52 protein-coding genes, 1 other RNA gene and 1 other annotated feature (2 of these 54 cut by a window edge) are annotated in these 57,671 nt (G+C 37.5%); of the genes, 52 read left to right on the top strand and 1 reads right to left on the bottom strand.

Annotated elements, in window-relative coordinates:
- From groL to B1A77_RS08300, 9 genes are all read left to right on the top strand, one after another.
- Positions 1-744 carry the 3' portion of a chaperonin GroEL gene (gene groL / locus B1A77_RS08340; RefSeq protein WP_077708474.1) on the top strand. Its footprint begins 882 nt before the window's first position, so 744 of the gene's 1,626 nt are visible here — the last part of the coding sequence; the start codon falls outside the window, past its left edge; it ends in the stop codon at positions 742-744.
- Positions 745-1,077: 333 nt separating this feature from the next.
- Positions 1,078-1,494, top strand: a complete 417-nt coding sequence (locus B1A77_RS08335) for a DoxX family protein (RefSeq protein ID WP_004696040.1) — start codon at positions 1,078-1,080, stop codon at positions 1,492-1,494.
- A gap of 63 nt (positions 1,495-1,557) precedes the next feature.
- Entirely contained in the window at positions 1,558-2,814 is a 1,257-nt protein-coding gene (locus B1A77_RS08330) for a diaminopimelate decarboxylase family protein (protein ID WP_008714049.1), read from the top strand.
- A gap of 294 nt (positions 2,815-3,108) precedes the next feature.
- Positions 3,109-3,852 carry a Fe-S cluster assembly ATPase SufC gene (gene sufC / locus B1A77_RS08325; RefSeq protein WP_004696035.1) on the top strand — a complete coding sequence of 248 codons (744 nt, stop codon included), beginning with the start codon at positions 3,109-3,111 and terminating at the stop codon, positions 3,850-3,852.
- An 8-nt stretch (positions 3,853-3,860) separates the two neighbouring features.
- Positions 3,861-5,270: a Fe-S cluster assembly protein SufB gene (gene sufB / locus B1A77_RS08320; RefSeq protein WP_004696034.1), complete on the top strand. Its 1,410-nt coding sequence runs from the start codon at positions 3,861-3,863 to the stop codon at positions 5,268-5,270.
- Positions 5,271-5,279: 9 nt separating this feature from the next.
- Entirely contained in the window at positions 5,280-6,326 is a 1,047-nt protein-coding gene (locus B1A77_RS08315; protein WP_004696032.1) for a SufB/SufD family protein, read from the top strand.
- Between the two features lie 12 nt (positions 6,327-6,338).
- A complete protein-coding gene (locus B1A77_RS08310) occupies positions 6,339-7,568 on the top strand; it encodes a SufS family cysteine desulfurase (RefSeq protein ID WP_004696029.1) in 1,230 nt (409 codons plus the stop codon).
- A gap of 14 nt (positions 7,569-7,582) precedes the next feature.
- On the top strand, positions 7,583-8,008 hold the full coding sequence (gene sufU / locus B1A77_RS08305; RefSeq protein ID WP_004696027.1) for a Fe-S cluster assembly sulfur transfer protein SufU: 426 nt from the start codon (positions 7,583-7,585) through the stop codon (positions 8,006-8,008).
- A gap of 1 nt (position 8,009) precedes the next feature.
- Entirely contained in the window at positions 8,010-8,693 is a 684-nt protein-coding gene (locus B1A77_RS08300; RefSeq protein ID WP_004696982.1) for an HAD hydrolase-like protein, read from the top strand.
- 80 nt (positions 8,694-8,773) lie between these two features.
- Here the strand turns inward: B1A77_RS08300 and B1A77_RS08295 are convergent, their stop codons facing one another.
- Positions 8,774-9,280, bottom strand: a complete 507-nt coding sequence (locus tag B1A77_RS08295; RefSeq protein ID WP_004696023.1) for an S-adenosylmethionine decarboxylase family protein — start codon at positions 9,278-9,280, stop codon at positions 8,774-8,776.
- A 213-nt stretch (positions 9,281-9,493) separates the two neighbouring features.
- Between B1A77_RS08295 and B1A77_RS08290 the strand changes: the two genes are divergently transcribed.
- The 43 genes from B1A77_RS08290 to B1A77_RS08080 form a co-directional block, all read left to right on the top strand.
- On the top strand, positions 9,494-9,973 hold the full coding sequence (locus tag B1A77_RS08290; protein ID WP_004696020.1) for a CtsR family transcriptional regulator: 480 nt from the start codon (positions 9,494-9,496) through the stop codon (positions 9,971-9,973).
- A gap of 6 nt (positions 9,974-9,979) precedes the next feature.
- Positions 9,980-10,519: a UvrB/UvrC motif-containing protein gene (locus B1A77_RS08285; RefSeq protein ID WP_077708473.1), complete on the top strand. Its 540-nt coding sequence runs from the start codon at positions 9,980-9,982 to the stop codon at positions 10,517-10,519.
- A 9-nt stretch (positions 10,520-10,528) separates the two neighbouring features.
- On the top strand, positions 10,529-11,590 hold the full coding sequence (locus tag B1A77_RS08280) for a protein arginine kinase (protein ID WP_077708472.1): 1,062 nt from the start codon (positions 10,529-10,531) through the stop codon (positions 11,588-11,590).
- Positions 11,591-11,823: 233 nt separating this feature from the next.
- Positions 11,824-14,271 (top strand): ATP-dependent Clp protease ATP-binding subunit, encoded by a 2,448-nt coding sequence (locus tag B1A77_RS08275; protein ID WP_077708471.1) that lies wholly within the window; start codon positions 11,824-11,826, stop codon positions 14,269-14,271.
- A gap of 163 nt (positions 14,272-14,434) precedes the next feature.
- Positions 14,435-15,808: a DNA repair protein RadA gene (radA, locus tag B1A77_RS08270; RefSeq protein ID WP_077708470.1), complete on the top strand. Its 1,374-nt coding sequence runs from the start codon at positions 14,435-14,437 to the stop codon at positions 15,806-15,808.
- A gap of 15 nt (positions 15,809-15,823) precedes the next feature.
- Positions 15,824-16,975, top strand: coding sequence for a PIN/TRAM domain-containing protein (locus tag B1A77_RS08265; RefSeq protein ID WP_004696009.1), 1,152 nt, complete (start codon positions 15,824-15,826; stop codon positions 16,973-16,975).
- Positions 16,959-18,134, top strand: coding sequence for a bifunctional 2-C-methyl-D-erythritol 4-phosphate cytidylyltransferase/2-C-methyl-D-erythritol 2,4-cyclodiphosphate synthase (locus B1A77_RS08260; protein WP_077708469.1), 1,176 nt, complete (start codon positions 16,959-16,961; stop codon positions 18,132-18,134). The genes B1A77_RS08265 and B1A77_RS08260 overlap by 17 nt, the downstream gene beginning before the upstream one ends.
- A gap of 2 nt (positions 18,135-18,136) precedes the next feature.
- Positions 18,137-19,606, top strand: coding sequence for a glutamate--tRNA ligase (gene gltX / locus B1A77_RS08255; RefSeq protein ID WP_008714033.1), 1,470 nt, complete (start codon positions 18,137-18,139; stop codon positions 19,604-19,606).
- Between the two features lie 136 nt (positions 19,607-19,742).
- Positions 19,743-20,696: a bile acid:sodium symporter family protein gene (locus tag B1A77_RS08250; protein WP_229055774.1), complete on the top strand. Its 954-nt coding sequence runs from the start codon at positions 19,743-19,745 to the stop codon at positions 20,694-20,696.
- Between the two features lie 239 nt (positions 20,697-20,935).
- Positions 20,936-21,142, top strand: a binding site (T-box leader).
- A 49-nt stretch (positions 21,143-21,191) separates the two neighbouring features.
- Positions 21,192-22,640 carry a cysteine--tRNA ligase gene (cysS, locus tag B1A77_RS08245; RefSeq protein ID WP_004696001.1) on the top strand — a complete coding sequence of 483 codons (1,449 nt, stop codon included), beginning with the start codon at positions 21,192-21,194 and terminating at the stop codon, positions 22,638-22,640.
- Positions 22,630-23,106 (top strand): Mini-ribonuclease 3, encoded by a 477-nt coding sequence (locus B1A77_RS08240; protein WP_008714027.1) that lies wholly within the window; start codon positions 22,630-22,632, stop codon positions 23,104-23,106. The genes cysS and B1A77_RS08240 overlap by 11 nt, the downstream gene beginning before the upstream one ends.
- A 1-nt stretch (position 23,107) precedes the next feature.
- The gene (gene rlmB / locus B1A77_RS08235; protein WP_004695997.1) at positions 23,108-23,839 is read left to right on the top strand and encodes a 23S rRNA (guanosine(2251)-2'-O)-methyltransferase RlmB; all 732 of its coding nucleotides are present in this window, start codon (positions 23,108-23,110) and stop codon (positions 23,837-23,839) included.
- Positions 23,840-23,841: 2 nt separating this feature from the next.
- Positions 23,842-24,375 carry an NYN domain-containing protein gene (locus B1A77_RS08230; RefSeq protein WP_004695995.1) on the top strand — a complete coding sequence of 178 codons (534 nt, stop codon included), beginning with the start codon at positions 23,842-23,844 and terminating at the stop codon, positions 24,373-24,375.
- A gap of 73 nt (positions 24,376-24,448) precedes the next feature.
- Positions 24,449-25,123 (top strand): RNA polymerase sporulation sigma factor SigH, encoded by a 675-nt coding sequence (gene sigH, locus B1A77_RS08225; protein ID WP_004695993.1) that lies wholly within the window; start codon positions 24,449-24,451, stop codon positions 25,121-25,123.
- Between the two features lie 5 nt (positions 25,124-25,128).
- Complete coding sequence (secG, locus tag B1A77_RS08220; protein WP_004695991.1) at positions 25,129-25,365, top strand: preprotein translocase subunit SecG; 237 nt, start codon at positions 25,129-25,131, stop codon at positions 25,363-25,365.
- 58 nt (positions 25,366-25,423) lie between these two features.
- Complete coding sequence (rnr, locus tag B1A77_RS08215) at positions 25,424-27,787, top strand: ribonuclease R (protein WP_008714023.1); 2,364 nt, start codon at positions 25,424-25,426, stop codon at positions 27,785-27,787.
- An 8-nt stretch (positions 27,788-27,795) separates the two neighbouring features.
- Positions 27,796-28,266, top strand: a complete 471-nt coding sequence (gene smpB / locus B1A77_RS08210) for an SsrA-binding protein SmpB (protein WP_004695987.1) — start codon at positions 27,796-27,798, stop codon at positions 28,264-28,266.
- 154 nt (positions 28,267-28,420) lie between these two features.
- The gene (locus tag B1A77_RS08205; protein ID WP_004695986.1) at positions 28,421-28,921 is read left to right on the top strand and encodes a hypothetical protein; all 501 of its coding nucleotides are present in this window, start codon (positions 28,421-28,423) and stop codon (positions 28,919-28,921) included.
- Positions 28,921-29,649, top strand: coding sequence for a 6-carboxyhexanoate--CoA ligase (locus B1A77_RS08200; protein WP_004695984.1), 729 nt, complete (start codon positions 28,921-28,923; stop codon positions 29,647-29,649). Before B1A77_RS08205 ends, B1A77_RS08200 begins: the two co-directional genes overlap by 1 nt.
- A 4-nt stretch (positions 29,650-29,653) precedes the next feature.
- Complete coding sequence (bioF, locus tag B1A77_RS08195) at positions 29,654-30,814, top strand: 8-amino-7-oxononanoate synthase (RefSeq protein WP_077708467.1); 1,161 nt, start codon at positions 29,654-29,656, stop codon at positions 30,812-30,814.
- Between the two features lie 175 nt (positions 30,815-30,989).
- Positions 30,990-31,331: a transfer-messenger RNA gene (ssrA, locus tag B1A77_RS08190) on the top strand.
- A gap of 192 nt (positions 31,332-31,523) precedes the next feature.
- Positions 31,524-32,141, top strand: coding sequence for a Type 1 glutamine amidotransferase-like domain-containing protein (locus tag B1A77_RS08185; RefSeq protein WP_077708466.1), 618 nt, complete (start codon positions 31,524-31,526; stop codon positions 32,139-32,141).
- A 246-nt stretch (positions 32,142-32,387) separates the two neighbouring features.
- Positions 32,388-33,515, top strand: coding sequence for an efflux RND transporter periplasmic adaptor subunit (locus B1A77_RS08180; protein ID WP_077708465.1), 1,128 nt, complete (start codon positions 32,388-32,390; stop codon positions 33,513-33,515).
- A 14-nt stretch (positions 33,516-33,529) separates the two neighbouring features.
- Positions 33,530-36,712, top strand: a complete 3,183-nt coding sequence (locus B1A77_RS08175; protein WP_077708464.1) for an efflux RND transporter permease subunit — start codon at positions 33,530-33,532, stop codon at positions 36,710-36,712.
- Between the two features lie 155 nt (positions 36,713-36,867).
- Positions 36,868-37,809 carry a manganese-dependent inorganic pyrophosphatase gene (locus tag B1A77_RS08170; RefSeq protein WP_077708463.1) on the top strand — a complete coding sequence of 314 codons (942 nt, stop codon included), beginning with the start codon at positions 36,868-36,870 and terminating at the stop codon, positions 37,807-37,809.
- Between the two features lie 103 nt (positions 37,810-37,912).
- Positions 37,913-40,102, top strand: a complete 2,190-nt coding sequence (gene pcrA / locus B1A77_RS08165; RefSeq protein WP_077708462.1) for a DNA helicase PcrA — start codon at positions 37,913-37,915, stop codon at positions 40,100-40,102.
- Between the two features lie 81 nt (positions 40,103-40,183).
- A complete protein-coding gene (gene ligA / locus B1A77_RS08160) occupies positions 40,184-42,187 on the top strand; it encodes an NAD-dependent DNA ligase LigA (protein ID WP_077708461.1) in 2,004 nt (667 codons plus the stop codon).
- A gap of 74 nt (positions 42,188-42,261) precedes the next feature.
- Entirely contained in the window at positions 42,262-42,552 is a 291-nt protein-coding gene (gene gatC / locus B1A77_RS08155) for an Asp-tRNA(Asn)/Glu-tRNA(Gln) amidotransferase subunit GatC (RefSeq protein WP_004696952.1), read from the top strand.
- Between the two features lie 11 nt (positions 42,553-42,563).
- Positions 42,564-44,024: an Asp-tRNA(Asn)/Glu-tRNA(Gln) amidotransferase subunit GatA gene (gatA, locus tag B1A77_RS08150; RefSeq protein ID WP_077708460.1), complete on the top strand. Its 1,461-nt coding sequence runs from the start codon at positions 42,564-42,566 to the stop codon at positions 44,022-44,024.
- Complete coding sequence (gene gatB, locus B1A77_RS08145) at positions 44,021-45,469, top strand: Asp-tRNA(Asn)/Glu-tRNA(Gln) amidotransferase subunit GatB (RefSeq protein ID WP_004695962.1); 1,449 nt, start codon at positions 44,021-44,023, stop codon at positions 45,467-45,469. Before gatA ends, gatB begins: the two co-directional genes overlap by 4 nt.
- Positions 45,470-45,635: 166 nt before the next feature.
- Positions 45,636-46,052 (top strand): transcriptional regulator, encoded by a 417-nt coding sequence (locus tag B1A77_RS08140; protein ID WP_077708459.1) that lies wholly within the window; start codon positions 45,636-45,638, stop codon positions 46,050-46,052.
- Between the two features lie 63 nt (positions 46,053-46,115).
- The gene (locus B1A77_RS08135) at positions 46,116-47,954 is read left to right on the top strand and encodes a B12-binding domain-containing radical SAM protein (RefSeq protein WP_077708458.1); all 1,839 of its coding nucleotides are present in this window, start codon (positions 46,116-46,118) and stop codon (positions 47,952-47,954) included.
- A gap of 109 nt (positions 47,955-48,063) precedes the next feature.
- Positions 48,064-49,029 carry a tRNA modification radical SAM protein MnmL/YtqA gene (mnmL, locus tag B1A77_RS08130; protein WP_077708457.1) on the top strand — a complete coding sequence of 322 codons (966 nt, stop codon included), beginning with the start codon at positions 48,064-48,066 and terminating at the stop codon, positions 49,027-49,029.
- Between the two features lie 8 nt (positions 49,030-49,037).
- Complete coding sequence (locus tag B1A77_RS08125; protein ID WP_024061834.1) at positions 49,038-50,051, top strand: PhoH family protein; 1,014 nt, start codon at positions 49,038-49,040, stop codon at positions 50,049-50,051.
- Between the two features lie 2 nt (positions 50,052-50,053).
- Positions 50,054-50,530 carry an rRNA maturation RNase YbeY gene (ybeY, locus tag B1A77_RS08120; RefSeq protein WP_021148196.1) on the top strand — a complete coding sequence of 159 codons (477 nt, stop codon included), beginning with the start codon at positions 50,054-50,056 and terminating at the stop codon, positions 50,528-50,530.
- Positions 50,523-51,422: a GTPase Era gene (era, locus tag B1A77_RS08115; protein ID WP_077708456.1), complete on the top strand. Its 900-nt coding sequence runs from the start codon at positions 50,523-50,525 to the stop codon at positions 51,420-51,422. Before ybeY ends, era begins: the two co-directional genes overlap by 8 nt.
- A gap of 54 nt (positions 51,423-51,476) precedes the next feature.
- Complete coding sequence (locus B1A77_RS08110; protein WP_004695947.1) at positions 51,477-52,808, top strand: hemolysin family protein; 1,332 nt, start codon at positions 51,477-51,479, stop codon at positions 52,806-52,808.
- The gene (recO, locus tag B1A77_RS08105) at positions 52,795-53,499 is read left to right on the top strand and encodes a DNA repair protein RecO (RefSeq protein ID WP_077708455.1); all 705 of its coding nucleotides are present in this window, start codon (positions 52,795-52,797) and stop codon (positions 53,497-53,499) included. The genes B1A77_RS08110 and recO overlap by 14 nt, the downstream gene beginning before the upstream one ends.
- A 64-nt stretch (positions 53,500-53,563) precedes the next feature.
- Positions 53,564-54,085: a hypothetical protein gene (locus tag B1A77_RS08100; protein ID WP_077708454.1), complete on the top strand. Its 522-nt coding sequence runs from the start codon at positions 53,564-53,566 to the stop codon at positions 54,083-54,085.
- Positions 54,086-54,181: 96 nt separating this feature from the next.
- The gene (locus B1A77_RS08095; RefSeq protein ID WP_012864410.1) at positions 54,182-54,985 is read left to right on the top strand and encodes a DUF3100 domain-containing protein; all 804 of its coding nucleotides are present in this window, start codon (positions 54,182-54,184) and stop codon (positions 54,983-54,985) included.
- The gene (locus B1A77_RS08090) at positions 54,978-55,439 is read left to right on the top strand and encodes a hypothetical protein (RefSeq protein WP_077708453.1); all 462 of its coding nucleotides are present in this window, start codon (positions 54,978-54,980) and stop codon (positions 55,437-55,439) included. The genes B1A77_RS08095 and B1A77_RS08090 overlap by 8 nt, the downstream gene beginning before the upstream one ends.
- A 132-nt stretch (positions 55,440-55,571) precedes the next feature.
- Positions 55,572-56,891 carry an amidohydrolase gene (locus B1A77_RS08085; RefSeq protein ID WP_077708452.1) on the top strand — a complete coding sequence of 440 codons (1,320 nt, stop codon included), beginning with the start codon at positions 55,572-55,574 and terminating at the stop codon, positions 56,889-56,891.
- Between the two features lie 134 nt (positions 56,892-57,025).
- On the top strand, positions 57,026-57,671 hold the beginning of the coding sequence (locus tag B1A77_RS08080) for a ShlB/FhaC/HecB family hemolysin secretion/activation protein (RefSeq protein ID WP_024062585.1). It continues 1,220 nt past the right edge of the window; the window shows 646 of its 1,866 coding nt (coding positions 1-646); its start codon is at positions 57,026-57,028; its stop codon lies beyond the right edge, outside the window.

Genomic DNA, 57,671 nt, shown 5'->3' with positions numbered 1-57,671 from the left:
GGCGGTACGGTAATCACTGAAGATATGGGCCGTAAGCTTGATTCTGTAGAACTTGAAGATCTTGGTACAGCTCGTCAAGTTCGCATCACTAAAGATGAAACTACAATCATTGATGGCGCAGGTGATAAAGATGTAATTACTAAACGCGTTAACCAAATCCGTGCACAAGTTGAAGAAACTACTTCTGATTTCGACCGTGAAAAATTACAAGAACGTCTAGCTAAATTGTCCGGTGGTGTTGCAGTTATCGAAGTAGGTGCTGCTACAGAAGTTGAAATGAAAGATAAGAAACTTCGCATTGAAGACGCATTGAACGCAACCCGTGCAGCTGTCGAAGAAGGTATCGTAGCTGGTGGTGGTACTACATTCATCGATATCATCCCTGCATTGAATACATTGAAAGCTACTGGTGATGTTCAAACTGGTATTAACCTTGTAAAACGCGCTGTAGAAGAACCACTTCGTCAAATTGCATACAACGCTGGTCTCGAAGGTTCTGTAGTAGTAGAAAAAGTTAAAAATACTGAAGCTGGTGTAGGTTTCAATGCCTTGACTGAAGAATACATCGATATGGTTAAAGCTGGTATTGTTGACCCTGCAAAAGTTACTCGTTCTGCCCTTCAAAATGCCGCATCTATCGCATCTCTTGTATTAACTACTGAAACAATCGTAGCTGATAAGGTAGATGAAAATGCAGCAGTTCCTGCAATGCCTCCAATGGGTGGTATGGGCGGTATGATGTAATCAGCTGCTTAGAATTAATTTTATAAGAAATATAATAATCCTAATGAATTGTGAATTACATTTTTTCATATTCATTAGGATTATTTTTTACTGATAAATTAATCTATTGTAAGGGTGTAATGTTTTAAATTTCAAATTTCAAAAAAACTATGATTGTATTTAAGCTGACTATATTATGTTGATTACATCGATAAAATTGATTTTGTATACAATGTATGATATAATTCTATAGAATTTAATAGTGAGTCTTATTGACATAGTTATTCTCTAATAGTATAATTAATGTATCGAATTTATTCGATTTGCTATATTTGAATTGAAAGAAGGATCACTATGTTGAACTTTATTTTTAAAAGTAAACCTAATTATGTAAACTTTGGCTTATTGATTTATCGCCTTGCATTGGGCATTTCCATGTTTTATCATGGTTATTTAAAATGGCTTAGCGGAGCTGAAGGGCTCTACAAAGTAGGGACTATGTTAGCACCTTTAGGTGTATCCGGTGGTTATGAGATGTTAGGCACTATGGCAGCACTTGCAGAAATGATTGGTGGTATTCTCATTGCAGTAGGATTATTTACACGTATTGGTGCTATTCTAGTTGTAGGTACTTTAGCAACTGCGACTATTGTGAGTTTGAATGGTAGTTTCTTTAGCTGGGACTACCCATCTCAATTAGGCTTTGGTGCACTTATGTTATTTTTTGCTGGTGCTGGTCGCTTTAGTTTAGATAAAGCTTTATTTAAATAATTAGGAAATTAGAATAAAAGACTCATCGGCTGATGAGTCTTTTATTTATGTAGAAAGGTTATCATGAACAAAAAAACAGTTCCATTCACGTCAGAACAATTAGAAAATATTATTGCTCAGTATCCAACTCCATTCCATATTTATGATGAAGAAGGAATTATTGAGAATATGAAATCTTTCATCAATGCATTCTCTTGGAATAAGGGATTCAAGCAATATTTTGCAGTTAAAGCAACTCCAAATCCGTATATCATGCGTTTGTTACAAAAGCTTGGGGTTGGCGCAGACTGTTCTTCCTTAGCGGAACTACTTTTATGTGAAAAAGTGGGTATTACGGGCCATGATATTATGTTCACATCTAATGACACACCATATGTGGAGTATAAAAAGGCACTTGAAATGGGTGCAATCATCAATCTTGATGATATTACACATATCGAATATTTAGAAAAAAATCATGGCTCTTTGCCAGATACATTCTGCGTGCGTTATAATCCGGGTTCTTTAAAGGAAGGGGGCAATACAATTATTGGCCTTCCTGAAGAAGCTAAATATGGTATGACACGCGAACAAATATTTGAAGCGTATAAACAATTACAAGCTAAAGGTGTAAAACACTTTGGTATTCATACAATGGTTGTTTCTAACGAACTTGATATTGACGGTTTAGTTGGTACAGCAGAGCTTTGCTTTAATCTTGCTGTAGATATTAAAAAAGAACTTGGTATCACTGTTGAATTTATTGATTTAGGTGGAGGTGTAGGTGTAGCTTATAAACCAGAACAAACACCAGTAGACTTCCGCGTATTAAGCAAGGGTGTAGAAGAAGCGTATAATCGGATTTTAGTAGCTAATGGACTTAATGATGTAGCATTGGCTTATGAATGTGGGCGTATGGTAACAGGTCCATTTGGTTATCTTGTTTCTACTGCTATTCATAAAAAAGATATTTATCGTCATTACATCGGTTTAGATGCTTGTATGGCAAATCTTATGCGTCCGGCGTTGTATGGCTCTTATCATCACATTACCGTAATGGGGAAAGAAAATGATCCCAAGGATCATGTATATGATGTAACAGGCTCCTTATGTGAAAATAATGATAAATTTGCTATTCAACGAGAGCTGCCAAAAATTGATATTGGAGATCGTGTCATCATTCACGATGCTGGTGCACATGGACATTCTATGGGTTTCAATTATAATGGTAAATTACGTTCTGCAGAGTTATTGCTACATAAAGATGGATCTGTTACACAAATTCGTCGTGCTGAAACATACGATGATTTATTTGGAACTCTTGATTTTTCAAACCTATAATTTAATATTGAGAATCGAATAGGATGAGAATTAATATTAATAAAAACCTATCAATATATGTAATACTTGATATTCTTTTAATTCCTGTATATTTTAGTAGGAATATCTTGCTATCATTTAGATAAGAATGTATAATGAGTGTAGATTGTTATGCACATACTTGCTAAGTTGGCGAGAATTACGGCGGTATTCACGTTAGTGCGTACCGCCTTTTTATATGTGTCAGTATATACGTTTTATATATAACGAGTGTATGTTTCTTATGGTTACATACAAATAAAAGGAGTGAACATTTTGGCTGAATTACTTCAGATAAAAGATTTAAAGGTATCTGTTGAAGAGAAACAAATCTTGAAAGGTATTGATTTAACAATTAATAAAGGTGAAATTCATGTTGTGATGGGGACAAATGGTGCTGGTAAATCTACACTTGCTAATGCAATCATGGGTAACTCTACATATACAGTAGATAGTGGTTCTATCATTTTTGATGGTAAGGATATTACGGAAGATGCAGTAAACGATCGTGCAAAAGCGGGTATTTTTATGTCCTTCCAAAATCCAATTTCTATTCCTGGTATTACTGTAGAAAACTTCATTCGTACAGCTAAATCCACAATTACTGGTGAAAATGTACGTGCATTATCTTTCAAAAAAGAATTGAAAGAAAAAATGGATGAATTGTCCTTTGATTTATCTTATGCGCAACGTTATGTAAATGAAGGCTTCTCTGGTGGTGAACGCAAGAAGAATGAAATTCTTCAAATGTCCATTTTGAATCCTAAATTGGCTATTCTTGATGAAACTGATTCTGGCCTTGACGTAGATGCGGTTCGTATCGTATCTGAAGGTGTACAACGTTTCCATAACGAAGAAAATGCTGTATTAATCATTACTCATCATAACCAAATCTTGCAAAAACTAAAACCAGACTATGTTCATGTGTTGATTAATGGCAAGATTGTTAAAACTGGTGATGCTTCTCTTGTACGTGAAATCGAAGAAAAAGGTTATGACGCATACAAAGCATTAGCATAGGAGGCATAATGGAAGAAAGAAAGAAAACCCAAGTCGCGGATATGGACCGTGGCGTCTATGATATAAAGAACGAATTTGAATATTCTTATATCTCTGATGCCGGTTTAACAGAAGATATTATCCGTGAGATTTGGTCTAATAAAAATGAACCAGAATGGATGCTCGATTTCCGTTTAAAGTCTTTGGAAATCTATAATCGCATGGGCATTCCGAATTGGATTCCTGATATCTCGGGCTTAGATATGGCAAATATTCATACGTATGTTAAGCCTAAAGTAGATATGAAAGAAAACTGGGATGAAGTTCCAGAAGAAATTAAAAGTACTTTTGACCGCTTAGGTATTCCAGAAGCGGAAAAAACATCTCTAGCTGGTGTTGGTGCTCAATATGATTCTGAAGTTGTTTACCACAGTATTCAAGAAGATCTTGTTAAGCAAGGTGTTATCTATACTGATATCGAAACAGCATTACATGAACATGAAGAAATCGTAAAAAAATACTGGATGACATTAATTCCACCTACAGACCATAAATGGGCTGCCCTTCATGGTGCCGTTTGGTCTGGTGGTTCCTTCGTATACGTTCCTGCCGGTGTACAAGTAGAGATTCCATTGCAATCTTACTTCCGTTTGAATGCACCAGGTGCTGGTCAGTTCGAACATACGATGATTATCGTAGAAGAAGGGGCTAAATTGCACTTTATCGAAGGTTGTTCTGCTCCTAAGTATGATGTGTCTAACCTTCATGCAGGCGCTGTTGAACTGTTCGTTAAAGATAATGCTACATTGCGTTATTCTACAATTGAAAACTGGTCTAAAAACATGTACAACCTTAACACAAAACGTTGTGTAGTAGGTAAAAATGGTACAATTGAGTGGGTATCTGGTTCCTTTGGCTCCAAAGTTTCTTGTTTGTATCCAATGAGTATTCTCAACGGTGAAGGTGCACATGCTGAATTTACAGGTGTAACATTCGCTGGTGAAGGACAATTCCTCGATACAGGTTGTAAAGTGGTACATAATGCACCATATACAACAAGTAATGTAAACTCTAAATCTATTTCTAAATCCGGTGGCGCTGCAATTTATCGTGGCCTTTTGAAGATTGGCCCTAAAGCTGAGCATTCCAAAGCAACCGTTTCTTGTGAATCCTTGATGCTTGATGCTGAGTCTCAATCTGATACAATCCCGGCTATTATTGTAGAAAATGACAATGTGGATTTAGGTCATGAAGCTAAAATCGGTCGTATTTCCGACGAAGCAATTTTTTATCTTATGACTCGTGGTATTAGTGAAGAAGAAGCTCGTGCGATGCTCGTTCGTGGCTTCGTAGAGCCAATCTCTAAAGAATTGCCACTTGAATATGCAGTAGAAATGAACAATCTAATCAATCTTGAATTAGAAGGTTCTATCGGTTAAGGAGGAATTATGAGCGAATTACTATTTAATGAACTCCCTAGACCGACATTCAGATGGTTGCGTGTTAATCATACTGTAAGCTCTCTAGCTGGAGAAGATACAGCGGTACAATCCATCGCTGTGGAAGCTAATAAAGATATACTTTCACCATTACCTGTTGGTACAGCATTACTAGATGGTAATTATGAAGGTGCTAATAAAGAAGCTGTTCATGTATTAGTTGAAAAAGCGGAAGGCTATGCTATCAATGTGCCTCCTAAGGCGAAAGAAGTTGTAGGCATCCGCATTGATGCTAATGCTCGTGTGGCAAACCGTTTCCAATTTATCGTTGGTGAAGGTGCTGAACTAGAAGTGCAATTTTATGTAACGGGCTCTGGGGATGCATTGACAAATGTTAGCTATTTAAACGAATACGATGTGAAAGAAGCTGGTAAGGTTGTAGTAAAAAAGGTAAATCTTTTGCCTGAACATGTACAACATATCGAGCATCGATACACTAAATTAGAAGAAAAAGCAGATGTAGAATACATCAATATTGAAATTGGTGGCAGTGAAAATATCTTGAATTACTATCATGATTTAGTAGGTCAAGAATCCCGTATGGTTCATGATATTGCTTATCTTGGTAATAAAGAGCAAAAATTTGATATTTCTATGGTTATGAGTCATGGTGGTAAAAAATCATTTAGTGATATTCATACCTTAGGTGCTCTTAGTGGCAATTCTAAAAAATCCTTCAGAGGGACCCTTGATTTTCTTAATGGAGCAACAGCTTCTGAAGGTGCGGAAGAAGATACTTGCTTATTGTTAGATCCAACTGTAAAATCTGTTTCGTTACCACTTTTATTGTGTAAAGAAGATAATGTAGTTGGTAATCATGCAGCAAGTGCAGGCCAAATTGATCATAATAAATTGTTCTATATCATGAGCCGTGGCTTTAGTGAGGTAGAGGCAAAACATATCATTGTTGAATCTATGATTCGACCTATTATTGATCGCATTGGTGATGAAACGATTGAAGAAGCAGCGTTAGCAGCTGTACGTAATAAAATTTAAAGAGGCGTTTTTATGAGACCAATTGCAGAAGCATACAAAGACTTTCCTATATTACATAAAGAGCATAATGGGCATCGTGTTATCTATTTAGATAGCGGTGCTACTGCTCAAATTCCACAGTCCGTAATTGACCGTGTTGTGGAACATATGACACAACGTAATGGTAACCCACATCGTGGTTCTCATATTTTAGCCATTGAAGCATCTGAAGACTATGAAAATGCACGGGATCGCGTAGTTGAATTTATCAATGCTCGTGAACGCGAAGAGGTTATATTTACACGTAATAGTACGGAGTCAATGAACTTGATTGCCCACAGCTATGGCCTTCATAATGTGAAAAAAGGTGACAAGATTGTCATTACTGTTGCTGAACATCATGCGAATCTTGTAACATGGCAATATGTGGCAGAACAGACGGGGGCAACCTTAGAATACATGTATCTTGATGAACATGGGCACTTAAAGGATGGTGAAATCAATAAAATTGATGAAAAGACTAAAATTGTTGCTTTCGCTCATGTTAGTAACGTGCTTGGTATGGAATTCCCAGTAAAAGAATTAACTGAGAAGGCTCACTCTGTAGGTGCTATTGTTGTTCTAGACGGTGCTCAATCTACACCTCATAAAAAAATTGACGTACAAGCATTGGATTGCGATTTCTTCGTATTCTCTGGCCATAAAATGTGTGCATCTCAAGGGATTGGTGTACTATACGGTAAACGTGATTTATTAGAAACTATGCCTCCATTCCTATTGGGTGGCGATATGATTGAGTATGTAAAAGAACAAACTGCTACATTCAATGAGCTTCCATATAAGTTTGAGGCAGGTACTCCAAATGCTGATGGTGCTGTTTCCTTGCATGCAGCTATTGATTATTTGGAATCCTTTGGAATGGATGCTATAGAAGCCTATGAAGAGGAGTTAGTAGCTTATATTCTTCCTAAGATTGTTGAATTGCCACATGTCCATGTTATTGGTTCTCAAAATCCTAAGGAAAAACATGGCGTTATTGCGTTCACTGTAGATGATGTACATCCTCATGACGTAGCTACGATTTTGGATTCTAAGGGAATCTGCGTTCGTTCCGGTCACCATTGTGCACAACCATTAGGTGCGTTCTACAATGTATCTGCATCTACTCGTTTAAGTATGTACTTATACACTCGCAAGGAAGATTTAGACGCATTCCTTGAAGTATTAAAGACTGTTCGTTCAGTAATGGGTTTTAAAGATTAGGAGAATTACCACTAATGGAAATGGATCAATTATATACGGAACTTATTTTGGAACATAACCAAGATAAACGTAATAAGCATGAATTATCTGAATTTACAAATTCTGAACATGGACATAACCCTAGTTGTGGTGATGATCTAACATTACAACTCAATGTAGTAGATGGTATCATTAAAGATGCTGCATATACAGGTTCTGGCTGTGCTATTAGCCAAGCATCTGCATCTATGATGATTGATATCATTAAGGGCAAATCTGTTGAGGAAGCGCTTCGTTTAGTAGAAATTTTCTTGGGTATGATTAAAAAAGAGATTACCGATGAAAATGAGTTAGAAGAATTAGAAGATGCTATGGCTCTACAAAATATTTCTAACATGCCAGCACGTGTAAAATGTGCAGTTCTTGCATGGCATACATTGAAAGAGGCTTTAAAGAAATAATATGAAGAAAACGATATTATTTGATTTAGATGGAACCTTAACTGACTCTCAAGAAGGTATTCTTAAAAGCATTAAATTTGCATTGGAACATTTCGGTTATACTGTACCTGATGAAGAAACATTACAATTGTTCTTAGGACCACCATTGGTGGATGCTTTCCAAGAACATTGTGGTTTGACCTTTGAGCAAGCGGAAGAAACATACTTTAAATTCCGTGAACGTTATGGTACCATCGGTAAATTTGAAAATAAAGTATATCCGAATATTGTAGACTTATTGGCTAAATGCAAAACTGAACAATATACTATAGCTGTAGCTACTGCAAAACCAGAACATTATGCTAAAGATATTCTTGATCACTTTGAATTGACACCATACTTTGATGTTATTGTTGGTGCTAATTACGAAGCGGGATTGTTACACAAAAAAGAAATTCTTGAAAAAGCTCTCACGCTATGTGGCAACCCATTAACTGATGAAAATGGTCGTCGATTGACATTCATGGTTGGAGATCGTAAGTACGATGTAGAAGCAGCTAATGAACTTGGCTGTATCTCCATCGGTGTTACCTATGGTTACGGTACGGAATCTGAGTTAAAAGAAGCGGATGCCGAATATATCTGTGATGATGTTGATGAGATTGCTGATGTTCTCAATCTTGAAGAAATGATGGTTCGTAGATAAGCTATATAAATAGAATTACATATCAACCAAAATTAAAAGCTAGAGGAAATCCTCTAGCTTTTTTGCATCTTCATTTTATGTTATTTTTTTAGGCCACTCTTTTTAGCTAATGTTTTGATAACCTTAGCACTTTGTTTTTTCAACTTGCCCCCTGTTTGTTTGAGTTGGATACGTGTACGAGAAACACGACCAAGTGTAGTAATCTTAGTTTTTCGACGTGGCTTCATATCACGTTCGTTACCAAAGTCGCCACGTTGCACACTTGTTGCCTTTACTTTTTCAGCTCTAAAAGATTTACGTAAGGCTTTCATAATTAATGTAAGCGGTAATGTTTGCTCGAAGGAATATAAATCAACTGCTACATAACCAAGTGCAGGATATGTGTGCAATGTAAAGTGAAAACCTGGTGCGACAGAAAGGAGGGCGATTTCCTCATCCATAACCTGACAACTGATTTCATCAACATCAAGTTCAGCTAAGTCAAATGCGGTTGCTACACTTTCTTGTACAGCTGTAGCGGATGAAATTGCGTCTTCATCGCAGGAATATAAATCAATTAACAGTTCTTGTCCTAATGCTTCTGCCATAACAACACCTTCCTTCAGAAAATAATATCTCATTTATTATACATAGATTTAAGGATTAAGTCCAATTATATGAGAATACATTAAAAGTCAAACGTTATTTTTATGAAATTTGACTTTTATATTGACTAAAGTCAAAAAGTCAAATATAATAGAATTATGCTAAAGAACAAATAGTCAAAACTATAGTAAATAAACTTTAAAGGGGTGTTTTTTATGAGTATGATAGCTGATAAAATAGAAAAATTTATATTAGACCGTATGCGTGAAGAACAAGAAAAGCTAATTTTAAAGCGTAATGAATTGGCTGATGAATTAGATTGTGCGCCATCCCAAATTAGTTACGTATTAAGTACGCGTTTTTCTAATGAGCGCGGTTTCGATGTTGAGTCAAGACGTGGCTTGGGTGGATATATTCGAATCAAAAAAATTAACCCAGAAAGTTCAGATTCTTTACCTGCTGTTACAACTTATCGGATTTATGAAGGTCCAAATACGGTAGAACGATTAATTGATATGCGAGATGTAGATCAATCATTATTTCAATTATTACAATCTGAAAAGATTACCCGTCGTGAAGCTCAATTGATGCATAATTCTTTTGCTACATTAATTGAAAATGTAGACGTAGAAGAACGTAATGATGCTGTTCGTCAATTATATGCATCAATGGTGGACACTTTGCGGAAGGAGTGATGATTTGTGTTATGTGATCATTGCCATAAAAATGAAGCTACTATCCATATGACTAATATCATAAATAATCAAAAGACTGAGCAACATCTTTGCAGTACTTGTGCCACCGAGTTACAACAAGCTGGGAAATTATCTCCTTATAGTTCTTTTATGAATGATATGTGGGATAATAACTTTTTTACTAATGATTTTTTTAAGAATATGGTGTATCCAGATAACTTATTAAAAGCTCATCAATCTAAGAGATGCCCTCAGTGTGGTATTACTTATGATGAATTCAATCGGGTAGGTAAGTTTGGCTGTGGTCAATGTTATGAGACTTTTAATAGTGAAATAAATCCATTATTAGAACGAATACAAGGTAGTTCTGAGTATGAAGGGACTATACCTAGTCGTGGTACTAATGTTTTTAAAGCAAAGTATGAAGTAAAGCAATTGCGCCGTCAATTAGATACAGCTATTCAAGCTGAAAACTTTGAAGAAGCTGCAATTTTGAGAGATAAAATTAAAAATCTAGAAGTTATCATTGATGGTGATAACGAATAGGAGGTTCTTATGTTAGATACTATATTGGACTCTCCGCTAAGTCAGTGGCTGTGTCAGGATACAGAGGCGACAGACCACATTGTAATTTCAAGCCGTATACGATTGGCGAGAAATTTTGATGATATATTGTTTACGAATCGTGAAGATACAGTTTCCTTAGAAAAAGTGAATACAATCTCTCGAGGCCTATTGCCAATATTAAAAAAGGCTGATGAGCACCAATATACAAATATTAGCCTTGAGCAATTAAGTCAATGTGAACGTGCTGTCTTAGTTGAAAAGCATTTAATGAGTCCTGCTTTAGAGGAAGAATTACCGTATCGTAATTTGATCGTATCTGATGATGCTTCTATCGCAATTATGGTAAATGAAGAAGATCATTTACGTATTCAATCTATGGCTCCAGGACTTAAATTGCAACAAGCTTATAATCATGCGGTTCAAATTGATAAAGCTATCGAAGCAAAATACCCTTATGCCTTTGATGAGCGATTTGGTTATTTAACTGCTTGCCCCACTAATGTGGGTACAGGTTTACGGGCCTCTGTTATGTTACATTTACCCGCATTGACGTTATCTGGTCGTATTACGAGACTCATTCGTAACATAATACAACTAGGTTACTCTGTACGAGGGTTGTATGGGGAAGGTTCCGAAGCTTTAGGTTGTATTTACCAGATTTCTAATCAACGAACGATGGGTATTAGTGAAGAAGCAACTATTGAGCAATTGATTAAAATCGTAGAAGGAATTATTGCAGAAGAACGAAAGTCTCGGCAATCTTTATTACACAACGATAAAGAAGGTTTGGAAGATATACTTTGGCGATCCTATGGAATTTTACAATATGCACGACGTGTAAGCGGTAAAGAGGCACTTAGTAAGCTTAGCGACATTCAATTAGGTGTAGATTTAGAAATATTACCATTCTGGGGTAAAGATACTTTTAATGAGCTTGTTGCTATAACTAGACCAAACTTCCTCTCTAAATACTTAGGTAGTGAAAATTTGACAGATACCGATCGCGACAGCTATCGTGCAAAGGTGATACGTCAAAAACTTTCAAATTAATATAAGTACATAAATAATTAATGCATAATTATTTATTTTGTATAGATTGATTTATATAATTTTCTTAGTTTATTGTTAAGAGATTTGTAAAAAATAGTAAATATTAATACTAGATAGCATAATAGATTAATAGAGTTTAATAATATTTTTATATTCCAATGGTTATTTCACCATTGTTTATATATATTTGAAAAGAAATAATTACAATTTACATAGATAGATGAGGTGATATTATGATGCAACGGTTTACAGACGATGCACAGCGTGTTCTTTCGTTAGCTCAAGAGGCTGCTTTGGAGTTAGGACATGACTATGTCGGTACTGAACACGTACTCATCGGCCTTACAAAGGTTAAAAATGGTGTAGCAGCTAAAGCTTTAGAAGAGCTTGGCCTTGTTACAGAAGATATTTTTGAAGCTGTAGAAGAACATGTAGGACGTGGTAATAAAAAAGCAACGTCAATATATATGACACCTCGCGTTAAACATGTGCTTGAGCTTGCCATTCAAGTAGCAAATCAAATGAATCACAATTACGTTGGTACTGAGCATATTCTATTGGGCCTACTTAGCGATGGTAGCGGTGTTGCAGTTGCTATTTTACGAGCTATGAATATACGTAGTAATGATGTAGTAGAAGCAATTCGTAGTATTCTTGGCTCGAATAAAGGTAGCAACAATGGTGGTCAAGAGGGAATAAATAGCAATAATGATTTAGGTGAGCTGTCAGATTTTGCAACTGATCTTAATGAGTCTGCTAAACAAGGTAAGATTGATCCTGTTATTGGCCGCGATACGGAGATTCAACGAGTCATTCAAATTCTCAGCCGTAGAACTAAAAATAATCCTGTTCTTATTGGTGAACCAGGTGTAGGTAAAACAGCTATTGCCGAAGGCTTGGCACAGCGTATTGTGACTGGTAATGTACCGGAGATTTTACGTAATAAACGCATTATTTCTCTTAGTATTGGTTCTATGTTAGCGGGTGCCAAGTACCGTGGTGAATTTGAAGAACGGTTGAAAAAAGCCATTGATGAAGTACAACAACATGATGATATGATTATCTTTATAGATGAAATTCATACATTGGTTGGGGCAGGTGCTACTGAAGGCGCTATGGATGCAGCTAATATCTTAAAGCCTGCTTTGGCACGAGGTGAATTCCAAGTTATCGGTGCCACAACACTTGATGAATATAAGAAACATATAGAAAAAGATGCTGCTTTAGAGCGTCGTTTTCAACCTGTTCAAGTAGGAGAGCCTAACGAAGAGGATGCTCTTGAAATTTTAAAGGGATTAAGAGACCGGTATGAAGCTTTCCATAAGGCTAAGATCACAGATGAGGCATTAACAGCAGCTGTGTCTTTATCTAGCCGATATATTACAGATCGATTCTTGCCTGATAAGGCTATCGATGTAGTCGATGAAGCTGCATCTAAGGTTCGTATGAAAGTATTTTCTGCAGCACCTGATGTTAAAGCATTAGAGAATCAACTCAATACAGTTAAGAAAGAAAAAGAAGCTGCTGTTACGTCTCAAGATTTTGAAAAGGCTGCAAAGCTTCGCGATGAAGAACAATTACTATTAAAAGAAATTGGTGATAAAAAATCTATCGCTAAAGAAAAAAGCGATCAAAAATTAATAGTAACAGAAGACGACATAGCTGCTGTAGTAGCGCAATGGACAGGCATTCCAGTGGCTAAAATTACAGAAGAAGAGTCTGCAACCTTACTACATTTGGAAGAAGAACTTCATAAACGCGTAGTAGGTCAAGATGAGGCTGTTACTGCTGTAGCTAAAGCTGTACGCCGTGCAAGGGCTGGATTAAAAGACCCAAAACGGCCTATTGGTTCATTCTTGTTCCTTGGGCCAACTGGTGTAGGGAAAACTGAGCTAGCAAGAGCGCTTGCATCCTCCTTGTTCGGCGATGAATCTGCTATGATTCGACTTGATATGTCTGAATATATGGAAAAACATACTGTGTCTCGCTTAGTCGGTGCCCCTCCAGGTTATGTAGGCTATGAAGAAGGTGGCCAATTAACAGATGCGGTACGTCGTAAACCATATAGCGTTATTCTCCTCGATGAAGTAGAGAAAGCACATGCAGATTTCTTTAATATCTTGTTACAAGTTCTTGATGATGGTCGTCTTACTGATAGCCAAGGTAGAACTGTTGATTTCAGAAATACAGTTATTATCATGACAAGTAACTTAGGTGCTAAAGCTTTACATAAGAACTCGCCAGAACTTGGTTTCTTAGCAGCTAAAAAGTCTGATTCTAATGTAGATGAAAATAAAGAAATTGATTTTAAAGAGGCTAAGAAATCGGTAATGGATGCGGTGAAACGTCATTTTAGACCTGAGTTTTTAAACCGTATCGATGAAATGATTGTATTCCATCCATTAACAGAAGAGGACTTAAAAGAAATTGTAACTATCTTGATGAGTGATGTTACAAAACGCCTTGAAGAGCGTGATTTACAATTAGAAATCGCTCCTGAGGCTATGCAATTACTTGTTAAGGAAGGCTCTGATTTTACAATGGGGGCTCGACCATTAAAACGTGCTATTCAACGTTTAATTGAGGACCCAGTGTCCGATCTTATTTTGAAAGGAGATGCAAAAGAAGGCAAAATTATTAAAGCAGATGCAAAGGATAACGATCTTGTTGTATCAATATGATAAAAATACAAATTATACAGTTGATGACTACCTTTCATATAAAAAATATAAGTTAAATGGTATACTATAGAATGATGATAGTTAACCATGTAGTAAAATTATGCATAAAAGGTCATGAATGGTTATCATTCATGATCTTTCTTTTTAAATGTATTGAGGTGTTATGGCAAAAGCAAAATCTGTATTCTTTTGTCAAAATTGTGGGGCTGAATCCTCTAAGTGGATGGGCCGTTGTCCACAATGTGGAGAATGGAATACATTAGTTGAAGAAATAATTAAAGAAACTAAACATAGTCGAACACCTTCTCGAGGTGTTGGAAATCAAACGGCGAAGCCTACCGCCTTGCCAGATATCGAAATTTCTTCTATTGCACGCGTATCTACAACCTTTGGTGAAATTGATCGTGTATTAGGTGGTGGCATAGTGCCTGGTGCTCTAATGCTTTTAGGTGGTGATCCTGGTATTGGTAAATCTACTCTGTTACTACAAGTATCCCAGAAGATAGCCGATACAGTAGGAGCAGTTCTTTATGCATCTGGTGAAGAGTCTCAGTTACAACTTAAACTTCGAGCAGAACGACTGCATATTAATAGTGAATGGTTACAAGTTATTGCAGATACTGATCTAGATCATATATTGGAGCAAGCTGAAGCAATGACTCCTTCCTTACTAGTCATTGACTCTATACAAACTATGTATACTGGAGATATAGATGCTGCGCCAGGCAGTGTTAGTCAAGTTCGTGAATGCACATCTCGTCTACTTCGCTTCTGTAAAGAACGAAATATACCTACTGTAATCATTGGTCATGTAACAAAGGAAGGCAATATTGCAGGGCCTCGTATGTTAGAGCATATGGTAGATGTAGTGCTTTACTTTGAAGGGGAGCGTTCTTATCAATTCCGTATATTACGGTCCATTAAAAACCGTTTTGGTTCTACATCAGAAACAGGCATTTTTGCCATGGTAGAGAAAGGGTTACAGGAATTGTCCAATCCATCTGCTTCTCTCTTGGCAGAGCGTTCCGATGAAGAAAGTGGCAGTGCTGTTATGATTTACCTCGAAGGGGTTCGGCCCATCTTAGTAGAGGTACAAAGCTTGGTCGTTACTACGGCCTTTGGTATGCCTAGACGTACGGCGATTGGTTATGATCTTAACCGATTAATTGTATTATTAGCAGTCTTAGAAAAACGCTGTAGCTTTACATTAGGTAATAAAGACGTGTATGTAAATGTCATCGGTGGTCTCAAGGTAAATGAACCTGCTTGTGATTTATCTATGGCGGTTGCCATTGTGTCAAATCTGAAAAATCGAATCGTTCCAACAGATATGGTAATTTTAGGTGAAGTAGGCTTAACTGGTAATGTTCGCAGTATTCCTCGCATTGAACAGCGTATAAATGAAGCCAAGAAATTAGGTTTTAAAAAGTTTATTATTCCTGAAGGCAACTATAAACAAATCAAGGATAATGATAGTTCTATCAAAATTAGAGGTGTCAAATCTATACAAGAGGCGATGCAGCTCGTATTTTCATAATTAGGGGGTGATTTCATGATTTATCGGATTTTACGCTATGTAATAGCCATTTTAGTAGGTACAGCAGCCTACGTGGGAATGGATAGCTTAGCACCTATTATTGACCCATATTTGGTTTCTCAATTTGAATCTTTTGGGGACATGTCATTAACAATTGCACGTATTGCAGTATTAATCGTAGGTACTCTATTAGGCCTTGTTATTGGTTATCTGATTTCATCATTTATTCTGAAACAAGGTTTAGTAATTGCTAAAAGATTAGAGCGTATTCTTACTCATATTCCAAATCAAGAATTGATTGCAGGCACCATCGGTTTATTATTCGGCCTTATTATTGCAAATCTAATTGGTGTTGCATTCAATCAAGTACCTATTATAGGACCTTATATTCCTATAATTTTGAGTGCTATTTTTGGATATAGTGGACTTAAAATCATGGCTCGTAAAGGCCCCGAAATGTACAATAATTACGTACAACAATGGGGAGGAGATAGCACTAAAAAAACAAGTCGTTTTAAAATGTTTTCAACTCATAAATTAGATAAATCCTCTAGTACGCCAAAATTACTAGATACTTCAGTTATCATTGACGGTCGTATCAAAGAACTATGTGCTACGGGCTTCATTGAAGGCCCTCTTATGGTGCCACTATTTGTATTAAATGAGTTACAGGTAATTTCTGACTCTGCGGATGCTACGAAACGCAACCGTGGCCGACGTGGCCTTGATATTTTGAAGGATATGCAAGATGCCAATAAGGTAGCTATAGAAGTTGTTGAAGATGATTATGATGATCTTGTAGAGGTTGATTCAAAACTTATGCGACTTGCTTTAGATAAGCAGTGGAAATTGATGACTAATGACTTTAACTTGAATAAGGTGGCTCGTGTACAAGGTATTGAAGTGCTTAACCTTAATGAATTGGCAAATGTATTAAAACCTGCTCTAATCGCTGGAGAATGGATTCGCGTTCAAATCATGAAAGAAGGTAAGGAAGTACACCAAGGTGTGGCTTATCTCGACGATGGCACGATGATTGTCGTAGAGGATGGTAAGCCTTATGTTGGTCAAAATGTAGAGGTTATGGTTACATCCATATTACAAACGAGTGCAGGACGGATGATTTTTGCTCGTGTAGATGGAGGACAAAATGGGCAAGGCAATTAGTTGTATCGTTCTCGCTGCAGGTGCTGGTCGCCGTATGGGATACAAAGAAAATAAGATATTTATTCCTTTAGGGGGACATTCTATTATTCAACGTACCATACAAAATGTAGAAAAGATTGAAGGTTTAAAAGAAATTATTCTTGTTGTAGCTGAAGGCGAACAAGAATATATGTCTAACCATATTCAAGGGTTGGATTTGCATATTCCTGTAAAGATAGTATTTGGTGGAAGAGAACGTCAAGATTCTGTGGCATATGGTCTCAAAGCTGTATCAGAAGATAGTAATATTGTGCTAGTTCATGATGGAGCGCGTCCATTAGCATCAACTAAACTGTTTGATTCTGTTGTTAGGGCCGCAATAGAATATAGAGCTGCTACTGTAGGTGTCCCTGCTACGGATACGATTAAACGGGTTAATACAGAGCATACCGTAATAGAAACCTTGAAACGCAGTGAGTTATACCAAATTCAAACACCACAAGGCTTTCAAAAAGATCTATTTAAAGAGGCCCATCAAAAGGCTCATGACGAAAAATATTTAGGCACTGATGATGTGTCCCTCGTCGAGTATTTAGGTAAGCCTGTACATATAGTAAGTGGAGACTATTGTAATATTAAGGTGACCACACCTAATGATATTGCAGTAGCAAAACGATATTTAGGAATTGAGGATAAGCGTATGCGCGTTGGATTTGGTTATGATATTCATCAATTAAAAGCAGGGCGTCCTTGTATCTTAGGTGGTGTTCATATCGAGTCTGACCTTGGTCCTGATGGTCACTCCGATGCAGATGTTCTCATTCATGCATTGATGGATGCCATGCTAGGTGCCGCTGGTTTACGGGATATTGGATACTATTTTCCACCTGAAGACGACCAGTATAAAGGGATTTCTAGCATGCTTTTACTAGAAAAAGTAAATTTCTTATTGAAAGAACGTGGGTTACAAGCCTATAATATTGATATTATGGTTATTTCTGAGACACCTAAATTAAAACCTCACATCGATATGATGAAGTCTAATTTACAGTCTATTTTAGAGATACCATTAGATCGTATTAGTATTAAAGCGACAACAAATGAAATGCTAGGGGCTATTGGTCGCCGCGAAGGCATTGCTGCACAAGCTGTCGTTTCTGTATATGAAGGAGAGATTTAATCATGAGTTCCATGAAAGTTCGTTTTGCTCCAAGCCCTACGGGTCCATTCCATATTGGTGGTGCTCGTTCTGCTTTATTTAACTGGTTATTAGCACGTAAGGAAAAAGGCACATTTGTATTGCGCATTGAAGATACAGATTTAGCTCGTTCTACACGTGAAAGTGAAGAGAATATTAAAGCTTCCTTACAATGGCTTGGCATGAACTGGGATGAAGGCATTGATGTAGGTGGTAATAATGGTCCTTACCGTCAAACAGAACGTCTTGATTTATATAAAGAAGTAACACAACGCTTATTGGATGAAGGTAAAGCTTATGAGTGTTACTGCACACCTGAAGAGTTAGATGCGGTGCGTCAAGATCAAATGGATCGTGGGGAAACACCAAAATACAACGGTCATTGTGAACACTTAGATGAAGAGACAAAGGCTAAATACATTGCTGAAGGTCGTAAACCTACAATTCGTTTGCGTGTACCGTTGAATAAAACATACGCTTTTGATGATATGGTACGTGGGCATGTATCCTTTGAGTCCAATGGTGTAGGTGACTTCGTTATCGTTAAATCCGATGGTATTCCTGTATATAACTTTGCTGTAGTAATGGACGATCATATGATGGGGATTACTCACGTTATTCGTGCAGAGGAACATCTATCCAATACACCTCGCCAAATGGCTATCTATGAAGCTCTTGGTTGGGAGGTCCCTAAGTTTGGTCATATTTCTTTGATTCTTGGTAAAGATTACAAAAAAATGTCCAAACGTCATGGTGCTACCTCTGTTGAACAATACAAACAATTAGGGTACTTGCCAGAAGCACTTGTAAACTTCTTGGCACTTCTTGGTTGGGCTCCTGAAGGTGAAGAAGAATTCTTCACACAAGATGAATTAATTCAGGCTTTCTCTATGGATCGGGTAGCGAAAAATCCTGCTGTGTTTGATATTGATAAATTGAACCATATAAATTTCCACTATATGAAGAATTTGAGTGATGAAGAGTTATTCCATCTTTGTTTACCGCATTTGAAAGAGGTTGGTTTAGCTCCAGATAGCTTGAATCAAGCTGATATTGATTGGTTGACATTATTATGCTCTACATTCCGTGATCATATTAGCTATGGTGCTCAAATTAAAGATCATGTAGGCTTGTTTATGGGCGAAACAGTATTCCTTGAAGAGGGGCATGAAGAGGAGTTGCGTGCTGTATTGAATGAAGAAACAGCTCCAACAGTTCTCGGCGCTTTCCGGAATGCATTGGCTGAACTTGATGAAATTACACCTGAAGTTGTAAAAGCAACAATCAAGGCCGTAATGAAAGAAACCTCTTTAAAAGGTAAATTCGTATTTATGCCAATCCGTGTAGCTTTAACAGGTCAAATGCATGGCCCGGATTTGAATAATATTGTTACATTACTTGGTAAAGAAAAGTGCTTACATCGTTTAGATAATGTAGGTGCATTAACAAAATAAATTTGATCAATTAATCAAAGGAGTTCACGTAACAGGTGTTATGTGAACTCCTTTTGTATATGTTGTTAATATTCTATAGAAATGCTATAATAATCGGCGTATTAAATTTTGATTTATTATGAAAGCGAGTGTTTTTATGAGTGTTATTCGTTCTATTAATCACTTATTCAATAGTTATCTATCCTGGATAGTACTATTGATGGCTGTTTTAGCATATATGCTACCTGCAGTATTTTCTTGGATGACTCCTTATATTGCTTACATGCTACAGTTTGTTATGTTTGCGATGGGGTTAACATTAACGGCTCAAGTCTTTATTGATGTATTTAAGCAACCAATGAAGGTTATTCTCGTATCCGTAATCCAATTCTTATGGATGCCATTGGCAGGTTTCTTAGTAGCCTTAGCATTTAATTTTCCTCCAGAAGTTGGGATTGGTTTTATCTTGTTGGGTGCATGTCCTGGTGGTACTGCTTCTAATGTAATGACCTTCCTTGCAAATGGTAATGTTCCCTTATCCGTATCAGCAACAACTGTATCCACATTATTGGCACCTATTTTAACGCCTTTATTTGTCGTATTATATGCAGGTGCAACATCTTCTATTGAAATTCAATTTATGCCAATGTTTATATCTATTGTAAAAATCGTGTTAGTACCAATTATTTTGGGGATTGTATTGAATTACTTTATTGGCGCAAAAATTGAACCTGTAAAATCTGTATGTCCAACCATTGCAGCTATCGCGGTATTGCTTATCTTGGCAGCTGTAACTGCAGTTAACCAAAAGCAAATTGCCGAAACCGGTTTCATTATTTTTGTAGCGTGTTTAGTACAAAATTTGAGTGGTTATGTTGTGACATACTTTGTATGTAAAGCTCTCAGTATTGATGTGTCTTCTCGTCGTGCTATGCAAATCGAAGTGGCTATGCAAAATTCTGCATTATCCGTATCTTTAGCACTAAAACACTTTACACCACAAGCTGCGGTAGCAGGTGCAGTATTCTCCATCATTCATAACTTTACAGGATCTATTTTTGCAGGTATTTGCCGTAAACATGATGATCAAGATAAATTAGAAAATGCTTAATATTAATTGATTTGATGTAATGACATTATTATTACTTGTGTACTATAAAAGCTATTGTTATGAATGATAATAGTAATTTAATATTCTGATTATATATCCTCATCTTTCTAATTAAGCTATTTAAAATACCTATTATGATATGTGAATAGCTGCCTATGAAAGATGGGGATCTTTCTTGTAAATATTGACATTCTATAGCTTTATTGGTAAAATATTTTTATATATGAATATAGATTATTTTAATAGCTGAGACTGAAAGAAGTACTCTACAACTAACTTTTTAGCGAGAACCGATGGTGGGAGGGTTCATGGATAGGTAGATGAAATGCATTCACGAGCTGACACTCCGATTATAGGTAGGTTTGTCCGGCGACGCACCGTTATGCGATGAGTGGGTATCGCTATTGGTACCTAACAGAGTGGAACCGCGGACCATCGTCTCTGTATGAGATGAGAGGTCTTTTTTATTTTACAAAATTGGAGGCATCGGTAACGATGAGAGAAATTACTGTTTATAATACTATGACGCGCCAAAAAGAGGTTTTTAATCCTGTAACACCAGGTGAGGCAAAAATGTACGTATGTGGTGTCACACCATACAATCATCCTCATATTGGCAATGCTCGTCCTTTCGTGACTTGGGACGTAATTCGTCGCTATATGAAACATGTAGGCTATAAAGTAACATATGTACAAAACTTTACTGATGTGGATGATAAAATCATCAACACTTCTAATGGTGAAGGTGTCTCTTGGGATACCATTGCAAACCGCTATATCGATAGTTATTTTGAAGTAATGGATGCGTTAGGTGTACAACGTGCAGACATTTATCCACGTGTATCTACACATATTGATGATATCATTGCTATGATTCAAACATTGATTGACAAGGGCTACGCCTATGAACTCGATGGCGATGTATATTATAGTGTGGAGAAATTTGAACATTACGGTGAGTTATCTGGTCGTACATTAGACGATATGGAAGCAGGCGCACGTATTGAAGTAGATGGTCGTAAGAAGAATCCTATGGACTTTGCTTTGTGGAAAGCAGCAAAACCTGGTGAACCTTATTGGGAAAGCCCATGGGGGAATGGTCGTCCAGGGTGGCACATTGAATGTTCTGCTATGAGCCAAAAATATTTAGGCACAGAATTTGACTTCCACGGTGGTGGTAGCGATTTGATTTTCCCTCATCATGAAAATGAAATTGCTCAATCAGAAGGTTGCTCTGGTCAACATCCAGCAGTGCGCTACTGGTTGCACAATGGTTTTATCACTATTAATTCTGAAAAAATGTCTAAGTCCTTGAATAATTTCTTCTTGGTAAAAGATATTTTAGAACAATATAGTCCTGATGCATTGCGTTACTTCTTATTGAGCACGCATTACCGTAGCCCATTAGATTTCTCTGATGAGCGTCTAGAAGAAGCTAATAAATCTTTGGAACGGTTAAGCACAGCTATTGAAAACCTTCTTTACCTTGAAAAATGTGAGCCAGGCTCATGTGATGAAGCTCAACGCTTATTAGAAAAAGCGAAAGCATACGAAGAAGAATTTGAGGATGCTATGAGTGATGATTTCAACACTGCTTTAGCAACTTCTAGTATGTTCGGTCTTGCAAAAGAAATTAATATCTACTATCAAGCTGTAACAAGTAGAGAAGGCGTTGTTTGCCAAGAGGCAATTGCTGAAGTGAAACGAATCTTCAAATTTATGACAGATGTTATTGGTGTTCTTGAAAAAGCTTGGGAAGGCAATACGGGTGCTAATGCTGCTGAATATGAAGAATTAATGCAAGTTATTCTTTCTGTACGTCAAGCTTGTCGCGAGCAAAAACAATGGGCATTAGCTGATTGTATCCGCGATCGATTAGCTGAGATTGGTATTACCATTGAGGACTCTCCTCAAGGTGCACGGTGGAAAAAACGTGAAGTTTAAACAATTTCAATTCTTAAAGAATGAAGCGATAAAGAAACTAACGGCTCTTGAAGAAGAGCCGCTTCGTTTGCGCAAACGAACAATAGAGGAGTGCCTAAGTGCCGATGCAGTTATGCTAGCTTATATCGGTGATGCAGTATACTCCATGTATGTGCGCGAACGCGTAGTACAAATGAATATTACAAAAGTACAGATCTTACATACTATCGTTACTGAATTTATTTGTGCTAAATCACAGGCAAAAGTATTGCTAGAAATAGAAAATACTTTCACAGAAGATGAACAAGCTATTGCACGCCGTGCTAGAAATAGTAATGTAAACGTGCCTAAAAATAGTACTGTTCAAGAATATCGCAGTAGTACGGCCTTTGAAGCAGTACTAGGATTTCTTTATGAAACGCGCCAAGATGAGCGCTTACAGCATATCTTGGGGCAAGCCTTTTCTATAACTCTACGAGGTATGTAGTATGGATAATTATATTGTAGGTCGCAATGCGGTTAAAGAAGCCCTTAAAAGTGGCCGTTCTATTCAACGTATTCTGGTCAGTGAAGATAAGGTAAAAACAGGGTTAGCTGATATTGTAAATCTTGCTAAATCTCAAGGTATTGAAGTTAGACCAACACCAGTTAAACAGATGAATAAGTACGATTTAGAGGTACCACATCAAGGGGTTATAGCTCTTGTATCGGCCGTTCAATTTAAAGAATTGGGCGAGGTATTACAAGAAACGACACATGAGGTTCCTTTACTCATCTTAACGGATGGGGTTGAAGACCCACATAATATGGGAGCTATCATTCGTACTGCTGAATGTGCGGGAGCTACGGCTGTACTCATTCCTAAACGACATAATGCGCCTATTAATGCTACTGTTGCAAAGACATCTGCTGGAGCTATTGAACAAATTCCACTTGTACAAATTGGCAATGTAGTGCAAACCATTAAACAACTTCAAAAACAAGGATTTTGGGTAATGGGGGCTCATATGGAAGGTGATCGTACCTTGTATGAAGCAGATATGACAATTCCTACGGTTATAGTCATTGGTAATGAAGGTAAGGGGATTAGTCGCGTTGTAAAAGAAGCTTGTGATTTCCTTGTAACAATTCCTATGTATGGAAATTTGAATTCTTTGAATGCATCTGTTGCAGCTGCAGTTCTTATGTATGAGGCGGTACGTCAACGCCAGGCGAAATAATCATGCTAAAAGATATTTTAATTGTAGACGGCTATAATGTTATTTTTGCTTGGACTCATTTGAAAAAATTGGCTCATGAGTCTTTAGAACATGCGAGAATGGAGCTTCGAGATAGATTGTTGAACTATGGTAAATTTAAGGGTTACGAAGTAATCCTTGTATTTGATGGTAAGTATACAAAATCTGGAGGTTCCATTGAATCTATTACAAGTGGATTTATCGAAGTGTATACTGAGGATGGAGAAACGGCGGATTCCTTTATTGAACGAGAGGTATTTTTACGTAAAGGCAAATATACTAATGTATATGTTGTAACCTCCGATGGGGCAGAACAGAATCAAATTCTAGGCTCTGGCGGGTTGCGCATTCCTGCTCGTGAGTTGCAAAATATGATTCGTATTGCTAAGGAAGAAGAACGACTTCAATATGCTCATGAACATAGACGTGATCAATTTTCAGTGCGTCGTAATGAAGTGGGAGGTTTATTATCTCCTGAAGTTGCTGAAAAGCTTGAGAAATTGCGTCGAGGTCATTGATAGTTGAAAATCATATACCGTTCCAGTATAATAAATATATTGGTTTTTCTCGCTCAATTGTAAGGAGGAGCTTATGAAAATGATTCATACACGCAAGTCCGATTACAATTTCAAGGAAATGACCGATGAGCAAGTTGTGGTCATAGCTCAGGAAGAGCAAAATGAGTTTGCAATCGATTATATTGTTAATAAATATAAGAACTTTGTAAGAGCTAAGGCTCGCTCCTATTTTTTGGTAGGTGCCGACCGAGAGGATATCATCCAAGAAGGGATGATTGGACTCTATAAGGCGACGCGAGATTTTAAACATGATAAATTAGCGTCTTTTAGAGCTTTTGCAGAACTTTGTATAACTAGACAAATTATTACAGCTATTAAATCGGCTACAAGACAAAAACATGCGCCTTTGAACTCCTATATATCCTTAAATAAACCGGTGTATACAGAGGACTCTGAGCGTACATTGATTGAAATGCTATCTTCAACAAAGATTACAAATCCTGAAGACCTCATTATCAGTCAAGAGGAACTAGATGATATTGAGCACAATATTGGTCATATTTTAAGTGATCTCGAATGGGAAGTCTTGGAAGGATACCTTGATGGACGTTCCTATCAAGAAATGGCTGAGGTCACAGATCGTAGTGTTAAATCTATTGATAATGCGCTACAAAGGGTAAAACGTAAATTAGAGAAGTATTTAGAACATCGTGTATTGGGCTCGCATCGAGCATCACAGGAAGGATGACAGTCGTGACAAATTTCTTAATGATTGTAGAAGTAATCGTATCTATTTTATTAATTGTAGTAGTTGTTGCACAAAATAGCAAAAATGCAGGCATGGGCGGTGCTGTTTCTGGTGCGGCAGACTCTTCTTTTGGTGGTAAGCAACGCGGTTTAGATGCTTTCTTATCTAAATGTACGATTATATTGGGGATTATCTTTGCTGTGTTGAGCTTAGTGTTAGGGGCAATGATTAATCAATTCTAATGATGAAAGCCTGCTTTGCAGGCTTTTTCTTTTTTCATCCTAATAAGGGGGTGCAGACTTGAAGAAGAAGGTATTGGACTTTTATAAATCTATACAACCACATGCATACCATATTGAGGATGCAGCAATGGATAATCGTATTCGAGGTGGCAAAGATCTTGAAATGTTTATTCGATCTGCGAAAATGCTCGCCCGTGAAGGCGTATTAACTTCATCTCGACCAGATGTATACCGATATGAAGATCAACAGCATGAAGAATATGAAGGTATCTACAAAGGATATCGTAAATCTTATGGATTTGTTATTATGCTGGATGATGAAGATATTTATGTAGCAGAACAAAATAAAGGAACTGCTATGCATAATGATAAGGTACGTGTTCGTATTGTACCATCAGATTATACAAAACATAAACGTGAAGGCATCATCGTTGATGTTATTGAGCGTGCTAATGAAACCATAGTTGGTACTTACGACAGACAACAACACTTCGGCTTTGTTGTACCAGATGATGAACGTATTGGAACAGATATTTTTGTAGATTTAAAAGATACTTTAGATGCTCGGAGTGGAGCTAAGGTACTAGTAAAAATTACAAAATGGCCTGAAGGCAATAAAAAACCTGAAGGAATTATAACAGAAATTTTAGGTTATAAGGGGGATGTAGGCCTAGACATCAACTGTATTATGGCTAATCATAAGATTCCTTTTGCATTCCCTAAAGAGGTAATTGAGGCAAGTGAGAAGATAGATACTATTGTTCATGAAGATCCGAAGCGGTGGGATCTTAGAGCCTTACAAATGGTAACTATCGATGGAGAAGATGCAAAAGATCTTGACGATGCTGTAAGTGGTCGTAAATTACCAAATGGTAATTATGAGCTAGGCGTACACATTGCGGATGTTAGTCATTATGTTACTTCAGGCCAGCCTATTGACAATGAAGCATACAAGCGGGGGACTTCAGTTTACTTAGTGGACCGCGTAGTACCAATGTTACCAGAGGTATTATCGAATGGTATTTGTAGTTTAAATGCCCACGAAGATCGCTATGCTATGACGTGTATGATGGAAATTGATGATTCAGGTACAGTTGTTAATTATCGTATTCGTCCGTCTATTATCCATGTAGGACGTCGTTGCAGCTATAAAGAAGTTTATAAAGCGTTAGAGGAAAACATTGTTCCTGACGATTTAGTAGATTTTATTCCTATGCTTCGTGACTTAGCAGAAATTTCTAAGATTTTAAATCGTATGCGTCGTCGTAGAGGGGCATTAGACTTTGATTTTCCGGAATATAAGGTATTACTTGATCTCGATGGTACACCGTTGCGTATCGTAAAACGCGATCGAACTATGGCAGAGCGGCTTATCGAAGAATGTATGCTCATTGCTAATGAGACGGTAGCTACGCATTTAAAGGATACTCAACGTACATCGGTATATCGTATTCATGAACATCCTAGTGAAGAAAAATTGGATTTATTCCAAAAGGTATTACATTATTTAGGTCAAACTCTTGTCCTTAGTGCTGATGGTGTAACACCACGAGATTTCCAAAAAATCCTTGATGTAGTGAAGGGACAAGATATTGAGCAAGTGGCTCAAATTATGACCTTACGTTCTATGCAGCAAGCGAAATATAGCATTGAAAACGTCGGCCATTTTGGGTTAGCATCCACTTGCTATACGCATTTTACATCTCCCATTAGACGTTATCCGGATTTGATGGTACATCGACTTTTAAAAGCGGATATGCACTGGAAGGGTGGATACTCTAAACGAGATGTAGATGAAGCTTTCTTAGCTGGTGCTGTGGAACATTCTTCCATACAAGAACAAGTGGCAACCGAGGCAGAACGAGAAACTACTGATCTAAAGAAGACTCAATACATGGTTCCATTTGTAGGCGAAGTTTTTGAAGGCACTATTGCGAGCATAACCTCCTTTGGCATGTTCGTAGAGTTAGAGAATGGTATCGACGGTCTCGTGCATATTAGCATGATGAACGACGATTATTATTTCTTTGACGAAGAACATTTTGTTCTTGTTGGTAAGCGGACAGGTAAAACCTATCACTTAGGTGAAAAGGTTACTGTTACACTTGTAAAAGCCGATGTAGAAAAGAAACAAATCGATTTTGTTCTTGGTGAAGTAGATAATCTGATGGCTATCCAAGAACAATTGAGTAGTGGCTCTGACTATGCTACTAGTCGTGATGGTTTTGGAAATCTAAAGGGGCGAAAGTCATCCCGAAAAAACGGTAGAAAAACTTCTAAACGAGATGATTCAAAAGCTGGGCGTTCTAGATATGATGCTTTCAGTAAAAAATCTAAAAAAGGTAAATCGAGTCGCAAGAAGTCAAATAAAGCTACAAAACGTAGTCAATCTAAAAAATCTAAAAGTAAACGTAAACGATAGAGGAGAATATGGCAAAGAAATCTAGCCCATCGCTTATTGCTGACAATCGTAAGGCGCGTCATGATTTTCATATTCATGAAACCTATGAAGCTGGTATTGCTTTAACAGGAACTGAAATAAAGTCTATTCGTCAAGGTAAGCTTAATCTTAAGGACAGCTTTTGTCGTATAGATAAAGGGGAAATTTTATTGTATGGTGTACATATCAGTCCGTATGAACAAGGTAATCGTTTTAACCATGAACCGGAGCGGACACGCAAGTTATTGATGCATAAATCTGAAATCAATAAGTTACATGCTCAAGTTAAGGAAAAAGGATTTTCTTTAGTGCCGCTAAACTTTCATTTTAGTCACGGTTATGTAAAGGTTACTGTGGGTCTAGTAACTGGTAAGAAACTTTATGACAAGCGTCAAGATATGGCGGAACGTGATGCCAAGCGCGATATTGCTAAGCGAATTAAAGAGCAACAAAAATATTAAGAATTATAAGGAATCAAGTCGATATGGCTTGGTTCTTTTTGTATATTTGTTAACTATGTTATTTTTAGTGGTTGATAAAAATACAGTGAGAATTTATAATGTAAACAATAAGAGATGTTTGTAGTTGACATTTTCTAAGTAGAGGAGATACATTATGAATCAGAACATTCGGTACATTACAGAGGTTGCTATTTTAACTGCCATGATTACTGTATTAGGGGCTATTAAAATACCTAATGTCATTCCAGGTATAGAGTTTCAATTATCAGCCCCGTTGGCGGTAGCGATATGTGCCGTATTCGGATTTAAAAAGTATATTATAAGTGGTTGTTTATCTAGTCTAATAGGCTTAGCATTAGGTACTCAAACCATTTTAAATGTTATGATTGCTATGCAATTCCGGCTCATTGTGGGACTAATCCTTTGGATCTGCCATAATCACATGATAGGTATTATGGTTTCTGGTCCAATTGCATCTGCTTTAGCGCGATTATCTTTGTCTTTATACGTTGGTAAGGCTGCATTACCGATGATAGCTCTCGCAGTTCCAGGTATGATCTTTACAGTAATTATGGCACCAGTATTTGTGAAAGTATTCTATAAAATTCACAACCAAGTACCTCAAAGTAATGTAGTTAAAGGTAAGGTATCATAATGGACGAATTATATAGTGTGCGTATGCGCGCGGCTCAAGGTGGTCCCCATGAAAACGGGGGCCACCATATTTCTGGCGCAGAACGCATTGTGACCTTAAATCAAGTTGGATCTATTGCCCAGTCTTTAGCCGAACGAGCGCTGCATCATAGTAAGGGGACAGCTGATTTTATTAATATTACAGTGGACTTAATTCCTGCAGAAACAATTACATATATAGAATGTTTAAAGGTAAATGAACATTTGGCGAATACTGTTGCCGAGGCACATCAATTAGCTGTTGAACTTTTACAGGGCGCTGATATTAGTGAAACTGCTGTTAAACATGCTATTTTTCTATTAGAAGGTTTAGATTCATCTATGCGAGGTGCTATGTTGGTTGATGCAATTTCTGGTGAGCGCATAGATTCTGGTAACCGTGGTGTTCGCGTGAGTCATATGGACTCCTTTGACTCTGAAAAACTAGGGGAAAATGAACATATGAGAGAGGCCTTAGTATTGGCTTCTAAAGTGCAATCTGCAGAGGGGATTGTAGGTGAATTATGTTGGTCTGATGATCCTGATTACACAGTAGGCTATGTTGCTTGCAATGATATTTACCATCGAATTCCTAGCATGAAAGAATTTGGATCTAATCTAGGAGGGCGTGTATTTTTTGTTAAACCAAATACTGATGTGGACTGTGTAATCAAGTATTTGGAAAAAGCACCAGTACTTGTTCAGCGGTGATTGTATGTATAAATTCTTCCAAGAGCAATTAAATAATAAAATCAATAACCTAAATTTGCGTACATTAACGGAATATTGCCCTATAGACGCAGTACGTGTTAAAAGAAATGATAAAGAATATTTGATGATGGCGTCAAATAATTATTTAGGTCTTACTTTTGATGAACGTGTAATAGAGGGGGCCATTAAGGGAGCTCAACAATATGGTACTGGATCAGGTGGATCGCGTCTGGTATCCGGTACATTTCCCTTGTTTACAGATCTTGAAAGAGAACTAGCAAAATTTAAGAATACAGAAAAAGCTCTCGTCTTTAATACGGGTTACATGGCAAATGTAGGTACTATTTCTGCCATAGCAGATAAAAATATGACCATTTTTAGCGATGAATTAAACCATGCTAGTATTATTGATGGTTGTAGATTGAGTAAGGCTACTGTAAAAGCCTATAGTCACTGTGATGTAGAGGAGTTAAAGTTTTTACTTAAACAAGTAGATCGTAATGCACGTAAGCTCATTGTCACAGATGGGGTCTTTAGCATGGATGGCGATATAGCCCCATTAGATAAGCTTTACGAGGTTAGCCGTGAGTATAATGCTTTACTTATGGTAGACGATGCTCATGCGACGGGGACCATTGGTAGCGGTCATGGAACGGCTGCTTATTATGGTCTCGAGAAAGAAGTGGATATTCAGCTAGGTACATTGAGCAAATCGTTAGGTTCTGTTGGCGGCTATGTAGCTGCTAATAGCACCATCATTGATTATCTTGTGAATATGAGTCGTAGCTTTATATTCTCCACTGCATTATCTCCTGCTGACATAGGGGCAGCCCTGGCTGCGTTGCATATTCTTGAGTCTGATACATCTGTTTTAAGGCGACTACAAAATAATGTGAACTATATGGCAGATTGCTTAAATTCTATAGGAATATATGCTACGAATGATACTCCAATTTTCCCAATACTTATCGGTAGTAATGAGGATACTCTAACAGTATCAAATTATTTATACAATGCTGGAATTATAGGTACAGCGATACGTCCGCCTACAGTTCCTGTTGGTGAAAGTAGAATTCGTTTAACCGTTACAGCTGCTCATAATAAAGAACAAATTGATTATGTGTGCCAATCACTGCATAATGCTTTGAAGCAATTAGACTCATGATAGTAGATAATATATCTAAATAAAGACAGTATTAAAAGAATCCTAAATTGATTGGTTAATTAGTCTATATTAGATAAATCGAGTAGTCTAAGAAGAGTGAATATATCTGAACTGTAAAGGTTTCATACAATTGACAGTAATACCAAATAGGCTTATAATTATTAAACCGACGCACGGGGATGTAAAGGTTTCGACAGGGGTGCGTGTGGTATAGATAGCGAGTCGGCGTTCCATGAGGCCGTTAAACGGTGGGAAAACATTTAAACGCAGAAGAAAATTTTGCATTAGCTGCATAAGCTACGTCCCTCATACTTGTGCCTACCAAGTGTGAATGGACGTCAAACAGTAGGCTGGTCTAATTTAGTTGTTCATATGAATTAGGCGAGACAATATGAACTGGGGTTGTGTAGCTTGTCTGTGAGCGATAGCAACCTGAGACTTAAATCATAGACTGTGCTCGGAGAAGTCTATATGGCAACACTTTTGGACAGGGGTTCGACTCCCCTCATCTCCACCAAAATAGAAGCGTACATTTTAAGAAATAAGTCTGCGCTTACAGATAAATTTGTGATTATTCGGCTATAATTGATATAGAACAGCCGATTAAATGGTTTTAAAACCGTCTAGGTAGATTCTTAGGCGGTTTTTTGTATATTAAACATAAAATTTTCATATTAATTTAAATAAAGAATCTTAGAGGTGATAAGACATGGAAATTTTACTTATGTCATATTTAGCAGGAGCAAAAAGTATAACAAAAAAGTATCTTTCAAAAATGGTTTCAAATAAAATAATTTTTATTCCTACTGCTGGAAATGTTGAACCATATACTGGATATATTGATGAAGGTGTTGAGATGTTAAAGTCTTTAGGATATGAATTGGTAATTATTGATATTTCTAAATATGATGAAGATTATTTAAAGAATAAACTTTCAAAGACTGAATGTATCTGTATATCTGGTGGTAACACATTTTATCTATTACAAGAGCTGAAAAAGAAAAATCTTATAGGCCTACTTTATGAAAGAATCAAAGAAGGCTTATTATATATTGGTGAATCTGCTGGCGCAATTATTATGTCTGAAAATATTGAATATAATCAGATAATGGATGATAAAAGTATAGCATCTGAATTAGATGATTATATGGGTGTAAATGTATTTAATCATTATGTTTTACCTCATATAGGGGAATATCCATTTGAAGAGACTGCTCAGAAAACATTAGATACTTATCAAGATAAGATACCATTAGTGCCGATAAACAATAATGAAGTAATCTTAGTTGAGGATCATGGTTATACGGTATTAACTGAAAAAAAGTAAACTAGTAATATATAGTTTTATAATTCTAAAACTATTTAAGTTCATATTGAATATAAAATGTCAATAGTTTTTAACATTTTTGTTGTATACAATATATGTGGGTTTAATCAGATTTTATCTATGTTCTACAAAGGTAGAGGGGTATCGGAAAAATTGACTTTATCTATATAATCCTGTAAAATATATAAAGAAATTTATGTAATTATGACACATAGATGATTAGTTTCGTGTAAAGGAGTACAGATAATGAAGTTCCGTTATTCCCGTATGTTAGCGGCTCTCGTTGTATCCGCTGTAATGGTTGCTGGTTGTGGCAGTAATCAACAGCAAGCAGGTGACGTGAGTGTCAATGCATACAAAATTACTGCAAGTGATGCACAGGTAAACCAAACCTATGCTGGTACGGTAGTTGCAGAAAACTCTGTAGCTGTACATGCTCGTGTAACTGGTTACGTAGTTGAAAAATTTGTTAAAGGCGGGGAGCAAGTTGTAGCTGGCCAGCCATTATATCGTATCGATTCTCGTCAATACGAAGCTACTCTTGCTAATGCAGAAGCACAAGCAGCTCAAGCTAATGCAAACTATAAAAATGCTGAAGTAGACCTTAATCGTTATGAAACATTAGCTCAACAAGATGCTATTGCGCAACAACGTGTAGATACACAACGCAGTACTGTAGAACAAGCTAAGGCAGCTTATGAAGCATACCAAGCATCCGTAAAAATTGCTCAAGATAACTATGGCGATACAATGGTATATGCACCATATTCTGGTACATTACGTATGGATGATATCGATATGGGGACATTTGTACAAGCAGGTTCTACAACATTAGTAACTATTGATTCTATCGATCCTATCTTTGTTGAATTTAGTATGACAGAGCAAGAATATCTTGACTTCATGAAAAATCCAACTGGCGATGATTCCAATGGTCCAAATATTCAATTAAAACTTGCTGATGGCGAAACGTATAATCAACCGGGTTCTATTGTTCAAGCCGCAAAAAGTCTTGATCAATCAACAGGTAAGCTTGTGTTGAAAGCATCTTTCCCAAATCCTGATCATTTGTTGTTGCCAAATATGTTTGCTACAGTGATTTCTCCTGGTCAAAAACTTAAAGATGCTATTCTTGTTCCTAGTCGTGCCATTCTTCAAATCATGGATAAAAACTTTATCTATGTTGTAAATGCTGATGGTGTAGTAGAACAAAAAAGTGTTGAAGTTGGCGGTACAAGTGGTAGCGATACAATTATTAAAGCCGGTTTAGCACCTGGAGACACAATCATCGTTGATGGCTTAACTAAGGTTAAAAACGGTGTGAAGGTTAATGCTAAATTGCTTTCAAAAGAACAATTAAAAACTACAAAATAGAAGGGGGCTAGATCGTGTCGAAATTCTTTATTAATCGACCTATCTTTGCCATTGTAATAGCCATTGTTATTACCTTGGTAGGTCTCATTTCTATGATGAACCTTCCGATAGCTCGATATCCACAAATTTCTCCACCTACAGTTCGTGTAAACACTGCCTATACAGGTGCAACGGCTCAAGTTGTTAATGATACGGTAGCCAGTGTTATTGAAACACAAATCGTAGGCGTACAAGATATGGACTATATGACATCTAGTAGCTCTAGTAATGGTAGTTACTCTTTGACTGTTCAGTTCAATCAAGGCACAGATGCCGATATGGATACGGTTAATACACAAAACCGTGTACAAGCAGCACTTGCTCAATTACCTGCAGAGGTACAAGCAGTTGGTGTTACAACTACTAAATCTTCTGGTGATATGGCTATGGTATTTTCCTTGAACTCACCTGATGGTACTTATGATTCTACATTCTTAAAGAACTATAGTACCAACTATATGATGGATGCTATTAAAGCCATTAAGGGTGTAGGTTCTGTACAAGAGTTCGGTTCTGACTATGCTATGCGCATTTGGTTAGATCCTGCCAAAATGCAAAACCTTGGTGTTACTATTTCTGAAGTAACGGCAGCTATTAAGGGTCAAAACTTACAGGCTGCAGCAGGTACAGTAGGTCAAAATCCTACTAATGGGGAACAAGCATTCCAATATCCTATCAAAATTGAAGGTCGTCTTGTGACACCTGAACAATTTGGTAACATTGCTATTAAAAGTTCCAATGGTAAGGTGTTACATTTAAAGGATGTTGCACGCATTCAAATTGGAGCTAAAGGCTATGACTTTATTGCTAAGTCCGCTCATAAAGAGGTAGCAGGTTTTGCTATTTCTCTTCAAAATGATGCGAATGCATTAGAAACAATTGCTAATGTTAAGAAGGTGTTGGATGAACAATCTAAATCCTTCCCACCAGATATGCAATATAACGTAGTTGTAGATAATACAAAATTCGTAAGTGCTTCAATTAATGAGGTAGAGCATACCTTTGTAGAAGCATTGCTACTCGTTCTTTTTGTAGTATATGTATTCTTACAATCTTGGCGCTCTACAATTATCCCGATGATTGCTGTGCCAGTATCTTTGCTTGGTACATTTGGGGCATTCGTATTATTAGATTTCTCCATCAATACATTAACTCTATTTGCCATGGTATTGGCTATCGGCCTCGTAGTTGACGATGCTATCGTAGTAGTAGAAGCGGTAGAGTACGAATTACAATATAATGGTTTGTCTCCTAAAGAGGCGGCTATTAAAGCGATGGAAAATGTACAAGGCCCTGTAATTGGTATCGCCTTTGTATTGGTAGCGGTATTCGTACCGGTTGCCTTCATGGGTGGTATGACAGGTATCCTTTACAAACAGTTTGCTTTAACAATCGCTGTATCTGTTGTTATTTCTGCGATTGTCGCTCTTGTTTTGACACCAGCCCTATGTGCTACGATGTTAAAACCTCACACACCAAAAGAACGTGAAGACTGGGTACATCGTCAGTTAAACAAATTTAATGCAGCTTTAGAGCGTTTTAGCAATTGGTATGGTATCCAATTGGCTCGTTTAAGCCATCGTTTGAGCTTAACTGTTATTGCATTATTAATCTTTGCTGGTGGTACAGGTTTAGTATTCCACTTCTTACCAACATCCTTTGTACCTGCAGAGGATAGTGGTTACTACATGATTGCTGTTAATGAGCCACCTGGTGCTACATCAGAACGTACTATGGCTACACTTGAAAAAATCGCATCTTTCTTGGAAGGTAAAAATGATCCTGAAAAGCCTAAGGATGAACAATTATTCCAAGAAGTATTTACTGTAGCAGGCTTTGACCTTTTAGGTGGCGGTCAAAAATCTAGTGCTGGTGTAATTTTTGCAACCATGTCTGACTGGAAGTATCGTACAACACAAGCTACATCCATTAATGCTATGATTGGTCAAACATTTGGCTTTGCTGCACAAGGTGTTCCTGAAGCTACAGTTATTGCATTGAATCCACCATCTATTCCTGGTCTTGGTACTACTGGTGGTTTTAGCATGTACATCATCAACAAAGCTGGTGATAGCCCACAAGTTATGGCGGAACGTGCTAATGAATTCTTAGCAGAAGCTCGTAAGAGCCCTGCCATTCAATCTGTTTACACTACCTTCGATACATCTACACCATCCTTACAATTTGATGTAAACCGCGAAAAAGCGGCCCAAGATGGTGTGGCATTAGCAGATATTTTTACTACATTACAAGGTTTCTATGGTAGTATTCAAGTCAATGACTTTACTACATATGGTAAAAACTACAAAGTAGTAGTTCAAGCTGAAGACGCTTATCGTCAAAATGCAGATCAGCTTAATATGTTAGCTGTTCGTAATAGTAAGGGCCTTATGGTTCCAGTTTCTAACTATATTACGAAGGAACAAACTGGTATGCCATCTAGTATTACACGTTTTGATAATGCTATGGCTGTACAAATCGGCGGTTCTCAAGCACGTGGTTACTCCTCTGGTGATGCTATTAATGCATTGAAAGAGGCGGCAGCTAAAACGTTACCAGCTGGTTATACATATGACTGGGCAGGTCAATCTCGTGAAGAATTGAAAGCTGGTTCTCAAACCATCATGATTCTTGGTTTAGGTCTAGTATTTGTATTCTTAATCTTGGCTGCTTTGTATGAATCTTGGAAGGTTCCATTTGCCGTATTGTTCTCTGTACCATCTGGTATGATTGGAGCTTCTTTAGTTCCATTCTTGTTGAATTTTACAGGTAGATATTCCTTAGCTAACGATATTTATATGCAAATCGGTCTTTTGACCCTTGTTGGTTTGGCCGCAAAAAATGCGATCTTAATCATCGAGTACGCTAAGATTCGTGTAGACGAACGTGGTATGAACGTTGTTGATGCCGCTATCGAAGCTGCAAAAATTCGTTTACGTCCAATCTTGATGACATCCTTTGCGTTTATCCTTGGTGTATTGCCATTGGCATTGTCTTCTGGTGCTGGTTCTGGTGCTAGAACAACTATGGGTATTACAGTAGTAGCAGGGATGACAACAGCAACATTGTTTGGTATCTTTATCATTCCAATGTTGTTTATCATCATTGAAACACTTGGGCCTGGTTTATTGACAAACCGCAAAAAAAATCACGACTAATCATCTACATTAGATAATTTTGTAGAATGATAAAAACACGCCACTACTTAGTAGTGGCGTGTTTTTTTATATAATTTATGATATAATAATAGAGTTAAAAATCGGATTGACGTAAGTCGATATTAAGTGTGAAATTAATATAAAAGAGGTATATTATGAGTGAAGTAAAAACATATGTAGCAGGTCATAAAAGCCCTGATACAGATTCCATTTGTTCTGCTATTTCTTTTGCTAATTTGTTAACTCAAATGGGTACACCAGCAACTCCAGTATGTGCAGGTGAAGCGAACAAAGAAACAACATACATTTTGAACCATTTTGGTTTTGAACATCCACAAATCGTTAAGAACTGGGAAGAATTTGCTCCAGAAGGTGGCAACTTATACCTAACAGACCACAATGAATCTAAACAAATCATTGACGGTTACAAGTCTATGAATATGTGCGGTGTTGTGGATCATCACCGCATTGGTGATTTCGAAACTGATGGTCCTGTATTCATGCGTTTAGAACCAGTAGGTTGCTCTAATACAATCATTACTAAATTATACATAGAAAACAATCAAGAAATTCCTAAAGGTATTGCTGGTTTGATGTTATCTGCTATCATTTCTGATACTGTATTATTCCGTTCTCCAACATGCACAGAAACAGATAAAGAAATGGCTCATAAATTAGCTGAAATCGCTGGTGTTGACATCGAATCTTATGGCCTTGATATGTTAAAAGCTGGTGCAGACATTTCTGATTTGACTAATGATGATATTGTTCGTACTGATATGAAAGAATTTTCTGAAGCAGGTAAAACAATTTCTATCGGCCAAATTTCTGTTATGGATACAACAGATGTATTGGCTAAACAAGGGGAACTTGTAGCGGCTTTAGAAGCTCTTCGCAGTGCTAACAACTACGATGCATCTTACATTATGGTTACAAATATTCTTGATGAAAGCACTACATTGCTATTCAGTGGTGATGTTGAGGCTGTAGTAACAAAAGCATTCGAAAAAGAAGTTAAAGACAATGGTGTATTCTTGCCAAATACTATGTCTCGTAAAAAACAAATCGTACCACCAATTCTTGGTGCTATGAAATAGTATAGTAGTATACAAAGATAAAGAACGTTGCTTGCAACGTTCTTCTTCTCTATTTATATGATTATCAAACTATAGTATTTGTAAGGGCGATAGGGGTGTTCCGATGAATTCATTACTAACAGGTTTAAATAAAGAGCAGCAACAAGCCGTTCAACATACGGAAGGCCCTTTATTGATTTTAGCTGGTGCTGGATCTGGTAAAACAAAGGTGTTAACCGTTCGCATTGCACATTTATTAGCTCAAGGTGTTAATCCATATGAAATCTTGGCGATTACATTTACCAACAAAGCGGCTAAGGAGATGAAAAGCCGTGTAGAAGGTCTTGTTGGTGATGTAGCCAATCGCATTTGGCTCAGCACATTTCATAGCTTCTGTGCGAAATTCTTGCGTTTTGAATTAGATAACTTCTTAGGTTATAACAGTAACTTTACAATCTACGATACATCTGACTCTCAAGCTGTTATTAAGGCTGCTTTAAAAGCATTAAACCTCGACGATAAATACTATCCGGTAGGTGCTATGATTGGTGCCATATCTGATGCAAAAAATAAATTGTTATTTGCCTCAGATTTTAGAAAGCAAGCAAGAGACTTTTACCAAGAAAAGGTTGCTGATGTATATGAGTATTATGAACGGGAATTGCGTAAGAATAATGCTCTAGATTTTGATGATCTTTTATTGGTAGCTGTTAAATTATTACAGTCCAATGAGGCTGTGTTAGATAAATATAGCAAACGTTTTCGTTATGTTATGATCGACGAATATCAAGATACGAACCATGCTCAATATTTATTGGCTAAATTATTAGCCTCTCATTGGAAAAATATTGCCGTTGTAGGTGATGCTGATCAAAGTATTTACGCATGGCGTGGCGCAGATATTCAAAATATCTTGGACTTTGAAAAGGATTATCCGAACTGTACATCCATCAAGTTGGAACAAAACTATCGTTCTACAAAGATTATTCTTGATGCAGCCAATGCGGTAATTGAAAATAATGAAGGCCGTCCTAAGAAAAATTTATGGACAGATAAGACAGAAGGGGCTAAAATTCAGCATTTTACGGCTCAGTCTGAACATGAAGAAGCTGCTTTCATCGGCGATACTATCGCTAAAAAGCACGATATTCATGGTGTGCCTTATGGTGATATGGCTATTTTGTACCGTACAAATGCTCAATCTCGTGTACTTGAAGAAGCGCTGATTAAACGGGCTCTGCCATATACGATGGTAGGGGGCACGAAGTTCTATGATCGTAAAGAAATTAAGGACGTTTTAGCTTACTTACGCGTGTTATATAATCCATTCGATGATTTGAGTTTATTGCGCATCATCAATGTACCTAAGCGTAGTATTGGTGCTACTACAGTGGCAAAACTACAAGATTATGCTCGCGCAAATGGCACGTCCTTGTTTATGACATTAACACAGTTGCATCTAGTAGATACGATTAAAGGTAAGACAAAGGAAAAGTTAGAGGAATTTGGTATCCTTATCTTTACTCTCGTAGCTGAAATGGAAGATAAAACGGTACTTGATATCTTAGAATCTATTCTCGATAGAACCGGTTACTTGGCACAATTAGAAGAGAGTACAGATCCACAAGATCAGGCTCGCGCTGAGAATATCGGTGAACTTTTATCTGTAGCTAAAGACTTCCAAGATACAAATCCAACTGGTACAGTGGAAGACTTCTTGGAACAAGTAGCACTTGTAAATGATGTTGATTCTTTCGAGCAAGAAGAGTCTAAAGTTACATTGATGACATTACATGCTGCGAAAGGTTTGGAATTCCCTATTGTATTCTTAGGTGGCTTGGAGGAAGGTTTATTCCCTCATAGTCGCACCTTGATGAACCCTGAGGAAATTGAAGAGGAACGCCGCCTTGCTTATGTAGGTATTACTCGTGCTGAAAAGGAATTATATATTTCTAATGCCACTACGCGTACCGTATTTGGACGCACTAGCAGCTATTTACCATCTCGTTTTATCGATGAAATTCCAGAAGAGTTAGTAGATGGTTTGCGTGCTAAGCGTAAAGTACCTGATGATATTAAGCGTCATGTACCGCAACATATGAGTGTTACAAGCCGACCAGTTACAAAGCCAATCGTTCGCAATGAAGTGATTGCTGATTGGAATATTGGCGATACGGCTATTCATAGCAAGTGGGGCAATGGTAAAGTCATCAATGTTGCCGGCGAAGGGGCTGGTATGAAGCTGACAATTGAATTCCCCACACAAGGTGTACGTGTAGTAATGGCAAAATTTGCACCTGTTAAGAAGGGATAAAATTTGTGTATGGCAGTTAACCTCTCTACCTTACTTGTAAGGAACGTATAGAGTGTTACTGCACTATAAAAGGGATGTAATATGAATCCGAAAGATAGAATTAAAGAGTTACAACAAGAGCTAACTCATGCGCAGTATTTATACTACGTAAAAGATGCTCCTACAATGAGTGACTTTGAATATGATAAAAAATATCGTGAGCTTGTTGATTTGGAAACAGCTCATCCTGAATATATTGTGCCATCATCGCCAACACAACGGGTAGGCATGAAGGTAGAAGGTTCCTTTGAAAAGGTCGTCCATGGCCGCCCTATGTTGAGCTTATCTAATGTATTTAGTGCTGATGAAGTACGTGCATTTGCTAGTCGTGTAGAGAAGGAATTAGGTCATAAGCCTTCTGCTTATGTGGTAGAACTTAAAATCGATGGTTTAGCTGTTAATTTGCACTATGAGAACGGCATGTTTGTACGTGCCGTAACACGTGGTGATGGTCGCGTTGGTGAAGACGTAACTGCTAATGTGCGTACTATTAAATCCATTCCTTTATATCTAGAGGATGCGCCAGAATTTATCGAGGTTCGCGGTGAAGCATATATGCCTCATAGTGAATTTAAACGTATAAATGAAGAACGTGATGAAGAGGGCTTACCTACCTTCGTAAATCCTCGTAATGCAGCAGCTGGTTCTTTGCGTCAACAAGATCCTGCCATTACGGCTAGTCGTAATTTAGCATTCTTTGCCTATGCAATCGGTTCTGAAGTGGGAGCTAATATTCATAGCCAAGAGGAATTGCTCCAAAGTCTAGAAACGTTCAAGTTTTCTGTAAATCCTCATTACCGCGTATGCAAAACAATTGACGAAGTCATAGAGGCTATTAATTATTGGGGTGAAAAGCGCCATGAGTTGCCATACGATACAGACGGTATGGTAATTAAGGTTAATAGTTTCGATGACCAAGAGGTACTTGGCAGTACTGCGAAGGATCCTAAGTGGGCTACAGCTTACAAATATCCACCAGAAGAGGTAGAAACCGTTCTTAAGGATATTACTATCAATGTAGGACGTACAGGTGTTCTTACTCCAACTGGTGAATTGGAATCTGTATTCGTATCCGGTACAAATGTAAGTCGTGTTACATTACATAATCAAGACTTCATCAATGAAAAAGATATTCGCATTGGTGACCATGTCATCATTCACAAGGCAGCCGAGATCATTCCAGAGGTTATTCGCGTAGTTCCTGAAAAACGAACTGGTTCTGAAGTGCCTTTTACAATTCCTAATACATGTCCTGTATGCGAATTTCCTGCAGTCCGACGTGAAGGTGAAGCCGCTGTTCGTTGTACCAATAAACATTGTCCTGCCATTGAAAAGGAACAAATTATCCATTTTGCATCTCGCGATGCTATGAATATTGATGGTCTCGGGCCTAGTATTGTAGAAAACCTAATCAATAACAAATTAATCACCAATGTTGTTGATTTATATCATTTAACGGTCGAACAACTAGTTACCATGGACCGAATGGGTAAGAAGTCTGCTGAGAATTTGGTAAAAGCTATCGCAGATTCTAAATCTCGCGGATTAGATCGTGTACTATATGGTCTTGGTATTCGACTAATTGGATCTAAGGCAGCCGGAACAATTGCAAGTGTTGTAAAATCTATGGAACGATTCATGACTATTACTAAGGAAGAACTCGTTGCAGTAGAAGAGATTGGTCCTACAATGGCAGATAGTATTGTTGAATACCGTCAAGATCCTGCTCATGTAGAAATCATTGAAGGCTTAACAGAAGCTGGACTTAAGATGACTGTAGATGTTGTTGAAGCAGCAGGCAACCAAATGGAAGGCGAAATCGTCGTTCTCACAGGTAAACTTGAAATTATGGGTCGCAGTGAAGCTGGTAAGATTCTTGAAGCTCATGGGGCTAAGGTTACAGGTTCTGTTTCTAAGAAAACAACCCTTGTTATTGCTGGCGAAGACAGTGGTAGTAAACTTACTAAAGCAAATGAATTGGGTATTCGTGTTATGAATGAAGAAGAGTTTGTAGAACTCCTACGCGAACTGGGAGAAATCCAATAATCATACATTCTACAATATTTTGAAAATATATATTATTTGCTTTATAATAAATAATTATGAAAGGATGTGTCTCGATGAAAATCAGCCAAGAGGAAATTAAAAAAATCGCCTTACTTTCACGCTTGGAAGTTAAGGAAGAACATATGGCACATGTAGAAAAAGAGTTGTCCGACATCTTGACTTATGTTGCTGAACTAGATGCATTAGAACTTGATGGTGTGGAGCCTATGGCTCATGCAGTACCATTGCACAATGTATTTAGAGAGGATGAAACAAAACCATCCCTTGATCATGATTTAGCTTTATCCAATGCTCCAGAAGCAGAGGATGGGTACTTTAAAGTACCTCGCGTTGTACAAGAATAGGAGGTTTCGCTGTGGCAACAATTCATGAATTACACAAGAAACTAGTGAATAAAGAAATCAGCGCTGTTGAATTGACGAATGCTGTTATTGCACATAAAGCGAAAGTGGAACCGACTGTACATGCGTACTTATCCGATTCTCATGATCGTGCTTTGGCTACAGCTAAGCTTGTAGATGAAGCAATTGCTAAAGGTGATGCTATTTCCCCATTGGCAGGTATTCCTGGTGCAATTAAAGATAATATTTGTATTAAAGATGAACCTGCAACATGTGCATCTAAAATGTTGGAAAACTTTGTGCCTCCATACAATGCGTCAGTTATTGAACGTTTACAAAACAATCATTATATTAGCCTTGGTAAACTTAATATGGATGAATTTGCTATGGGTGGCTCTACAGAGAACTCTGCATTAGCTAAAACATCTAATCCTTGGAATGCTGATTGCGTACCAGGTGGTTCTTCTGGCGGTAGTGCAGCAGCTGTATCCAGCGGGTCTGCTATTTGGGCTCTTGGCTCCGATACTGGTGGGTCTATTCGTCAACCAGCGTCCTTCTGTGGCGTTGTAGGCTTAAAACCAACATACGGTAATGTATCTCGTTATGGTTTAATCGCCTTCGCATCCTCTTTGGACCAAATTGGACCTATTACTCGTGATGTAACAGATGCTGCTTTAGTATTAAATGCCATCTCTGGTCATGATGCGAAAGACTCCACATCCATTCCAGGTGCTCGTGTAGATTACACTACAGCTCTTGTAAATGATGTACAAAATCTTAAAATCGGTGTGCCAAAAGAATTCTTTGGCGAAGGTCTTAATAGCGAAGTTCGCAAAGCTATGGAAGAGGCCATCGAAACGTATAAAAAATTAGGTGCTGAAATCGTTGAGGTTTCCTTGCCTAACTCTAAATATGCATTATCTGCGTATTATATCATCGCATTAGCAGAGGCAAGCTCTAACTTGGCTCGTTATGACGGTGTAAGCTATGGTATGCGCGTACCGGCGGATAATTTAGTAGAAATGTCTACTAAAACTCGTACAGAAGGCTTTGGTCCAGAAGTACAACGTCGTATCTTGTTAGGTACATATGTATTGAGTGCTGGTTACTATGATGCTTACTATTTGAAAGCATTAAAAGTTCGCCGCCTCATTAAAAATGAATTTGATGAAGCATTCTCCAAAGTGGATTTGATCTTAACACCAACTGCACCTAATACGTCTTATAAATTTGGTGAAAAAGCAAATGATCCATTGGCAATGTACTTAGAAGATATCTGTACAGTACCAGCAAACCTTGCAGGTATTCCAGGTATTAGCATTCCAGCAGGTATGAGCAGCAGTAATTTGCCAATCGGCTTACAATTGCTTGGCCCTGCTATGGGTGAAGAAACATTGTTACGTGCCGCTTTCACATTTGAACAAGCACGTCCAGACTGTCAATTAGTAGCACCAACTGGGGAGGTTTCTCTATGAGTAGTAAATACGAAACAGTCGTTGGTTTAGAGGTTCATACAGAGCTTAAGACTAAGTCTAAAATCTTCTGTGGTTGTACCACTGAATTCGGCGGTGATCAAAATACACATGTATGCCCAGTGTGCCTTGGCTTACCTGGTGCAATGCCTGTGTTAAATAAACAAGTAGTAGAATTTGCTATTAAAGTAGGTTTAGCATTGAATTGTGAAATCCTTAACTTTAACAAATTTGACCGTAAAAACTACTATTATCCTGATCTGCCTAAAAACTATCAAACATCTCAATATGATTTGCCAATTTGCCTAAATGGTCATTTAGATATTGAGGTTAATGGTGAAACTAAACGCATTGGTATTACCCGTATTCATATGGAAGAAGATGCAGGCAAACTCGTCCATAGTGGCAACACTATTTCCGACTCCAAATCTTCTAATGTTGACTACAATCGTACGGGTGTACCTCTTCTTGAAATCGTATCTGAACCAGATATTCGTTCCGGTGCAGAAGCGAGAGCATACGTTGAAAAATTACGTTCTATTTTACAATATTTAGAAGTATCTGACGGTCGTATGGAAGAAGGTTCTTTGCGTGGTGACTGTAACGTATCCGTACGTTTACGTGGCACTACAGAATTTGGTACACGTACAGAAACTAAAAATGTTAACTCTTTAACTGCAATTCAAAAAGTTGTTGAATATGAAGCGTTGCGTCAAGCTAAGTTAATCGAAGCTGGCGGCAAAGTAGATCAAGAAACACGTACTTGGGATGATGCACAAGGTATCACGCTTGGGATGCGTAAAAAAGACGAAGAAAACGATTACCGTTACTTCCCAGAACCAGATTTGGTACCAATCGTAATTACAGATGAAAAAATCGAAGAAGTACGTCGTGCACTGCCAGAATTACAAGATGCTAAGATTGAACGTTTTGTATCTGAATATGGCTTGTCTCGTGAAGATGCAACTATTCTTACTGTATCCCGTAAAACAGCGGACTTCTTAGATGCTACTGTAAAAGCAGGTGCAGATCCTAAAACTGTGGCCAACTGGATGCTTGGTGACTTGTCCAAGATGATTAATGAAAGCGGTTTAACATTTGCTGAATCCAAGGTAAGTCCTGAAAACTTGGCTGGTATGATTGCCCTAATCGACAAAGGTACAATTTCCGGTAAAATCGCGAAAAAAGTTATCGTATCCATGTGGGAATCCGGCAAGGATGCTGATACTATTGTAAAAGAGGAAGGTTTAGTTCAAATTACAGATACTGGTGCCATTGAAGAAATAGTTAAGCAAGTTATTGCTAATAACCCACAACCAGTGGCAGACTTCAAGAGTGGTAATGGTAAGGCTATAGGCTTCTTAGTTGGTCAAGTTATGAAGGAATCCAAAGGCCGAGCTAATCCTGGTATGGTAAATGAATTACTTAAAAAATTCCTAAATGACTAATCTACGTGTAAGCATATATTAATATTAATCAATATATAAAAATACAATCCCTTCAGATATATGAGTTTATATTTGAAGGGATTTCTATTTGCCATTATGATGGTAAAATATGGTATAATAAATTGTATAAAATCAATTAGTATTTGTTCATATAAAGGAAATACATATGAATGATCAACACAATATAAACAATAATCAAAATACATATAGAAATAGTCAATCAGATGATACTTATAGTCGCAGTACCTATTCTGGTGAACCTAATACACGCGTATTATCCGATGATGAGAGACGAGAATTTGATGGTGTAACTATTGAAGAGGTAGGCGATTCCGTCCATGTAGATTCAACGCCAACCAATATCAATGACGAGCAACAATATTACGATGAAAACAATCAATATGAACCGAAAGTTAAGGTGTATAGCTTTAATAGTACAAGCTGGCTTAGTCGAATTATATTGTTCATTGTTTTAGGGATTATTTTGGCTGCTGTTGTATTCTTTGGCAGCATCATTCTCACTGTCGCAACTGTTGTTATTTTAGTGGGTGCTATTATTTCTATTATATTTAGTCTCTTTTAATGGTATAATACATATATTATGACTAGACGGTGGCTGAGCCATTCGATGATTTAAAGGGGACCTATGAACGTAGTTTTATCCACATTAAACTCAAAATTTATACATTCTTCTCTGGCTTTACGTTATCTTAAAGCGTATGGGCAGGCTCACGGACAGGCATACGATATAGTAGAATATACTATTAATATGCCTGTTTTACATATTCTTAGCGATATTACAGAACGCAATATTGATGTATTGGGCTTTGCTTGCTATATCTGGAATATCGAGATGACTTTACATGTTGTAGATATGGTGAAAGCTGTTCGACCAGATATTAAAATCATTTTAGGTGGTCCAGAGGTATCTTTTACAGCAGATGAAATTTTAAATCGATGCCAGGCTGTAGACTACGTTGTACAAGGTGAAGGGGAAGAAGCTTTTTATCAACTTATTCGTGCACTCGTAGATGGCAAGGATGGATTAGAAGACCAGATTCCTGGCGTACGTGGTCGCCATATTTCTGGTCAACTCCTGGGCTCTACTGATACGGTAGAGGTAAAAGATCTTAGTACCATACCATTCCCTTACGTAGAAGAGGATATGGTCGATTTAGAACATAAAATCATTTATTATGAATCCTCTCGAGGGTGTCCATTCTCTTGTCAGTACTGTTTATCTGGGAATAAGAATACAGTACGTTTTTTTCCACAGGAAAGAACTCTCAAAGAACTACAGTGGTTTATCGATCATAAGGTGAAACAAGTTAAATTTGTGGATAGAACTTTTAACTGCGCACCGAAGCATCATCGTCCATTGATGGAATTTATGCGCGATGCTGATACAGAGACGAATTTCCATCTAGAAATGGAACCAGAGCTAATGACGGAATGGGAAACAAATATTCTTTGTGAAACACCACCAGGCCGTATTCAAATTGAGGTAGGCGTACAAAGTACGTATAAGAAAACCTTAGATGCTATTAATCGATACAATGATTGGCCGTATATTCAAAAGGCTATTCGTCCTATTATTGAAGCCGGTAGAACTCATGTCCACATGGATTTAATTGTAGGCCTGCCTTACGAGAATAAACAGCGGTTTGGATTATCCTTTAATGATCTTTTTAGTTTACAGCCACATGCGTTACAAATTGGATTTTTAAAACTGTTAAAAGGTTCTGGTGTACGCCGTATGGAGGAGTATCAATACATTAGTGATCCCTTAGCGCCATATGAGGTATTAAGTACTCACGTGCTCCCTTATAGAGATATACGTTTCTTAAAACACTTTGAAGATGTCTTTGAACGTTTTTATAATAGCGAACGCTTTAGAACTGTATTTAGCTATATTGGTAGTAAGCTTATAAAGGAACATACTGATACATCTATAACTGGGGAAGATGCAGAAACTAATCATGTACCACCTATGAAAAAGTATGATCCTTCTAAAGTGGAGACAAAAAAAGATGCTTTTTCCTATTTTTGTGACATGACACAGGCTTGGCTCGATGCGGGGAATCATAAGATTAATTTAAAAGATATTGACCAAATTGAGTTCCTGTACAATTTCTTTTTAGCTAAAGGCGATACAGTAGCTGCCGAATTATTACAATATGATACACTCGTTAGTTATCGCGGTAAGGTTCGCAGTGAAGCCGTTGGTTTACCTAAGCAGACAAAGGAACTTTTACAAGAAGGGGAAGCATTCTGGCGCAATGAAGAAATTGCATCTCAATATATTCCAAACTATACATTTAAAGAGTGGCGTAAAATTCGACAACAATATGTAGAAATGCCTATGTCTGAAGATACGGCTAAAGTGTTGGGTATAGAGAATGTACCCAATGTACCTTTTACAGTTGTAATTGACGTAAATAAAGAGGTTAAACCTTTTATACGTCCTGAAATAGAGGCTTGTTAATAGTATAAGAAAATAGTTAGCTAATTTATTGTTAGCCATAAATTACGTAATCTATGATAGTAGAAGTATTATATAACAAGCGATGATTGGTTAGTTTAATAGGAGTGTTATGACCGATACAACGAGACCAAAACGATACCGCATGGTATCTAAATATTATAAAGAAACCTATGGGGAAAAGGTTTATAAATTGCCTGTAGCATTACCATTGACTTGTCCAAACCGAGATGGTTCAGCTGGTGTTGGAGGCTGTACCTTTTGTGGTGAAATTGGGGCGGGCTACGAAAACCGCCCAGCGTGGATGACAGTGCGTATGCAATTAGAGGAAAATATTGCTCACATAGGTCCTAAATATAAGGCGAAAAAATTTATCCCTTACTATCAAAACTTTAGTAATACCTATTTGAGAATCGATGATTTTAAAAGCTATATGGAGCAAGGCTGCATTGACGAAGCCGTGGGCATTGCTATTGCAACAAGACCCGATTGTATTGCCGATGAATACTTAGACATATTGGCAGATATTAGAGATCGCTTTCAAAAGGATATTTATATTGAATTAGGCCTACAAACGGTTAACTATGAGACATTAGAGAAAATTAATCGCGGTCATGATTTAGCCCAGTTTATTGATGCCGTATTACGGATTAAGCGCTATAGATTTAACATAACTACTCATATGATAGTTAATTTACCATGGGATACAATGAAGGATACAATCGAAGGGGCTCGTATTTTATCTGCACTCGGTGTTGATCAAGTGAAACTACATGCTTTGTATATTGTAAAAAATACATTGATGGCCAAGTGGTATCAAGAGGGTCAGTTTACCCTAATTAGTGCGGAAGAATATGCTGATCGGGTTGTTAATTTTGTACGTCATTTACACCCTGACATTGTTTTACAGCGTCTTGTAGGGAGAGCACCTGAAGACAATACGCTTTTTACAAACTGGTCTATGGGTTGGTGGCGCGTACAAGATTTAATTGATGATAAACTAGACGAACTAGATGCTCATCAAGGTGATCTCTGTGATTACCTAAATGGTAAAGCAGTTCGTAAATTTATAGATTAGGAGGTTGTATGAGCGAACAAGTATTTACATTTCCTACATATGACCTAGCACAATCCATACTAGGTCAACATAATCGATATCTGCATATGATGCTTGAAGTCATCTCTGCAGATGTAGTGGCACGAGGTGATACGGTAGTTATAAAGGGCGATGAAAAACAAGTAGAAGCTCTCTATCGTACCCTTGAAGAATTAGTATTCCTTTACCGTGAAGGTAGTACCATAACTGAGTCTCAAGTGCGTATTGCGGCTAAACTTGTGGCTAATGGTAAAGCTGATGCCGTACATACTATGTTTGAGGATACTTTATCCGTTAATATGCGTGGTAAAAATATTACGCCTAAAACGGAAGGTCAAAAATACTATGTAGATAGTATCCGAAAAAATACTATTACTTTTGGTATTGGTCCTGCTGGTACAGGTAAAACATTCCTAGCAGTAGCTTTAGCTGCATTCTATTTAAAAAACCGCAATGTAGATAAAATTATTTTGACACGCCCTGCTGTAGAGGCAGGTGAACGGTTAGGCTTCCTACCTGGTGAATTACAAGACAAGGTTGATCCTTATTTAAGACCTCTTTATGATGCATTACATGAAATGTTTGGTATCGAGCAAGTACAACGTTTTATGGAACGTGGTACTATCGAGGTAGCACCACTAGCGTATATGCGTGGCCGTACATTGGAAAATGCCTTCGTCATTCTCGATGAGGCTCAAAATACGACGGCAGAACAGATGAAAATGTTCCTAACTCGTCTAGGCAACAACTCTAAAATGGTAGTCAACGGTGATAAGACACAAATTGACTTACCTCCACGTGTTGTGTCTGGCCTCGGCGAGGCTGAAAAGGTATTGCGTCATGTACCTGGTATTAATATGGTTTACTTTAGCGATCAAGACGTTGTTCGTCACGATTTAGTAGGTCGCATTGTAAAAGCTTACGATGCATATCACGAACGTAAGTTAGCTGGTGAGACTACAGAATCTAACGCAGTATCCAAAGAGAATGTAGCGAAAGGATAAGTATGTATATACACATTAGCTATGATGAAGGAATTCAAGAGGATTCCAATATTGAGGCTGTTATACGCAAGGTCTGCGATGAAGTGAGTCGCGTATATGGCCTCGAAGAAGATGAAATGAGTATTTTACTCTGCAATAATGCTAAAATTCACGAGCTTAATAAGGAATATCGAGGCATCGATAGACCAACGGATGTATTGTCCTTTGCCCTCAATGAAGGGGATGATTACGAAGGTAGTAAAGAGGAACATCACTTACTTGGTGATATGATTATTTCCTTAGAGCGTACTCGTGAACAAGCTATTGAATATGGACATAGTTTTGAACGGGAATTAGCATATTTAACGACTCACAGTTGCTTACATATTTTAGGCTATGACCATATGAACGACGAAGATAAAAAAGAGATGCGCACAGAGGAAGAATTTATCCTAGGTAACTTGGGTTATGTGCGGGAGGATGCACCATATAATGAATAAGAACGAACATTTTAAATCAGGCTTTGTTGCCGTTGTAGGACGCCCTAATGTAGGTAAATCTACCTTAATCAACGCTCTTATTGGCGATAAGATTGCTATCGTATCCGATAAGGCTCAAACAACGCGTAACCGTATCATCTGCGTATATACGGATGAATCCAAACAAATCGTATTTATGGATACACCTGGTGTGCATAAACCTAAGCACAAGTTAGGCGAATTCATGGTAGATGCTGCTATTGAGTCCTTAAAAGAAACGGAAGCCGTTTTATTTGTCGTAGCAGGCAATGAAAAACGTGGTCCTGGGGATAATTTTATTATTGAACAATTGAAACGTGTAAAGGTTCCTGTATTTTTGGTAGTCAACAAAATTGATACACTCAAAAAAGAAGAGCTTTTAGAAGCAATCGTTTCTTATCAAGATGCATATCCTTTTGCAGGTGTCATTCCTATTTCTGCAAAAGATAAAGAGAACTTATCTGAAATTCTTAAGGTTCTAGAGGAAACCTTGCCGGAAGGTCCACAATATTTTCCGGAGGATATGATTACGGATCAACCGGAACGCCTTATTATTTCCGATATCATTCGTGAAAAAATCTTGTTAGCTACACGAGATGAGATTCCTCATGCTATCGCTGTAGACGTAGATGAAATGAAAACACGTGATGATGGTACTACCTATATCCGCGCTACAATCTACTGTGAAAGAGACTCTCAAAAGGGAATTATCATCGGTAAAAAAGGTGCTTTGTTAAAACAACTTGGCGCTGAAGCGCGCGCAGATATTCAAAAGCTATTAGCTACAAAGGTGTACTTGGACCTTTGGGTTAAAGTAAAAAAAGATTGGAGAAATAAATCTGGTATGTTATCTGAACTTGGTTATAGAAAATAATTTGATATAATAAAAAGAAATAAGTGTTTCCATATTCATATGAAAGGAATAAAGATGGATAGTGTAGATGGCCTGTTACCCATAGGGTTTGGTCTGTTATGTATTTTTTTAATTAACTTTTTTGTGGTTGCAAAGTTCTCCTTTGCACGCCTTCGTAAAGAACATGTAGAGGATATGGACATCCTCTTGGAGAAGGATAGAGAATTTTTATTAAAGCTTTATCAAAATCCTGAGTATTTTTTAAATACTACACAGTTTTTGATTCTATTCTTTATTTTGGCCCTTGCAGGCACAGGTACTTTTGTATTTGATAATATTGTTGATCGTATAGTGGCGGTTCTTAATATTCATAGTACTTGGATGCATTTGGTACTAGATATTATTCTATTACTATTAATTAGTTTAATCGTCCTAATTTTCGGTGAAATTGTACCTAAAGCATTGGGCTTATCCTTCCCTACAAAATACGTAAATACCTATAGCCGTATCGTCGTGGCTGCAGGTAAATTGGTGTATCCATTTATTTGGATTGCTAGTAAAATCTCCAATGTTATTTTAGGCTTTTACAAAACAAAATATTTAACAGAGCTTGATCTTGTGTACTCAGAAGAAGAAATTCGCATGATGATTTCTCGAAGCCACGAGGAAGGGCAACTGGACCAAGTAGAGTCTGAGTTAATCGATAATGTTTTTAACTTCGTAGATCGCATGGCGAAAGAGGTTATGGTGCCTCGTCAAGATGTAGACTGCGTATTCGTTGAAGATGGTTACGATGAAGCGATGAAGGTTATCCGCTCTAAAGTACATACACGTTATCCACTCTGTGTAGAGGATAAGGATCACATTATTGGACTCGTTCATATTAAAGATTTAATGGAACGCCCTAATCAAGCCCGTAAGGATTTGCGCAATATTAAACGAGACATTCTTACTGTTCCAGAGGTAATGAAATTATCTACCTTGTTGCAATATATGAGAACGCGCCGTATATATCTAGCTGTAGTAGTAGATGAATATGGTGGCATGGTTGGTCTAGTAGGCTTAGAAGATATTATCGAAGAGTTGGTTGGGGACATACAAGATGAGCATGAGCCGCATTTACCAGCTACGATGTCCTATGCAGATGGTTCCTTCGAGTTTGATGGCAAGGTCCTCGTAGACGAAGTAGAAGAAATTATGAATATTGAAATTGATAATTCTGATTCTGATACAATAGGTGGCTATGTCTTTGGTTTATTAGAACGTACACCAATCGTAGGTGATACGGTGGATGCTCATGGTTACACCTTTGAAGTTACTCAAATGCAAGGATATCGTATCTCTCGCATTAAAGTAACACCTATACCAGTAGAGGAACCAACGGAAGAAGAAAATGAAGAAGCTTAATGGTGGTTTTAATACGCCAGCCATCGTCATAAGTCGAAAAAAGTATAAGTTGTATTCCGTATTTACGTTTATTACGCCTAGCTTGGGACTTATTAAAGCATCGATTCCACATAAGCGAATGATGACGATGCGCAACAGCTCCTATTTACGTCCATTTAGTGCCATGTATATTACAGTTGTACCGGATGGGGAATATGTAAATGTTACGCAAATTGATGGCTCCTATGTGGTGGAATCCTTAGATGTAAACCTCGATAATATTGCTTATGCAGCAGTAGCGAGTGAGCTCATTCAAGAGTTATTTGCCATGTATGACGTAGATCGCAAGGTCTTTGATACTGTTGTAAACTATTCCAAGCAAATTCGACGTCGCAATGTACAATTGGGAACGATAATGCTCGGATGGCAACTATTATCTCTCGCAGGGGTTGTCCCTAGTGCTAATGCTTTTAACCATCAAGACGGAATTGAGCCATTCTGGATGCAGGTGCGGGAAACTACAAATCTTAGCATTTCTCGTTCTGTGAAAGCTACATTACCTCAGATTCTAGCTTACCAGTGGGGTGAAGATACGCCTTTAGAATTTCCCAAAACAATTTGGAAGGAACTTGAAAAACTACTATTTGCCTACTGTGAGCAAGAAATTGGTAAACCATTACAAAGCGTTAAATTTTTAAATTCCATAATTTAATGACAGTAAAAGGCAGTTTGAGACATCAAACTGCCTTTTATTGAAATGTATTATGAGGTACTATATGGATATAATATTTTCTTCGTTGCCTATAGACAAAATAAATAAAGATAAAACTTTAGATTTACAAGAAATTCAACAAATATATAATTTCCTTTTAACTAATGACTATTATATATTTTCTGATTATGCGTTAGTAAATAAGTTATTTCAAATCATGGTTTTAAACAATCGTTGGGATTCCAAGATAGCACTTAGATACTTTGAATACTTATGTTTTCTAAGTTGGGAATATGAAGCCATCATTGTTAGAGACCTTTTATTAGATAATCATGTTAGTTTAGCTGGTGAATTTTGTTTAGATACAGAATTAGTTAAAGATGGACTAAGTTATTTTAGAGATGATGCCATTTGGAGGGGGAAAGATTATGATAGTGACACTATTCCGGCATGTATGTCTAAATGGGCCATTTACTATGATGAAGAAGAACAAAGGTTTCATAAAGTAAAACCATCAATGATAGAAAATATTATTATTGAGGTAGTTGATGCTGAACAGGGACTCTATATTATTGGAAAAAAATAATTCAAATAGACAAATGTACATCTGTAATTGACACTTTTAATAACAATTATTTATAATATAACAATGTTATATTATGTATTTTTACAGGAGGTCATTATGCAGCTTTTGGGAAATCTCAAAATACATTTTCTAGCGCTCGTACTAACTGTAGTCGCTGAATTTATAGGCATAAAAAAACTAGGTCCTGTTGTATTATTGCCATTATTGTACACATTGATTCTAGGTTTATTAATTTCTATTCCTAAGTTTAAAATTCTTACGATTAAACAGATGGAAAAATCTGCCGATTATATCGGTATCGCCGTTATGATCTTGATGGTAAAAGTAGGACTTGGTATCGGTCCAAATCTTGGTATTCTTACAAGTGCTGGCTGGGCATTGTTATTACAAGAGCTTGGTCACTTCTTCGGTACTATTGTATTTGGTTTACCAGTAGCTTTGCTAGTAGGCATGCGTCGCGAAGCAGTAGGTGCTTGTTACTCTGTAGACCGTGAGCCAAATGTAGCGATTATCATCGATAAATTCGGTTTTAGCTCTCCAGAAGGCCGTGGCGTTATGGGCATGTACATCTGTGGTGTTCTTATCGGCGCTATGTGGTCATCTGTATTGGCAGGTATGTTAGCACAATCTGGCTGGTTTCATCCTTTGGCATTAGCTATGGGCGCTGGCGTAGGTAGTGCTAGTATGATGGCGGCAGCTACAGCTCCAATCATTGCAGTATATCCTGATTACGAACAACAAATTATGGCTCTTGCAGGGGCTGCAAACTTGTTGACTACTGTTCTAGGCGTATACTTTGGTTTATTTGTTTCTTTACCAGTTATGGAGAAAACATACAACTTCTTTACAGGTCGTACCCGGGAACAAGATTTAGCAGAGGAGGCAGCACATCATGAGTAAAAGTGAAAGATTAACACAGTTTGTCATCGTTATCTGTATTGCTGCTATCATCACTGCAGTCGGTAATGTAATGGATGGTAAACTTCTATTTAGCGATAGTTTAGTTGGCGTAGCTATCTTGGCAGCTCTTGCTACAATCGGTGCTTTGATCTCTAACTTGCCATATGCTAATAAATTGCCTATGGTATTCTGGGTGTCTTTAGTTGGTGTTATTGCATCCTTACCAGGTATGCCTGGTCAAGAATGGATTATCGCAAAAACTAGCCAAGTTACATTCTTAGCTACTACAACACCTGTACTTGCCTATGCAGGTTTATCCTTAGGTAAAGACCTTGGTGCATTCCGTCGCTTATCTTGGCGTATTATCCCTGTTGCACTAGCTGTAACAGCAGGTACTTTCATCTGTGCAACAGCATTAGCCCAATTAGTACTTCATTTAGAAGGTTTAATTTAATACTAAATCATAATGTTAGATGTCTAAATTATGTTAAGATATAATTATAGAATTATATTTTAGAAGATATCTATACATCATGATGACATGATCGACCGTATTTTATACGGTCGATTTTATAAAGGAGATATTATGAGCCGTATGACAAAGGAAGAAGTAAAGCAACGTGTTTGTAAAGCTATTGTTGATGCACAACCGCGTTTACGAGAATTGGCTGAATCTATTATGGCTGAACCAGAATTGGGTTTTAAAGAGGTAAAAACCTCTAAAAAGGTTCAAGCTATGTTTGATGAACTTGGCATTTCTTATACTACTGGCCATGCATTGACAGGTGTAAAAGGTAGAATGAAAGGTCGAGATAGTAAATATACGGTTGCAATGGTGGGGGAATTAGATGCCATTCTCTGTCCTCGCCATCCTCGTGCCGATGATTTAACAGGGGCCGCCCATTGCTGTGGTCATAATGTACAAATTGCGAATATGTTTGCTGTCGCTATGGGTTTACAAGCTGTGGTGGACGAATTAGCTGGCGATGTTGTATTATTTGCTGTTCCGGCAGAGGAAATGATTGAAATTGATTACCGCAATAAATTGCGTGAGCAAGGTAAGCTTAAGTATATGGGTGGTAAGCAACAGCTCATCTATGAAGGAGCTTTCGACGATATTGATATGGCTATGCAAATGCATGTGGAGACAGCCAAAACACCAGCTGGTGAAATGGGGCTTGGTAGTACCTCTAATGGTTTTGTATCTAAACTGATTGAATATCACGGTAAGGTAGCCCATGCAGCACAAGCACCTCATGAAGGCATCAATGCTCTTAATGCTGCTTTGATGGGGGTTATGGGGGTTAACTCCATTCGTGAAACTTTCAAAGAAAGCGATTATTTCAGATTCCACCCAATCATTAATCAAGGTGGTACATTGGTAAATTGTGTGCCTGATTATGTTCAAGTTGAAAGTTACGTGCGTGCCTCTAATATTGAAGCTATTGTAGATGGCAATCATCGTGTAAACCGGGCCTTAAAAGCCGGTGGCGATGCAGTAGGAGCCACATGTGTTATCCATGACCTACCTGGTTATTTACCGATGCGTAATGATGAACGTATGAATGCTCTATTACGAGAAAATTCAAATCCTATCTTTGGTGAAGCCAATATATACCAAGGCCCACATATAACAGCTAGTACAGATATGGGGGACGTATCTCACTTGATGCCGGTCATCCATCCATGGGTTGGTTGTATAAGTGGTGTACTACACAGTGCGGAATATGAAATCTCTGTACCTGATGTAGCGTACATTAAAACAGCACAAGCATTGGCTATGACAATCGTAGACTTACTATACGATGATGCAGCAGGTGCTAAAGATATATTAGACAACTTTACACCAGCCTTAAATAAAGAAAGCTATATTGAACTCTTAGACCGTATTGCTAAGGGTGAATAAAATAAACCGCCTATCGAAGATGAATTGATTTATCTTTGGTAGGTGGTTTTACAGTTTAAACTCTCTATTGACTGTCAAGATAAAAACATAATAAAATATAAAACAGATTTATATTTTATTACAAAAGGAGCAATATGAAAAAGAGAGAGTTATTATTCTGTCTAAGTTTAGTGTGTATGGTACCAATACATATTTTGGGTGCTAAACCTATTGATACTCAAGAACAACTAGATAGATCGAGAGAACAACAACTAGCGAGAGAGGCGCGGCTTGGAGAGGGACGAATTACAGTACAAACAGGTGGAATAGATTTTTCATCTGGTTCTTTAACACCACAAGATGGTTATACAGTACCGGCACAACAGCCAGCACATGTAGAGCCATCTTTTTTTGTATCTCATATCCGTGTTGTAGAAGAACCTATTAGTCAGTCTGCAGAATTAACATATAGTAATATGATAAATACTACTATGGATCAGACGACATTTGTGGATAATAGTTCTGCAGCAAGTGTACGATTAATTAAAGGTCCATTATATTATGAAGCACAAAAAAAGAAGATACAATTAGATGTGCCTAACGAGTTTACGTTTCTACGTAAAACAATTAAACCATTTGTAAATCGCAAACTTACAGTTGAAGATGTAAATAGATTATCTACTAGCTTAAATACTGCACTTATAGAACATGGATACGTCACGTCTCGGATTGGTATTCCATCCCAATCATTAGCTTCAGGTAATCTACAATTTAATTTACAACTCGGTCGCGTAGAGTCTG

This window comes from Veillonella parvula (genome assembly GCF_002005185.1).
Taxonomy (GTDB): domain Bacteria; phylum Bacillota; class Negativicutes; order Veillonellales; family Veillonellaceae; genus Veillonella; species Veillonella parvula_M.
Note: the sequence above shows the minus strand (reverse complement) of the source record. Positions and strands in the feature narration are given on the sequence as shown.

Coding starts and splice junctions, on each gene's coding strand:
- B1A77_RS08335 (WP_004696040.1), top strand. CDS start 1,078: ATGTTGAACTTTATTTTTAAAAGTAAACCTAATTATGTAAACTTTGGC.
- B1A77_RS08330 (WP_008714049.1), top strand. CDS start 1,558: ATGAACAAAAAAACAGTTCCATTCACGTCAGAACAATTAGAAAATATT.
- sufB (WP_004696034.1), top strand. CDS start 3,861: ATGGAAGAAAGAAAGAAAACCCAAGTCGCGGATATGGACCGTGGCGTC.
- B1A77_RS08315 (WP_004696032.1), top strand. CDS start 5,280: ATGAGCGAATTACTATTTAATGAACTCCCTAGACCGACATTCAGATGG.
- B1A77_RS08310 (WP_004696029.1), top strand. CDS start 6,339: ATGAGACCAATTGCAGAAGCATACAAAGACTTTCCTATATTACATAAA.
- sufU (WP_004696027.1), top strand. CDS start 7,583: ATGGAAATGGATCAATTATATACGGAACTTATTTTGGAACATAACCAA.
- B1A77_RS08300 (WP_004696982.1), top strand. CDS start 8,010: ATGAAGAAAACGATATTATTTGATTTAGATGGAACCTTAACTGACTCT.
- B1A77_RS08295 (WP_004696023.1), bottom strand. CDS start 9,280: ATGGCAGAAGCATTAGGACAAGAACTGTTAATTGATTTATATTCCTGC.
- B1A77_RS08290 (WP_004696020.1), top strand. CDS start 9,494: ATGAGTATGATAGCTGATAAAATAGAAAAATTTATATTAGACCGTATG.
- B1A77_RS08280 (WP_077708472.1), top strand. CDS start 10,529: ATGTTAGATACTATATTGGACTCTCCGCTAAGTCAGTGGCTGTGTCAG.
- B1A77_RS08275 (WP_077708471.1), top strand. CDS start 11,824: ATGATGCAACGGTTTACAGACGATGCACAGCGTGTTCTTTCGTTAGCT.
- radA (WP_077708470.1), top strand. CDS start 14,435: ATGGCAAAAGCAAAATCTGTATTCTTTTGTCAAAATTGTGGGGCTGAA.
- B1A77_RS08265 (WP_004696009.1), top strand. CDS start 15,824: ATGATTTATCGGATTTTACGCTATGTAATAGCCATTTTAGTAGGTACA.
- B1A77_RS08260 (WP_077708469.1), top strand. CDS start 16,959: ATGGGCAAGGCAATTAGTTGTATCGTTCTCGCTGCAGGTGCTGGTCGC.
- gltX (WP_008714033.1), top strand. CDS start 18,137: ATGAGTTCCATGAAAGTTCGTTTTGCTCCAAGCCCTACGGGTCCATTC.
- B1A77_RS08250 (WP_229055774.1), top strand. CDS start 19,743: ATGAGTGTTATTCGTTCTATTAATCACTTATTCAATAGTTATCTATCC.
- cysS (WP_004696001.1), top strand. CDS start 21,192: ATGAGAGAAATTACTGTTTATAATACTATGACGCGCCAAAAAGAGGTT.
- rlmB (WP_004695997.1), top strand. CDS start 23,108: ATGGATAATTATATTGTAGGTCGCAATGCGGTTAAAGAAGCCCTTAAA.
- B1A77_RS08230 (WP_004695995.1), top strand. CDS start 23,842: ATGCTAAAAGATATTTTAATTGTAGACGGCTATAATGTTATTTTTGCT.
- sigH (WP_004695993.1), top strand. CDS start 24,449: ATGAAAATGATTCATACACGCAAGTCCGATTACAATTTCAAGGAAATG.
- smpB (WP_004695987.1), top strand. CDS start 27,796: ATGGCAAAGAAATCTAGCCCATCGCTTATTGCTGACAATCGTAAGGCG.
- B1A77_RS08205 (WP_004695986.1), top strand. CDS start 28,421: ATGAATCAGAACATTCGGTACATTACAGAGGTTGCTATTTTAACTGCC.
- B1A77_RS08200 (WP_004695984.1), top strand. CDS start 28,921: ATGGACGAATTATATAGTGTGCGTATGCGCGCGGCTCAAGGTGGTCCC.
- bioF (WP_077708467.1), top strand. CDS start 29,654: ATGTATAAATTCTTCCAAGAGCAATTAAATAATAAAATCAATAACCTA.
- B1A77_RS08185 (WP_077708466.1), top strand. CDS start 31,524: ATGGAAATTTTACTTATGTCATATTTAGCAGGAGCAAAAAGTATAACA.
- B1A77_RS08180 (WP_077708465.1), top strand. CDS start 32,388: ATGAAGTTCCGTTATTCCCGTATGTTAGCGGCTCTCGTTGTATCCGCT.
- B1A77_RS08170 (WP_077708463.1), top strand. CDS start 36,868: ATGAGTGAAGTAAAAACATATGTAGCAGGTCATAAAAGCCCTGATACA.
- pcrA (WP_077708462.1), top strand. CDS start 37,913: ATGAATTCATTACTAACAGGTTTAAATAAAGAGCAGCAACAAGCCGTT.
- ligA (WP_077708461.1), top strand. CDS start 40,184: ATGAATCCGAAAGATAGAATTAAAGAGTTACAACAAGAGCTAACTCAT.
- gatC (WP_004696952.1), top strand. CDS start 42,262: ATGAAAATCAGCCAAGAGGAAATTAAAAAAATCGCCTTACTTTCACGC.
- gatB (WP_004695962.1), top strand. CDS start 44,021: ATGAGTAGTAAATACGAAACAGTCGTTGGTTTAGAGGTTCATACAGAG.
- B1A77_RS08140 (WP_077708459.1), top strand. CDS start 45,636: ATGAATGATCAACACAATATAAACAATAATCAAAATACATATAGAAAT.
- B1A77_RS08135 (WP_077708458.1), top strand. CDS start 46,116: ATGAACGTAGTTTTATCCACATTAAACTCAAAATTTATACATTCTTCT.
- mnmL (WP_077708457.1), top strand. CDS start 48,064: ATGACCGATACAACGAGACCAAAACGATACCGCATGGTATCTAAATAT.
- B1A77_RS08125 (WP_024061834.1), top strand. CDS start 49,038: ATGAGCGAACAAGTATTTACATTTCCTACATATGACCTAGCACAATCC.
- ybeY (WP_021148196.1), top strand. CDS start 50,054: ATGTATATACACATTAGCTATGATGAAGGAATTCAAGAGGATTCCAAT.
- era (WP_077708456.1), top strand. CDS start 50,523: ATGAATAAGAACGAACATTTTAAATCAGGCTTTGTTGCCGTTGTAGGA.
- B1A77_RS08110 (WP_004695947.1), top strand. CDS start 51,477: ATGGATAGTGTAGATGGCCTGTTACCCATAGGGTTTGGTCTGTTATGT.
- recO (WP_077708455.1), top strand. CDS start 52,795: ATGAAGAAGCTTAATGGTGGTTTTAATACGCCAGCCATCGTCATAAGT.
- B1A77_RS08100 (WP_077708454.1), top strand. CDS start 53,564: ATGGATATAATATTTTCTTCGTTGCCTATAGACAAAATAAATAAAGAT.
- B1A77_RS08095 (WP_012864410.1), top strand. CDS start 54,182: ATGCAGCTTTTGGGAAATCTCAAAATACATTTTCTAGCGCTCGTACTA.
- B1A77_RS08090 (WP_077708453.1), top strand. CDS start 54,978: ATGAGTAAAAGTGAAAGATTAACACAGTTTGTCATCGTTATCTGTATT.
- B1A77_RS08085 (WP_077708452.1), top strand. CDS start 55,572: ATGAGCCGTATGACAAAGGAAGAAGTAAAGCAACGTGTTTGTAAAGCT.